Source organism: Pseudomonas plecoglossicida NBRC 103162 = DSM 15088, assembly GCF_000730665.1.
GTDB lineage: Bacteria > Pseudomonadota > Gammaproteobacteria > Pseudomonadales > Pseudomonadaceae > Aquipseudomonas > Aquipseudomonas plecoglossicida.
Genome location: NZ_BBIV01000034.1, coordinates 1 through 55,080 on the forward strand (window position 1 = coordinate 1; position 55,080 = coordinate 55,080).

Below are 55,080 nucleotides of genomic sequence, written 5' to 3' on the forward strand. Positions count from 1 at the left end.
TTGGGCGAAAATCTTTCAGCCTCGAGCCAGTTCAGCCAGGTGTGCAGTCGCTTCTTCGCTTTTAAGCACCAGCACATCCCCTTCCAGCGAATCGAGCACCACTTCGGAAGTATTGCCAATCAAGGCACCGGAAATTCCACTTCGACCGATAGTTCCCATGACCGTGACCACCGCGTCCAGTTTCTTCTCAGTAAAGGGAATCAACACATCCGCCGGTCCCTCTGCGACATGCAGCCGATCTTCGCTGATATCAAATTCGGCCTGAAACGCTTTGCAAGCCTCCCGGTAGCGCTCTTCGATCTTTTCGCTCAATTGATACACAGGATCCGAAGCTGACAACATGGGCGAAGGGTGCGCTGCTATGACATGCAGATGGCCTTTGGCCAATTTGGCAATTGCATCACCATGATCGATGATACTGGCATGCAGGCGGCGATGATCTTCGTCCTGGTTGCCCACATCGACTGCCGCCAGGATCACGCCGCCCGTCCATGGCCGTTCACTCTTGACCATCAGTACTGCGCATGGGCACTGGCGCAGGAGTTTCCAGTCGGTAGGGGTCAGCAATGCCTTCTTCAACGGGTTATCCGGGCGATGCTCCTTGATCACCAGCTCACAGCCTTCAGCCTGCTGCACAGCGATGATCGATTCATGCAAGGAGTCATGCCAGGTCTGCTCATGGGTGACATTGTCATACCCATCATCATGCAGTTGACTGCCGAGCAAGCTGAGCAGTGCACTGTGGTCTTGCTTCTTGTCGCACATCAGCAGGTGCAGGCGGGCCCCGGTCACGCCTGCAATCAACTTGGCGCGAGTCAGTGCACGGCTGTGGGCATGGTGAGGGTCGAGGACGACGAGGATGCTGCGAACGGCTTGCATGTGCATGGACTCCCTTTAAAGGTGGCGAGCAATGCCTGACTATAGTCGGCACTCCCCGCGTCGCCGCTTGATGTACATCAAGCATAGTCACTGGCGCTAGCGGTCGCCGCCGGTATAATCGCCGATCCTGCCTGTCTTGTGTGGTTGCACGTCTATGTCCCTGATCCCCGAAATCGATGCCTTCCTCGGCTGTCGCACTCCAGACGCCTGGATCGAAGCGGCGCTCGCCGACCAGGAAACCTTGCTGATCGACCACAAGAACTGTGAGTTCAAGGCAGCAAGTACTGCCTTGAGCCTCATTGCCAAGTACAACACGCATCTGGACCTGATCAACATGATGTCGCGCCTGGCGCGCGAAGAGCTGGTGCATCATGAACAGGTATTGCGTCTGATGAAACGCCGCGGGGTGCCATTGCGGCCAGTGTCGGCGGGGCGTTATGCCTCCGGCTTGCGGCGATTGGTGCGGGCCCATGAGCCGGTAAAGCTGGTGGATACTCTGGTGGTGGGCGCTTTCATCGAGGCTCGCAGTTGTGAGCGCTTCGCAGCCTTGGTCCCGCACCTTGATGAGGAGCTCGGGACCTTCTATCACGGTTTGTTGAAGAGTGAGGCACGCCATTATCAGGGTTACCTGAAGTTGGCTCACCACTATGGAGACGAGGCAGATATCGCCCGCCGTGTCGAACTGGTCCGGGCAGCTGAAGCTGAACTCATCCAGTCACCGGACCAGGAGCTGCGCTTTCACAGCGGTATACCGATGGCGCAAGCAGCCTGATCCAGCCCGCGGCTACTTTCAGTAGCGGCGGCCCAGCAGTAACCCTATCACCAGGCCGAAGCCTGCCGAAACAGCCACGGTTTGCCATGGATGGCCGCCAATGTAGTCCTGGGTGGCGTCAACTGCCGGTTGCGCCTTGGCGCGCACCTGGCCAGCCGCTTCCCTGGCTTGGCGTAGCTTCAGGCTGACTTGTGCACGCAAGGTATCGGCTTCGTCGCCCACCAGCGAAGCGCTTTCGTTGAGCAGCTTTTCCGACTCTTCGATCAGCGCCTGCAGTTCGCTGAAAACCTGATCCTTGATCTGTTCGCTATTGGCTATTGCGGCAATTTTACGGGCCATGAACTCTTCCTCGTCGATGGGGTGAATAACCAATGGATGCCGGCGCGGCAGGAAAGTTGCGATGGGCTTTTCGATGATCCGTCGCTACGGTGTAAGATAGCGGCCATTTCAACGGGCAGGTATTTCCATGAGTTTCAATCTGGCCAACAAGAGCTTCGAGGAACGGGCGCAGATCGAGGCCGAGAAAGCCCGGTTGTTCGAGCTGTGGCAAAACAACCTGGGCAAGGCAAAGGGCGAGGCGGCCCGTCTTATTTCGGAAAAGCCACGGCGCAAGGGCAAGTGGGCCGAGTGGGTGCGTGCCGAACTGGATGCCATGTCCCCGCCCGAATACGCGAGCATGGTACGAAGTGAAGTGAACAAGATGATGGCAGCTGCGAGTGGCAACCGCTGACCCGAGCGTGGCCGGAATTTTGCGATGAACCCGTGGGAGCCGGCTTGCCGGCGATGAGGTCGAAAAAGACGGCATGGCCCTATGCGCCAAACGCCGCCAGCAAATCCTCCGCAAACGCCCGCTGCGCCTCCCCAGCCACCTGTCCCCGATGCCTGGCCAGGGTAAACGGCACCACGAAGTCCAACTCGGCATCCAGGGCCCACAACAAACCCTGGTCCTCCCAGCCCTGGGCGCAATGGCACGGCAGGTAACCCATATGCCGGCCTGACAGGATGAACATCAGCACGCTTTCGATCTGCTCGGCCACCGCCATGCTGCGCAGGCTCTGGAACGGCTCGCCGCCCTTGAGAAACCGGTAGGGATGGCGCACCTGATCGGCCTCCAGCAACTGCTCGCGCGTGACGCCTGGCAGGCCGAAAAATACGTGCCCCTTGCCGCAGTACAATCGCTGACGCTCTTCGAACAACGGCTGGTAATCGAATGCCGCCTGGCTGCCGGAAAAGTAGCTGATGGCATAGTCCAGCCGCTGCTCCAGCAGCAACCGTTCAAGCTCTGCAGGTGGCGCGCTGAACAGTTCCAGCTGCACTGCCTCCTCACGTTCGCGAAAACTGGAAATCGCCCGCGCCAGGCGAATGCTTACAGCCGCGTCCTGGTTTTCCGCCATGCCGATCCTCACCGTCCCCAGCAAGCGCCCAGCCACGCCATTGGCCTGCTGGCGGAACCGTTCGATATCCAACAGCAAACCGCGAGCAGCTTCCAGCAGCAGTTCGCCCTTCTCGGTCAGACTAAAACCACGCTTGCCGCGACTGCACAGGCGATAACCCAGGCGCGCCTCGAGCTGCGCCATGCGCTGGCTGATGGTGGGCTGGCTCAAGCCTGATACGCCTTGCGCGGCGCTGAAGCCGCCGGCCTCGACAACGGTCACGAACAGCCGCAACAGGTGCAGGTCAGGGTCCTGCAATTGTCCGAGCATCACATTGCTCCTAATGAATGTCAGCTTTGTAAAGTTGCCATTTTTACAATGTAACCCGGCTGGCATGCTGACGGCATCCATCCCCTGCTCGAGGTGCCCGTCATGCGAAGTTCGCTGTGCCTGCTGTCCTTGTGCCTTGCCTTGCCGCTGCAGGCCGAAGAGAAGGTCCTCAACCTGTACAGTTGGGCCGATTATGTCGCTCCGCAGACCCTCGAGCGCTTCGAGCGCGAGACGGGATACAAGGTGCGCTACGACACCTTTGACACCTCCGAGGTGCTGGAAACCAAGCTCTTGACCGGCGGCAGTGGCTACGATGTGGTCGTGCCGTCGTCCACCGTGCTCGCACGGGCACTCAAGGCCAACGCCCTGCTGCCGCTGGATGCGCAGCGCATGCCGGGCTATGCCAACCTCGACAAGGATTTGCTGGGCAAGCTGGCCGAAGTCGACCCGGGCAATCGTCATGCGCTGCCCTATACCTGGGGAACGTTGGGCCTGGGAGTGAATGTCGAGGCCGTGCGCCAGCGCCTGGGCGATGTACCGATGAACAGCCTGGACCTGCTGTTCAAGCCCGAGTATGCAAGCCGCCTCAAGGGATGCGGCATCGCCATGCCCGACTCGCCGCAGGAAGTGATTGGCCTGGCCCTCAACTACCTTGGCAAGGACCCGTACAGCCAGGACAAGGCCGATCTCGCCCAGGCACAAGCACTGTTGACGCAGTTGCAGCCATCGATCGCCTATGTCGCCAACGGCCGACAGATCAACGACCTGGCCAATGGCAGCGTTTGCCTGGCACTGACCTACAACGGCGATGCGGCAATGGCTGCCGACCAGGCGCGCCGCGCCGGCAAGCCGTTCGAGCTGATCTATCGCATTCCCCGCGAAGGGACACTGCTCTGGCAGGACAACCTGGTCATACCCAAGGACGCCCCGCACCCCGAGGCGGCCAAGGCCTTCATGGCCTTCATGCTCCAACCGGAATCGGTAGCGGCACTGACCAACGCGCTGTTTTTCGCCAACGCCAACCAGGCAGCCACGCCGCTGGTCGACGAGGCGGTACGCAACGATCCGGATATCTACCCGCCCGCTTCGGTGCGTGAGCGCCTGTATGCCGATCGCGGCATGGCGTTGTCCGACCTGCGCCAGCGCAACCGACTGTGGACGGCTTTCCGCAGCCGCCAGTAACCCTCGATTACAAAAGGAGCCCGAAGATGGAGCAAGCCCAGAACAACGACCAGGCCATGACCCGTGACAGCTTGTATGGCACTGCTGCGGAAAGTACCTACGCCGGTATAACCAGTTTCGCGCGTCGTCGCTACAGTCGCGATCTGCGTGGCGTGGATGTGGTGGTGAGCGGGGTGCCTTTCGACACCGCCACCAGCAACCGCCCCGGGGCGCGTTTCGGACCGCGTGCCATTCGCTCCGCTTCGGTCCAGCAGGCCTGGGCTCGCCACTGGCCTTGGGCGTTCGACCCGTTCGACCACCTCGCCGTCGTCGATCATGGTGATTGCCCGTTCGACAGCGGCACCCCGCAGTCGGTGCCAGACAGTATCGAGGCGCACGCCACGCATATCCTGGAGGCAGGGTGCGCGATGCTCACTTTGGGTGGCGATCATTTCATCAGCTACCCGCTGCTCAAGGCCCATGCCCGACGCCATGGCCCGTTGGCATTGATCCACTTCGATGCGCACAGCGACACCTGGCCGGACGAGGAGGGCAAACGCATCGACCATGGCACCATGTTCTGGCACGCCGCGCGCGAAGGGCTGGTGGATCCGTCCTGCTCCGTGCAGGTCGGTTTGCGCACCACCAATGACGACGATCAGGGCTTCGCCATCCTCGACGCCCGGCAAGTGCATCGCCAGGGCACCGAGGCGATCATCGCGGCGATCCGCCAGCGGGTCGGTGAGCGCCCGGTGTACCTGACCTTCGATATCGACTGCCTGGATCCCGCCTATGCGCCAGGCACGGGTACGCCAGTCTGTGGCGGGCTGAGCACGGTACAGGCACTGGAAATACTGGGTGGGCTTCGGGGCATCAACCTGGTGGGCATGGACCTGGTGGAAGTGGCACCCGCTTATGATCATGCCGATATCACGGCGCTGGCCGGCGCGACCCTGGCCATGGAGATGCTGTGCCTGTACGCGGCGCGGCACAAGGTCGACGTCGGCGCGTAACGGGGCTGTACGGTTGCCGTGGCAGGTTCATACTGAAACATCAGGAATCGCATTCACACTTTTGCCGCGAACCCATCGCGCCTTAGGCTATCCAACGCACGAGGCGCGCTTTTTCGTACGGGAGGTGAAGCATGAACCTTACATTGCCAACCCTGGCCATCGGCCTGTTGCTGTGCGTGCCGGTGCAGGCCGCAACGCCGCAGCCGCTGCAACTTGCCGCCAGTAACAACAATCCCTACAACAGCCCGATCCAGCGCGCCAACCCCAACAGCCGCCAGGGCAGCATGTCGGCCACCCCGCCGGTGCGAGGCCCTTCCACACAGCCGATCCAGCGCACGCCCAGCCTGGACAACCGCGGCATCGGCAACGGCGACAACCTGCGTCGCCAGCAGCAGACCCCGAACCTGGAACCTACCCGGCCGCCACGCGACACCCAGCGCGTGCCCTGAGCCCCTCGAAAGGAATTGCGCATGACCAAAGCTACCTGGTTGGCCACCCTGACCGCCGCTGCATTGCTGCCGCTGTTGGCGCAGGCCGCTTCCGAGCAGCAGTTCCCCAGCGAGGAGGGGCAGATCACGGTCAGTACCCTGGCAGACGGTTTGCGCAACCCGTGGGCGCTGGCCTTCCTCCCAGGCGGCAAGGACATGCTGGTCACCGAACGCCCCGGCAACCTGCGCCTGGTCAATGCCGAGGGCAAGGTCGGGGCGCCCATCAGCGGCGTTCCCAAGGTCTGGGCCGAAGGGCAGGGCGGTTTGCTCGACGTGGTGCTTTCCCCGGAATTCGAGACGGATCGAACGGTTTATCTTTCATTCGCCGAAGAGGGCAGTGATGGCAAGGCAGGCACCGCAGTGGGCCGCGGTCAGTTGAGCGAAGATCGCGCACGGCTGGAGCACTTTGCCGTGATTTTCCGACAACAGCCCAAACTCTCGGTCGGCAACCACTTCGGCTCGCGCCTGGTATTCGATCGCGATGGCTTCCTGTTCATCGCCCTGGGCGAAAACAACCAGCGTCCGACGGCCCAGGATCTGGACAAGCTGCAGGGCAAGGTCGTGCGGATCCTGCCCGACGGTGAGGTGCCGAAGGACAACCCCTTCGTCGGCAGGGACAACGTGCGCCCGGAAATCTGGTCGTTCGGCCATCGCAACCAGCAGGGCGCTGCGCTCAATCCGTGGACCGGCAAGCTCTGGACCCACGAGCATGGCCCGCGCGGAGGCGACGAGATCAATATCGTGCAGCCGGGCAAGAACTACGGCTGGCCAATCGCGACGCACGGCATCAACTACTCGCTGCTGCCGATTCCCGAGGCCAAGGGCAAGCATGTCGATGGCATGGTCGATCCGCACCATGTCTGGGAAAAGTCGCCCGGGATCAGCGGCATGGCCTTCTATGACAGCCCCACGTTCAAGGCCTGGGATCACAACCTGTTCATCGGCGCGCTGGTTACCCAGGAGCTGATCCGCCTGCAACTCGCTGGCGACAAGATCGTCCATGAAGAGCGTCTGCTGGGCGACCTGAAGGCGCGAATCCGCGATGTGCGGGTAGGGCCCGATGGCTACCTCTATGTGCTGACCGATGACAAGGACGGAAAGTTGTTGAAGGTTGGCCTTAGCGACGGCTAAGGCGGTGCACCTATCGCCGGCTTGCCGGCGATAGGGCCCATAAACATAATGCCGCATGACCCTCGATCCCCGACTGCTCTACCACCAGGCCCTTGCTGACCAAGGCTACGCTCCCGATCCGGCCCAGGCCCTGGCCGTCAACGCACTGCAGGCCTGTTTCGAGGCCATCGAGCAGGGACGAGCCACCCAGGGCCTCTACCTGTGGGGCCCGGTCGGCCGCGGCAAGACCTGGCTGATGGACCTGTTCCATCGCTGTCTGACCGTCCCGTCCCGGCGCCAGCACTTTCACCATTTCATGGCCTGGGTGCACCAGCGCCTGTTCCAGCTCAATGGCACCGCCGACCCCTTGCAGGCCTTGGCCCGCGAGCTGTCCGGGCAGATCCGCGTGCTGTGCTTCGACGAACTGTTCGTCAGCGACATCGGTGATGCCATCATTCTCGGCCGGCTGTTTCAGGTGCTGTTCGACCAAGGTGTGCGGGTGGTTGCCACGTCCAACCAGCCGCCACAGCAGCTGTATCTCGATGGCTTCAACCGCGAGCGATTCCTCCCGGCAATCCGCGCCATCGAACAGCACATGGTGGTGTTGCCCATTCAGGGCGATCAAGATCATCGCCTGCATCCAGGGGCTGCTCGGCAACGCTATTGGGTCGCCGAAGCCGGCAAGCCAGGCAACCTCGCAGCGGTGTTCGGGCAACTGAGCCCAGAAGATCCTGGCAGTACCCGGCCGCTGTCGGTAGGCACTCGGCAGATCCAGGTGATCCGGCACAGCGCCGGTGCGCTCTGGTGCCGATTCGCCGACCTGTGCGAGCAGCCGCTGGCAGCCATGGAGTTCATGGCCTTGTGCGACCGTTTCCCGGCGATCCTGGTCGAGGGCGTTCCGGCCCTGAGTGGCGAACAGCGGGCTGGTCGCATCGCCCGTGGCACCGAGGATGGCGCGGCGCAGGTGGTGGCAGGCGATCGCCAGTTGCCTGCCCTGTCGCCCAAGGACGACGCCGTGCGCCGCTTCATCGCCCTGGTCGATGAGTGCTATGACCGCAGGGTGGCCTTGTACCTGGAAGCCCAGGTACCGCTGGATGCGCTCTACACTCAAGGGTATCTGGCGTTCCCGTACCAAAGGACCCTGAGCCGGCTACGGGAGATGCAACTGCAACGCTTCGCCTGAAGGAGCCGAACCATGGAGCCGTTGTCGCATCATCTGCTGACCCAGGCCTACAACAATGGCTGGGCCAACCACCGCGTGTACAAGGCTTGCCTGCAACTGACGCACGACGAGTTCGTCGCTCCGCGCTGCAGCTTCTTTCCGTCGATCAAGGCGACGCTCAACCACTTGCTGACAGTGGACTGGTTCTACCTGCACATGCTCGAGTGCGAGCAGCGCGGCGAGGCGCCGGACGCCGACAGCGAGCGCTTCTTCGAGCCGGAGCAGCCGTTCGCCACCTGTGCCGACCTGCATGCCGAACAGGCCCAGGCGGATCACCGACTGATCGCCTATTGCAGCGTGCTGCGCGACGACCAGCTGTCTCGCTACGTGAGCATCGTGCGGCCTGACCGGGTGCAGCGCGAGCAACGCCTGCGCTTGCTGTCGCATGTGTTCGAGCACCAGATCCACCACCGTGGCCAGGTGCATGCCATGCTCAGCGACACGGCGGTGCGGCCACCGCAGCTGGATGAATTCTTCTGCGAGGAGGAGGCTGGGTTGCGGGTCGGGGATTTTGCCGAGCTGGGGTGGAGCGAAGCCCAGGTCTGGAAGCACTGAGGTCAGGGAAAGGGGCGCAAGGCGCCCCTCACCCGGGTTACTGCGCCAACCAGTCGACGAGTGTCTTGTTGAAGCGCCTGGGCTCCTCGATCTGCGGCGCGTGCCCCATGCCCTCGAAGGTCACCAGCTCGGCCTGGGGAATCAGCTTAGCGACCTGCGGTCCGAGCTCCTTGTACTTGCCCAGCCGTGCCTTGACCTCGGGCGGGGCGATATCGCTGCCAATGGCAGTGCTGTCCTGGTCACCGATCAACAGCAGGGTCGGCATCTTCAAGTCCTTGAACTCGTAGTACACCGGCTGGGTGAAGATCATGTCGTAGATCAGCGCCGAGTTCCACGCCACTGCTTCATGCCCCGCGCCCTTGTTCAGCCCCACCAGCATCTGCACCCAGCGCTCGTACTCAGGTTTCCAGCGTCCGGCGTAATAGGTCTTGCGTTCATATTCGCGCACGCCCTCGGCATCGAGCTTCAGTTCGCGGGCATACCACTGGTCCACGCTGCGATAAGGCACGCCCAGGGCTTTCCAGTCTTCCAGGCCGATCGGATTGACCATTGCCAGGCGCTCGACCTGCTGCGGGTACATCAACGCATAGCGGGTGGCGAGCATGCCGCCGGTGGAATGGCCGAGCACAACGGCCCGTTGGATGCCCAGATGTTCGAGCAATGCATAGGTGTTGCTGGCCAGTTGCTGGAAGCTGTACTGGTAATGCGAAGGCTTGCTCGATGTGCAGAACCCGACCTGGTCCGGGGCGATGACGCGGTAACCGGCCTGGCTCAGGGCGTCGATGGTGGTTTCCCAGGTGGCGGCGCAGAAGTTCTTGCCGTGCATCAACAGCACGCTGCGGCCATTGGCCTGGCCTTTGGCAGGCACGTCCATGTAGCCCATCTGCAAGGCCTGGCCCTGGGACTGGAAGTCGAAATGCTTGAGTGGGTGAGGGTAGCTGAAACCTTCGAGTTGCTTGCCGTAGGTGGGCGTTTCGGCGGCGATGGCCGGGGCGCTGACAAGGCAGGCCAGGGCCAGGGCGGTTGCGCGCAGCATGGGGGCACTCCGTGTAGGACCATGTAGGAATTGGCGACTGTAGCAGTCAGAGGAGTACCCTGAGCGTGAAAAAAGGTGTCACCAGGTGTCAAACCAGCCCAGGGTGATCAGCGCTACGATGATGTAGCGCCCGCCCTTGGCCAGCGTCACCAGCAGCATGAACCGCCAGAACGGCTCACGCATGATCCCCGCTATCAGGGTCAACGGATCACCGATCACGGGCATCCAGCTCAGCAGCAGCGACCATTGCCCCCAGCGCTGGTAGCGCAGCTGGGCGCGCTCCAGTTGCGAGGCACTGAATGGAAACCAGCGCTTGTCGCGCAGGTGTTCGATGGCTCGGCCCAACAGCCAGTTGACCATCGAGCCCAGCACGTTGCCCGCGGTGGCGATCAGCAACAGGGTCAACCACGCCTCGGGCTGGCGCAGCAACAAACCCACCAGCACCGCTTCCGACTGCAGCGGCAGCAGGGTGGCGGCGCCAAAGGCGCTGAGAAACAGCGCCCAGTGGCTCAGCATCAGTAGTTGGCGACCACGGTGTCCTGGCCGTCCTGGGTCACGCCGATGACCTGGTAGGCATCCTTGCGATCACCCATCTCCATGCCCGGCGAGCCCATGGGCATGCCGGGCACGGCCAGGCCCTTGAGGTCGGCGCGCTTGACCAGCTGGTGGACTTGTTCGGCCGGTACATGGCCTTCGACGAACTTGCCCTCGATCACCCCGGTGTGGCACGAGGCCAGCCGTGGCGCCACGCCCAGGCGTTGCTTGACGGCGCTCATGTCCGGCTCGACATGGTCGTTGACGGTGAAGCCGTTGTCGCGCAGGTGGCTGATCCAGGCTTTGCAACAGCCACAGTTGGGGTCGCGGTAGACGTCGATGGTCTCGGCAGCCTGGGCAAGGCCGGTGAAGGCCAGCAGGCCGAAGGTGAACAGGTGTTTACGCAGCATGGTCGAACGACTCCTTCAAAAACGCAGGCGCACGCCTGCTACCAGGCGGGTCTGGGAGAGGTCTTCGCCGTGCTCCCGAGCCTGGTCGGCGCGCTTGCCGTGCAGGCGGTCGAAGCTTACCCCGAGATACGGGGCGAAGCCGCGGGTGATTTCGTAGCGCAGGCGCAGACCAATTTCGCTGTCCGCCAACCCCGCGCCTTGTTCACGGCCGGCATCGTCGCGGCCGAAGAAATTGGCTTCGAGGGTCGGCTCGAGGATCCAGCGGTTGGTCAGCAGCATAGCGTAAGCCGCTTCAAGGCGCAGCGCGGTCTGTTGACGCTCCCCCGCATAGGCTGTGGCTTGGAGTTCCAGGCCATACAGCGGCGTGCCCTGGATGCCGAATGCCGCCCAGGTTTGACCGCTGGCGGGTTTGAAGTCCTGGCGCACACCGCCGACCAGCTCCCACCACGGATCGATGGCATGGCCCCACAACGCCTGCAGCTCGGCCTTGTGGGTTGTGCCCTGTTCCCGCTCGCCCTCGCTGCGCAGCCAGAGACGGTCGACATCGCCACCGATCCAGGCCGTGGCGTTCCAGTTCAGTGCGCCGCTGCTTTCGAACTGCTGGTATTCCAGTTGGTCCACGATGATAACCCAATTGACTGCCTGATCGTGTACCTGGTGTCCGCTCAGGGGGGGCGAAGTGGCCATCGCGCCGTAGACTCCGGCCTGCTCCTGCAGCCCGGAATGGCTGTGGTACCAGTAGGTGCCGCTCTGGCGCAGGGTGAAGCGGTAGAGGTAATCGCCGCCGGGTGCGATGCCGGCGAAGCTCAGGCCGGGTACGCCGTCCATGTCGCTTGGCAGGAGAATGCCGTGCCAGTGGATCGAGGTGTCCTGATCCAGCCGATTACGCACGCGCAGCGTCACGGTATCGCCCTCGCGCCAGCGCAGCAGGGGGCCAGGCAGGCTGCCATTGACGGTCAGCGCCGTGCGCGGGTTGCCAGTGATGTTGACGGGGGTCTGGCCGATGTACAGCTCGAAGTGCCGGCCGGCCAGCGCGTGTCCATCGGCAGCACTGGCCAGTGGCCGCCAAAGTCCCAGGCCTGCTAGCGCGGTAGCGGCGCCCAGGCCTTTGACGAAGGTTCGGCGGGAAGTGGTGGGCAACATGGGGTGGCCTCTTGTGTGAGAGCCACGATCCTCGCCTGTCGCACCTGTCAGCCAGCTGAGGCGGGGATTACAGCCTCGTCAGGCAGCACCGGCTGCTCGGGGCCCAGGTCGCGCATCAGCAGCCCGTGATCCAGCGCCACCTGCTCGGGAATCGGCAGGTACACCACATGGCCGTCTCCTGGGGCCACCTCGGTGGCCCGCTGCTGGCGGTCGTACAGGCGATGCAGGTCGAAGTGGTAGTTGCCGCGAGGGGTCATCAGTTCCAGGTGATCGCCTACGGCGAAACGGTTCTTGACCTTGACCTCGGCCAGGCCGTCCACGCGTGCACCGGTCAGTTCGCCGACGAATTGCTGGCGTTCGGAGATGGAGTTGCCGCGCAGGTAGTTCTGGTATTCGTCGTGCACATGCCGGCGCAGGAAGCCTTCGGTGTAGCCGCGCTGGGCCAAGGACTCGAGGTTGTCCATCAACGCCATGTCGAACGGTCGCCCGTTTGCGGCGTCGTCGATGGCCTTGCGGTACGACTGCACGGCGCGGGCGCAGTAGAAGTGCGACTTGGTACGGCCCTCGATCTTCAGCGAATGCACGCCCATGGCCGCCAGCCGCTCGACGTGCTGGATGGCGCGCAGGTCCTTGGCGTTCATGATGTAGGTGCCGTGTTCGTCCTCGAAGGCGGGCAGCTCGGTGCCGGGACGGTTGCTTTCCTGCAGCAGGAACACCTGTTCGGTCGGCAAGCCCAGGCCCAGGGTGGGCTCCACTTCGCGCACGATGTCGCCGGTGGCATTCTCGGTGGCCGGGGTGGCTTGATACTTCCAGCGGCAAGCATTGGTGCAGCTCCCCTGGTTGGCGTCACGCTTGTTGAGATAGCCCGACAACAGGCAGCGGCCGGAATAGGCCATGCACAGGGCACCATGCACGAACACTTCCAGCTCCATGTCCGGCACCTGCTGGCGGATTTCCTCGATCTCTTCCAGTGACAGCTCCCGCGACAGGATCACTCGGCTCAAGCCCAACTGCTGCCAGAACTGCACGCTGGCCCAATTGACCGTGTTGGCCTGCACCGACAGGTGCACGGGCATCTGCGGGAAATGCTGGCGCACCAGCATGATCAGGCCGGGATCGGACATGATCAGTGCGTCCGGCGCCATCGCGACCACGGGCGCCAGGTCCTTGAGGAACGTCTTGAGCTTGGCATTGTGCGGCGCGATGTTGACCACGACATAGAAGCGCTTGCCCATGGCATGCGCCTCGCTGATGCCTTGGGCCAGGTTGGCGTGGTCGAATTCGTTGTTGCGCACCCTCAGGCTGTAGCGCGGCTGGCCGGCATACACGGCGTCGGCACCGTAGGCGAAGGCGTAGCGCATGGTCTTAAGGGTGCCAGCGGGGGCCAGCAGTTCGGGCTTGGCGATGGGGGACATGGGCGCACCGGGGCGAAAATCGCGGATGCTAGGGGGTAGGCGGGCGCAGCGTATTGATTTGAATCAAGGGGTGGGTGGCACTTTTCCAGTGATGGCCTGCACTAATAGTGAGGACACTCAAGGAACCGCCATGAACTCGACCGCGCTGCAGAACAAGGCCCTGGCCGTACTCCTGACGTTGGTGACGATTGCCTTCGTGTGGATCTTGCTGCCGTACTACGGGGCGATCTTCTGGGCGGTGATTCTCGGCATCCTGTTCGCACCGCTGCAGCGCCACCTGTTGATGCGGTTTGGCCGGCGACGCAACCTCGCTGCGGCCACTACCTTGCTGGTCTGCATGGTGGTGGCCGTGCTGCCGGTGATCATCACCAGCGCGCTGCTGGTGCAGGAGGGGGCCAACCTGTACCAGCGTATCGAAAGCGGGCAACTGGACATCGCTGGCTTTGTCGCGCGCGGCAAGCACATGCTGCCGGCATTCGCCCAGCATGGCCTGGACAGCCTGGGCATGGGCAATCTGGATGGTCTGCAGGACAAGATTTCCAAGTGGGCCACGCAAGGCAGCCAGGTGCTGGCCGGCCAGGCCTACAGCTTCGGGCAGGGTACGTTCGATTTCCTGGTGAGCTTCGGCATCATGGTGTACCTGCTGTTCTTCTTTCTTCGCGAAGGCGCGGAGGTGGCGCGCCAGGTCCGGCTTGCCGTGCCGTTGCCCGAGCAGCAGAAGCGCAGGTTGCAGCTGAAATTCAACCGGGTGGTGCGTGCCACGGTAAAAGGCAATGTGCTGGTGGCCATCACCCAGGGCGCGCTGGGCGGCTTCATCTTCTGGGTGCTGGATATCCCCAGCGCGCTGGTCTGGGCCGTGATGATGGCCTTCCTGTCACTCTTGCCAGCGGTGGGCGCCGGCATCATCTGGGCGCCGGTGGCGGCCTACTTCCTGCTCACCGGAGCGTTCCTGCAGGGCATTATCCTGACGGCGTTTGGGGTGCTGGTGATCGGCCTGGTGGACAACGTGCTGCGGCCGATCCTGGTGGGCAAGGGCACACGGATGCCTGATTACCTGATCCTGGTGTCGACCCTGGGTGGGCTGGCGGTGTTCGGGCTCAATGGCTTCGTGATCGGGCCGCTGATCGCGGCATTGTTCATCTCGAGCTGGGCGATCTTCGCGGCGAGCAGGCCGAAGGTGCAGTTGCCTCAATAGGGGCCGTTGCGCAGCCCCATCGCTGGCAAGCCAGTTCCTGCACAAGACCTGTGGGAGCCGGCTTGCCAGCGATGGGGTCCTGCGCATTCATCTAGTGGAAACTGTACGACACCCCGGCATACACGCTGAACCCTTCCCCCGGCGTCGAGCGCGCGATGTCCTGCCCCGCATCGTTGTACCCCGGCGTCACCGTTGCCGCATAGCGCTCGTTGGTCAGGTTGCGCAGGTCCAGCCAGGTCTGCCAGTCCTGCTTCGGCGAGTTCCAGCCCAGCCGCGCGCCCAGCAGCGCATAGGCATCGGCGTGGTAGCTGTTGGCATAGTCGACCTGCACCTTGGAGGCCATCTGCGTATTGAGCCCGGCATAGAAGCCGCTGGGCCAGTCGTAGCGCAGTTCGGCCTGGTAGTAGTGCATGGGAATGCCGGGCAGCCGGTTATCGCCGAACGTGTCGTCGTCACGGTAATGGAAGTCGCTGAAGGTGTAGGCCTGGCGCAGGCTCAGCCTGCCGACGCCTGAGTCTTCCCAGAGCGTGCTGTCCAGGCCTGCTTCGACGCCCTGGTGCACCGTGGGGCTGGCGTTGAATTCCTTGGGCAGGGCACCGGGCACGATTTCCACGGCCAGGAGTTCATGGCGAACCTGCGAGTAGTACCAGGCCAGGTCCCAGCGGCCAAGCGCCGAATCGCCTCGCGCGCCGAGCTCCAGGGTGGTGGCGGTCTGGTTCTGCATCTCGATCGGCTGGGTGGCAACCGTCGAACTCCAGATCAGCGACCAAGGGTGCGGCGGTTCGACCGAGCGACTGAGGTTACCATAGACCTGCAGTTGCGGACTGATGTCGTAACGCAATCCCAGCCGTGGGGCATAGTCCCAGTCATGCTGGCTGACCTTGCCGCCGCTCTGCGGGTAGGTCACGTCGCTCTCGCGCCGGGTGTAGATCATGGCCAGTCCCGTGGTCAGCCACAGGTCCGGGATCAGCTCCAGGTCGTTGCCGGCGTGCAGCACGGTGTCCGAGCCCTGGTAGCTGAAGTCGCGGCTGCGGGCGCCGAAGTTGTCGCCGCCGCTGCGGGCGAACTGCGAAGCGCCGCTGTTGGGCAGGTGCTTGGTGGTGCGCCAGCCGACGTTGGTCTTGCTCTCATGGCCAAGCAGCGTGTCGCGCCGGAAGTAGTTCAGCGTTCCGCTCACATCGGTGTAGGCGACCTTCAGGCGCATCGGGCCTTCGCGCAGGTCCATCGGGTAGTCGTGATAGACCAGCCCGGCTTCCAGGCGTGCGTCCTCCTCCAGGAAGAACGTGGTCTTGTTGCCGACCCAGGTGCTGCCCGGCTGCGGGCGGCTGTCATCGCGAGCCAGGTAAGCGGCATTGGCTGCGCGTGGGTCATGCTTGATCTGCTCCTTGGTCAGGCGCCCGGGCAGGTCGTTCTCGGTTTCCCGGTAGCGCAGGTAGAAGCGCGTCTGAAGGTCAGGGTTGAAGCGGTAGCCGACGTTGGCGGCTATGCCCTTGGCGCTGCCGCTGCTGTGTTCCTGGTAGCCGTCGTATTCCGAGTCGGTCAGCGCCACGTAATAGTCCAGGTCGCCCAATACCTGGCCGGAGCTCACGTGCCGGTGCTGATAGCCGCGGCTGCCGGCTTCATAACGGACTTGCAGCGGTGCCGCATCGTGACCGGTGTGGGTCACGTAGTTGATCGCGCCGCCCAAGGCCAGTGCGCCGTAATCGAAGCCATTGGCGCCGCGCAAGACTTCGGCGCGGCTCAGCCACAGTGGCTCGAACAGTTCATAGGGTGTGCCGCCCGGTCCGGTCAGGGGCAGGCCATCGAACATCGTGTATACGCCGGAGCCATGTGCGCCCGGTGCGCGGTTGATGCCTGAGCCGCGGATCGACAGCTTGATGCCATCGTTGCCCGCCGACTGGGCGAACACCCCAGGCTGGTAAGCCAGCACATCCTGGTTGTTGGCAACGCGACCTTGGCCCACCTGGTCCATGTCGACCAGGTTGCTGGCGCCGGGAATTGCCTGCAGGCGCTCGCGGGCATCTTCCAGTTCGTTCTGCTCTTCGTCACTGATCAGCACTTCACCCAGCTGGACGGCAGGGGCAGCAGTGGCTTGCTGGCCAACGGTAAAAATGGCCAGCAGGCCGAGGCATGACGAGAGGGGCAAAACGGGACGCATCGTACAACTCCAGGCGAAGGGCGGGCAGGCAACGGCGTTGTGACGAGCGAACAACCGCCCAGAGCACGAGAAATTTCAATTAATTGCGCGCTGCTGGAGCTGGCGTACTGTGTAGGACGGCGCGCTACAGGTTGCAGGAGTAGAGACGACAGGGAGCGTTTCGTAACGTGGGGCCTAGCGCGACAGCACACTTTGCTGACGCCATTGGCCATGACCTGTGGAGTTCGACGATGATTATCAACCTGCGACAGCGCCCCGAAAGCGCAGACCAAGCGCCTATCCACCTGACCCCGCGCGAGCACCAGGTTCTGCTCTGGTGCGCCTATGGCAAGAGCTCCTGGGAAATTGGGCAGATCCTGCAATGCCGGGAGTCGACCGTCAATTTTCACGTGTCCAACATTCTGCGCAAGTTCGACGTGCCGACGCGTGTCGCGGCGGTGATCAAGGCAATCCGCTATGGCATGTTCGCCGAGCAGTGAGGGCAAGCCCATGAGCAAAGAGCCTGTATCAGTCACCTGCGTACTGCGTTATCCGGATAGCCATGATCCGTTCTGGCCACGCATGGCATTGCCGGCGATGCGGGCGCGCCTCACGCTGGGGCCTGAGGTCAGTGACGCACGCCTCGCACTGGCCGTGCGTTGTGCGGCCGTGACCGCTGCCAACGAATTCGCCAGCTGGCGGCTCGCCCTGCGTCGACGTGGTTACAAGCGCCTCGGCGATGTCGCTGGCCATGCGTGCGGGCGGGCGCTGACGGTTTGCTATGTGCGCTTCGTTGAAGGGGCCGTGCTGCAGAGCTTGTACACCCATGGTGTGAGGCCCGACAGGGCCGATGGAGGTAGTCATGAATGAAGTGGAAAGCATGCGTGATGTGCTGGCAGGCATCTTCCAGCATGAGGGCAGGGTATTGCTCGGAGCCCTGTTGGGGGCACTGTTCATCACTGTCGCGCGGGGCCATCTGATCTTTGCCTCGCGCAGGCGCCTGTCATTGGCCAATCAGTGCATTCTGGTGCTCCTGATTCTTGGCGTTGGCTACCTGTTCGAGCCTTTGGTCAAGGCCCTTGTGCCCATGCTGTCGCGTGGCATGGCAGCTTTCGTGGCTGCGACGGTGGTGATCCCCGTCAGTCTGAAGGCCATGGTGTGGCTGGATGCAGTAGACCTGCGTGACTTCCTCCAGCGTTGGCGACGATGAATTCAGCCTGGCAATTTCGCCGGCAAGGCGCTGGAAAACTGGTCCAGTCGCTGTTCCAGTTCCTGGATACGTTGCTTGTCCTGAATGTAGAGGAGGGTGGCATGGCGGTCTGCAGACGAGAGGCTGCGCAAGCGCTCGATCATGTCGTTTTCCCAGCCATCGTCGGATTTGTCCGGTGACTGGTTGCCTAGCAGCAACCAGTCGAGTGAACAGCCATGAATGCCCGCCAAATCTATGCACAATGAATACGGAATGCTCTGTCTTATCTTCCAGCTACTCAGCGTCTGTGGGCTTATGTTCAGGCTTCGGGCCAGTTGAACATCAGAATTGGCGCCGGTCAGTTGCTTGAGACGCGCCAAGACAGCGGGAAATAATTTGCTACTCATATTGAGTATCCATGAGTGGTTTAACGTCTTTCCCTGGCCTTAAACTAATCATTTTTGAATATTTGTCCTGCGATTTGAGGAGTTTCTCGGTATGTGTAGATGTGTGATGAAAAACCCTTCTCGTGCGGTAGTCAATGCTGGCTCAATGAACTGTGAATTCCTACAGCGCAAGTCGCTGAGTGTGTTGGGCAGGTATCTTTCATGAGTACGTACAAGCTGGTCTGTCCTCATTGCGAAAGCCGTATGCGTATCCGCACCAGCGAGGGGCGACATATTTTCTTGAGAGTGGCTTATCTGCAATGTACCAATGAAGCCTGTGGCTGGTCGGTCAGGGCGGAGTTCGAAATGACCCACGAACTGTCCCCCAGTGGCATGCCCAACCCGGATGTGTATCTGCCATCGGCCAACAGTGACCTACGCAGGACTGCACTTCAACGCCGCGAGGTTTCCTAGCCAACCCACGGCTGCTTTTTTTCGATAAAAAAAACACCCCGCAAGTGCGGGGTGTTTTTTATCACCGACCTGATCAACCGATCAGTTGCAGACCTGCCTGCTGGACCATCTCCAGCAGCGGTTGCGGGTAGACGCCCAGCACGAACGCCAGAATGGCGATGGCCAGCAGCATGACGCCACCGGTACGCTGTTCCCACTTCAGCGGAGCGTCGTGGCGACGCAGGTTCGGCTCGACCAGGAACAGGGTGACCATGACGCGCAGGTAGTAGTAAACGCCGATGGCGCTACCGATCACCAGTGCACCGACCAGCCACCACAGCTGCGACTCGACACCGGTGGCGATGATGTAGAACTTGCCGATGAAGCCGGCCGTCAGCGGGATACCGGCCAGCGACAGCATCATCACGGTCAGCACTGCGGTCAGGTACGGGCGGCGCCAGAACAGGCCGCGGTACTCGTACAGTGCGTCGGCATCACGGCCACCGTAAGGCGAGGACATCAGGGTGATGACACCGAAGGCGCCGAGGCTGGTGATCACGTAGGTGACCAGGTACACGCCCATGGCCTCCAGGGCCAGGCCCTTGCTGGCGACCAGGGCGATCAGCAGGTAACCGAAGTGGGCGATGGACGAGTAACCGAGCAGGCGCTTGAGGTTGCTCTGGGTCAGCGCCAACAGGTTGCCGATCAGGATCGAAGCGACCGCGATCACCGCCAGTACGGTGCTCAGCACGCCGCTGCTGGCAGCAGGGGAGATCATGAACAGACGCACGACCACAGCGAATACCGCAACCTTGCTGGCGGTGGCCAGGAAGGCGGCGACCGGCGCCGGGGCGCCTTCGTACACATCCGGGGTCCACAGGTGGAACGGTACCAGCGACAGCTTGAAGGCCAGGCCGACCAGCATCATGCCCAGGCCCAGTTGCGCCAGCAGGCTAGGCATGCTGGTGGTGGCCAGGGCCTTGCCGATCTGGTCGAAGCTCAGGCTGCCAGCATCGGCGTACAGCAGGGCCATGCCGAACAGCAAGAAGGCCGAACCTGCGGCCGACAGCACCATGTACTTGATGCCGGCTTCCAGCGAGCGCTTGTTGAAGAAGGCATACGCCACCAGCCCGTAGACGGGCACCGACAGCAGCTCCAGGCCGATGAACAGGCCGGCCAGGTGATTGGCGCTGACCAGCACCAGGCCACCCAGGGCCGACATCAGCAGCAGCAGGTACAGCTCTTCACGGTTGCCCGGGAAGCCCTTGGAGCCTTCGCCGAGGTAGGCGTGGGCGAGGGTGACGCAAGCCAGCGTGGCCACCAGGATGATTGCCATGTACAGGCAGGCGAACTTGTCGATGGTGATCAGCGGGGTGACCGCCAGCGGCGCGACTTTCAGCGCCGGCAGGATCGACAGCAGGGCCAGGTTCAGCCCCACGGTGGACAGCAGGAAGGTCTGCGAGTGGTTGCGCTTCCAGGCGATCGCCAGCATCACCACCACCGTGGTGATGGTGGTGATCAGCATCGGCGCCAATGCGATGAAGTGTTGAGTGGTGAATTCCATAGCGCTCTTACCGGGCCGAAGCGAGTTGAGTGAAAGCGGAACCGAGCCACTGCTGCACACCACTCATGGTGGCGGCAGAGGTGTCGAGGAACGGCTGCGGATACACGCCCAGCAGGATCAGCAGTACCGCCAGACCCAGGACCATGATCAGTTCGCGACCGTCCATGCCGGCCAGCACGCCCTCGGCCTTGGCCGGGCCGAAGTAGGCGCGGTGGATCATGATCAGCGAGTAGACCGAACCGAATACCAGGCCGGTGGTGGCAATCACAGTGATCCACGGTACATGGGCGAAGCTGCCGATCAGGATCAGGAACTCGCCGACGAAGTTGCCGGTACCCGGAAGGCCCAGGGAGGCGGCGGCGAAGAACAGGCTGATGGCAGGCAGGTAGGCGATACGGTGCCACAGGCCGCCCATCTCGCGCATGTCACGGGTGTGCAGGCGCTCGTACAGCTGGCCGGCCAGGATGAACAGCGCGGCAGCCGAAAGGCCGTGCGCCAGCATCTGGATCACCGCGCCTTGCAGGGCCTGCTGGCTGCCGGAGTAGATGCCGATCAGCACGAAGCCCATGTGCGAGACGCTGGAGAAGGCGACCAGGCGCTTGATGTCGGTTTGCGCGAAGGCCAGGAAGGCACCATAGAAGATACCGATCAGGCCCAGGGTCATGGCGATCGGCGCGAACTCGGCCGAGGCGTTCGGGAACAGCGGCAAGGCGAAGCGCAGCAGGCCGTAGGCCGCAGTCTTCAGCAAGATACCGGCCAGATCCACGGAACCTGCAGTCGGTGCCTGGGCGTGTGCATCAGGCAGCCAGGAGTGGAACGGCACCACCGGCAGCTTCACCGCGAAGGCGATGAAGAAGCCCAGCATCAGCACGTACTCGACGCCGGCCGGCAGCTCGGCCTTGAGCAGGTCGCTGTAGTTGAAGGTGAGCACGCCGGTGGTGTTGTAGTTGACCAGCACCAGGCCCAGGATCGCCACCAGCATGATCAGGCCGCTGGCCTGGGTGAAGATGAAGAACTTGGTAGCGGCGTAGATCCGGGTCTTCTTGCCATCCGAGGAGCTGTGACCCCAGAGCGCGATGAGGAAATACATCGGCACCAGCATCATTTCCCAGAAGAAGAAGAACAGGAACAGGTCCAGGGCCAGGAACACACCGACCACGCCGCCGAGGATCCACATCAGGTTGAGGTGGAAGAAGCCGACGTGGCGCTGGATCTCTTTCCAGGAGCACAGTACCGACAGCACACCGAGCAGGCCGGTGAGCAGGATCATCAGCAGCGACAGGCCGTCCAGGGCCAGGTGGATGCTGATGCCGAAGCGCTTGATCCACTCGATCTTGTATTCGAGTGCCCAGGCAGGTTCGGCGCCCGGAGCGGGGGCCAGGGTGTAGTCGCCGGTGCCCCACAGCCACAGGCCGATGCCGAGCAGCAGGGACATGGTCAGCAGCGCGATCCAGCGCGGCAGGGTGGAGCCGAAGCGCTCACCCAGCCAGCACAGGAAGCCGCCGATGAAGGGGATCAGGATCAGCCAAGGCAAAATCATGACGGGTTGGTTTCCTTTGGCAAAGTCGCAAGATTCATTGTCATACCGCAGCCACTACCACGGCGCCGATGACCAGCACGGCACCGACGGCGATCGAGGCGGTGTACCAGCGCAGCTGGCCAGTCTCGGTCTTGCTCATGGCGACGTGGCCGCCGCGAGCCATGCGAGGGATCAGGCCGATGCTGCGATCTACCGGGTCCTTGCGCAGGAGGTGGCTGATCAGCAGGTAAGGTTTGACGAAGAGCTTGTCGTAGATCCAGTCGAAGCCCCAGGCGGCGAACCACCAGGCCGACAGGACGCGGCCGATGCCGCTGTTGGCGATGGCGGACACCAGGCGACGCTTGCCCAGGAACAGCACCGCGGCCAGCAGGATACCGGCGATGGCGATGGCGCCCGAGGTGATTTCCAGCGCGTGCTTGGCTTCGCCGCCGGCGTGACCTGCGCTTTCAGGCAGCACGCCTGCCAGCGGCGGGTGGATCCAGGCGCCGATGAAGGTCGACAGCACGATCAGCACGCCCAGTGGCAGCCAGTGGCTGATGCCATGGCCAGCGTGGGCTTCGGTCTTGGCTTCGCCGTGGAAGGCGATGAAGATCAGGCGGAAGGTGTACAGCGAGGTCATGAAGGCACCGACCAGGCCGGCATACAGCAGGCCGCTGTTGCCGCTGGCGAAGGCTTCCCAGAGGATCTCGTCCTTGGAGTAGAAGCCCACGGTGACGATCGGCAGGGCGGCCAGGGCAGCACCACCGACCACGAAGCTGGCATAGGCCAGCGGCAGCTTCTTCCACAGACCGCCCATCTTGAAGATGTTCTGCTCGTGGTGGCAGGCAACGATCACCGCACCGGAGGCAAGGAACAGCAGGGCCTTGAAGAAGGCGTGGGTCATCAGGTGGAAGATCGCCGCGTCCCAGGCGCCGACGCCCAGGGCCAGGAACATGTAGCCGATCTGGCTCATGGTCGAGTAGGCGAGGATACGCTTGATGTCGGTTTGCACCAGGGCAGCGAAGCCGGCCAGTACCAGGGTCACGCCGCCGACGACGCCGACCAGGTGCAGGATGTCCGGCGCCAGCAGGAACAGGCCGTTGGTACGGGCGATCAGGTACACGCCTGCGGTCACCATGGTTGCCGCGTGGATCAGTGCCGAGACCGGAGTCGGGCCCGCCATCGCGTCGGCCAGCCAGGTCTGCAGTGGCAGCTGGGCCGACTTGCCGACCGCACCGCCCAGCAGCATCAGGGTCGCCAGCACCATCCAGGTGTCACCGGCCTGGAACTTCTGCGGTGCCAGCACCAGCAGTTCCTGCACGTTCAGGGTACCCAGCTGGGCGAACAGGATGAACAGGCCGATGGCCATGAACACGTCGCCGATGCGGGTGACGATGAAGGCCTTGAGTGCCGCGTTGCCGTTGTTGCGGTTGCTGTAGTAGAAACCGATCAACAGGTACGAGCACAGGCCCACGCCTTCCCAGCCGAAGTAGATGAACAGCAGGTTGTCGCCCAGCACCAGGAACAGCATGCTGGCGATGAACAGGTTGGTGTATGCGAAGAAGCGCGAGTAGCCGGTTTCGCCACGCATGTACCAGGAGGCGAACAGGTGGATCAGGAAGCCGACGCCGGTGACCACACCCAGCATGGTGACCGACAGGCCATCCACGTACAGGGTGAAGTTGGGCGCGAAGCCGTCCACCGACATCCACTGCCACAGCAGCAGGCTGTAGGCGCCGCCTTCAGGCGGGGCGACGTTGAACTGCCAGATCACGTAGGCGGCCACGGCGGCCGAGAGGCCGACCGAGCCGACGCCGATCAGTGCGGACAGGTTCTCCGAGAACCGCCCGCGCGAGAACGACAGCAGCAGGAAGCCGATCAGGGGGAAGACGAAAGTCAGGAAGATAAGGTTCATCCGCGCATCTCACTGGCAGCATCGATGTCGAGAGTGTGGAAGCGGCGATACAACTGCAGCAGGATGGCCAGGCCAATGCTGGCCTCGGCGGCTGCCAGGCTGATCACCAGAATGAACATCACCTGGCCGTCGGGCTGGACCCAACGGGCGCCGGCGACGACGAACGCCAGGGCAGAGGCGTTCATCATGACTTCCAGGCTCATGAGCACGAAGAGGATGTTGCGGCGGACCATCAGGCCAACCAGACCTAAGCAGAACAGGATGCCGGCGACCGCCAGACCATGTTCGAGAGGGATAGCACCCATGATTTACTCCTTCGCCTCGTTGCGGCCCAGGTGGAAGGCGGTGACGGCTGCAGCCAGCAGCAGCATCGAAGCCAGTTCGACCACCAGCAGGTACGGGCCGAACAGGCTGATGCCCACTTCTTTCGGGCCCACGGTGGTGCCGCTGATGCCGGCGCCGCTCGGGGCTACGAACAGCACGTACAGCAGTTCGAGCAGCAGCAGGGCGCCGAGGATCACCGGCCCCGCCCAGATACCGGGCTTGAGCCAGCCCCGTTCCTGGGCGACCGAAGCCGGCCCGAGGTTGAGCATCATCACCACGAACACGAACAGCACCATGATGGCGCCGGCGTAGGCGATCACTTCCAGGGCGCCGGCGAACGGCGCACCCAGGGAGAAGAAGATCATGGCCACGGAAATCAGCGAAATGATCAGGTAAAGCAAGGCGTGCACGGGGTTGGTGCCGGTGACCACCCGAAGGGTGGAGACCACGGCGATCCCGGATGCGAAGTAGAAAGCGAATTCCATCTTTCTGTCCTTATGGGAGCAAGCTCTTCACGTTGATCGGCTCGGCTTCGTTCTGTGCAGAGCCCTTCGGCTTGCCAGCGATCGCCATACCCGCAACACGGTAGAAGTTGTAGTCAGGGTTCTTGCCGGGGCCGGAGATCAGCAGATCTTCTTTCTCGTACACCAGGTCCTGACGCTTGAACTCGGCCATTTCGAAATCCGGCGTCAGCTGGATCGCGGTGGTCGGGCACGCTTCTTCACACAGGCCGCAGAAAATGCAACGCGAGAAGTTGATGCGGAAGAACTCCGGGTACCAGCGGCCGTCCTCGGTCTCGGCCTTCTGCAGCGAGATGCAGCCAACCGGGCAGGCCACCGCGCAGAGGTTGCACGCTACGCAGCGCTCCTCGCCATCGGGGTCGCGGGTGAGGACGATGCGGCCGCGGTAGCGCGGCGGCAGGTACACGGGCTCTTCGGGGTACTGCAGGGTATCGCGCTTGCGGAACCCGTGGGAGAACACCATTGCCAGGCTGCGCAGCTGGGTGCCGGTGCCCTTAACGATGTCGCCGATATACTTGAACATGGGTCAAATCCTCACTGGGCCGCGACGGCTGGCGTGTTGTAGAGCACGATCGCAGCGGTCACCAGCAAATTGATCAGGGTCAGCGGCAGGCAGAACTTCCAGCTGAAGTCCATCACCTGGTCATAGCGTGGGCGCGGGATCGAGGCGCGCAGCAGGATGAACAGCATGATGAAGAACGCGGTCTTCAGCGCGAACCACAGGAACGACAGTTGCGGCAGGATGCCGAACGGGCCGTGCCAGCCGCCGAAGAACAGGGTCACCAGCAGCGCCGAGATGAGGATGATGCCGATGTACTCACCGACGAAGAACATGCCCCATTTCATGCCGGCATACTCGATGTGGTAACCGTCGGCCAGTTCCTGCTCCGCTTCCGGCTGGTCGAACGGGTGACGGTGGGTCACGGCGACGCCAGCGATGAAGAAGGTGCAGAAGCCGAAGAACTGCGGAATGATGAACCACAGGTTCTGGGCCTGGTATTCAACGATGTCGCGCATGTTGAACGAGCCCACCTGAACCACCACGCCCATCAGCGCCAGGCCCAGGAACACTTCGTACGACACGGTCTGTGCCGACGCCCGCAAGCTGCCCAGCAGGGCGTACTTGTTGTTCGACGACCAACCGGCGAAAAGCACCGCATAGACCGACAGACCGGCCATGGCGAAGAAGAACAGCAGGCCGATGTTCAGGTCGGCGACGCCCCAGGTCGGGGTGATCGGGATGACCACGAAGGCGATCAGCAGGGCGCTCATGGCCACTACCGGTGCCAGGGTGAAGATCACGCGGTCGACGAAGGGCGGGTTCCAGTCTTCCTTGAAGAACATCTTCAGCATGTCGGCTGCGATCTGGAACATGCCGAACGGGCCGACGCGGTTCGGACCGTAACGGTCCTGCCACCAGCCCAGCAGGCGGCGCTCGACGAAGCTGAGCAGCGCGCCGCAGACCACCACCGCGAGCAGGACCACGATGGCCCGGATCACGGTGAGGATCACATCGATCACTTCGGGGGTGAACCAGCTCATTGTGCTGCCTCCTGCAGACCTTCGACGGATGCACCGAAGATGGCAGGCGGAATGCCGGCCAGGCCTTTCGGCAGCGCAACCAGACCAGCGCCCAGTTGTTCATTGATACGCAGCGGCAGGCGCAGCGAAACGCCGGCAACGTTCAGGCTCAGCAGGGCACCTTCGTTGACACCCAGGCGGTCGGCTTCGGACTTGGCCAAGGCCACGTAGGCCGCCGGGATGCGCGCTTGCACCGGGGCGGCGCGCGAGGAGCTCTCTTCGCTGCCGAACAGGTGGAAGAACGGTACCGCGGTCCAGGTGCCACGGGCCGGGTTGAAGGCGCCCGGGATGGCATTGAACCAGTTCAGGCGATCGCCTTGCGATTCGATCAGGCGCACGCCCGGGTCACCGGCACGCAGGTGGCCACCGACCTCGTCCTGGAACTTGTTCCAGGCTTGCGGCGAGTTCCAGCCCGGCGACCAGGCGAACGGCACTTGCTGGCGCGGCTCGGCCGAGCCCGAGTAGCCTTCCATGGAGAAGGCGAACGCGGTGTCCTTGTCCTGCGGGGTACGTGGCTCGTGCACGCTGATGTTGGCGCGCATGGCGGTACGGCCGGAGTAGCGCAGCGGCTCACGGGCCAGCTTCATGCCCTTGATGCGGAACGCGGCGCTTGGCGCTGCGTTGACGATGCCGGCCAGTTGCGGGGCGGCTTCGGCGCAGGCGCTGGTGACGTGGTCCAGCTGGGTCCAGTCGACCGGCTTGTTGAGCAGGGTGGCACGCAGGGCGTGCATCCAGCGCCAGCCTTCGTGAACCAGGATGCTGCTGTCCAGGTACTGCGGGTCGAACACCTGGAAGAAGCGCTGGGCACGGCCTTCCTGGCTGACCAGGGTACCGTCGCCTTCGGCGAAGGAGGCAGCCGGCAGCACCAGGTGGGCGCGGTCGAGGGTCGCGGTCTTGGAATGGTCGGCGACGATCACCACCTTGGCCGCAGCCAGGGCTGCATCGACCTTGGCGGCCGGAACGCGGGCGTACAGGTCGTTTTCCAGCACCACGATAGCGTCGGCCTTGCCGCTGATGACCGCGTCCAGCGCGGCATCGACGGACTCGCCGCCCAGCATCGCCATGCCGAGGCTGTTGGCCTCAGGCACGACCAGGCTCAGCGAACCGTTCTTCTCGCGCAGCTTCAGGGCCTTGGCGATGTTGGCGGCGGCTTCGATCAATGCCGGATCGGCCAGGGAAGTACCGGCGACCACCAGCGGACGCTTGGCAGCGACCAGGGCATCGGCGATGCGCTGGGCCAGGGCTTGCGCTTCCTGGTCCAGGCCGGCAACCGCGGGTGCGCTCGGGTCGATGGCGTGGGCCACGGCAAAGCCGATGCGGGCGAGGTCGGCCGGAGAGGCGTGCACGCACTCCTCGGCAACGTCGTCGAGCTTGGTTTCAGCCAGCGAGGCGATGAACAGCGGGTACAGCGCGTGCTGGCCGATGTTCTTCACTGCGGCGTCGAGCCACGGTTGTACCTTCATCGCCTCGGCCATGGCTTCGGCCTTGCCTTTGGTGGCCTGGCGCACGGCCAGGGCAACGCGGGCTGCGGTCTGGGTCAGGTCTTCACCGAGCACGAACACGGCGTCGTGGTCTTCGATGTCGCGCAGGGTCGGCACCGGCAGCGGGCTGTTGTTCAGCACGCTCAGAGCCAGGCGCACGCGGGCCAGTTCGCCGGCTTCCATACCCGAATAGAAGTAGTCGGCACCGACCAGTTCACGCAGCCCATAGTTGCTTTCGAGGCTGGCGCGTGGCGAGCCGATACCGACGATGGTACGGCCGCGCAGCAGGTCGGCGGCCTTGTCCAGGGCGGCGTCCAGGCTCAGCTTGGTGCCATCGGCAAGGAACGGCTGGCGTGGGCGATCGGTGCGGTTGACGTAGCCATAGCCGAAGCGGCCGCGGTCGCACAGGAAGTACTGGTTGACCGAACCGTTGAAGCGGTTCTCGATCCGGCGCAGTTCGCCGTAGCGCTCGCCCGGGCTGATGTTGCAGCCGCTGGAGCAACCATGGCAGATGCTCGGGGCGAACTGCATGTCCCACTTGCGGTTGTAGCGCTCGGAGTGAGTCTTGTCGGTGAACACGCCGGTCGGGCAGACCTCGGTCAGGTTGCCGGAGAATTCGCTTTCCAGCACACCGTCTTCGACGCGACCGAAGTACACGTTGTCGTGGGCGCCATAGACACCCAGGTCGGTGCCGCCTGCGTAGTCCTTGTAGTAACGCACGCAGCGGTAGCAGGCGATGCAGCGGTTCATCTCGTGGGCGATGAACGGGCCGAGGTCCTGGTTCTGGTGGGTACGCTTGGTGAAACGGTAGCGGCGCTCGTTGTGGCCGGTCATTACCGTCATGTCCTGCAGGTGGCAGTGACCGCCTTCCTCGCACACCGGGCAGTCGTGCGGGTGGTTGGTCATCAGCCATTCGACGACGCTGGCGCGGAACGCCTTGGACTCGTCATCGTCGATGGAGATCCAGGTGCCGTCGGAGGCAGGGGTCATGCAGGACATGACGATACGACCGCGGGTGTCGTTCTCGTCGGTGTACTGCTTGACCGCACACTGCCGGCAGGCGCCAACGCTACCGAGCGCCGGGTGCCAGCAGAAATAAGGGATGTCGAGGCCGAGCGACAGACACGCCTGTAACAGGTTGTCTGCACCGTTGACTTCGAGCGCTTTGCCGTCTACGTGGATAGTGGCCATTGTTCAAAGTTCTTCGTTGGCCCGCGTGAGCGGGCGTGGCTAATGGAAATCGGTGAGCTTGCGGCACGCCACGATCACTCGGGCCTGTCGGCAAGCTGGCGAGTGGCACGGACCACCCGCCTAATCATCTTGTTATGCGCCGACCACGATCGGCTTGGCCAGATCGGGGCGCAGGGTGTCGCTGGCAGATGCTGGTGCGACACCGGCCTCGAACTCGGACCGGAAGTATTTGATGGCACTGCCAAGCGGCTCGACGGCACCCGGTGCGTGAGCACAGAAGGTACGGCCTGGGCCGAGGAAGTTGACCAGACCCAGCAGGGTCTCGATGTCTTCGGCGCGGCCCTGGCCTTTCTCCAGTGCGCGCAGCATCTTCACGCTCCACGGCAGGCCATCACGGCAAGGCGTGCACCAGCCGCACGACTCGCGGGCGAAGAACTCTTCCATGTTGCGCAGCAGCGAAACCATGTTGACGCTGTCGTCGACCGCCATGGCCAGGCCGGTGCCCATACGGGTGCCGACCTTGGCGATGCCGCCGGCGTACATCTGGGCGTCGAGGTGCTCGGGCAGCAGGAAGCCGGTACCGGCGCCACCTGGCTGCCAGCACTTGAGCCTGAAGCCGTCGCGCATGCCCCCGGCGTAGTCTTCGAACAGCTCGCGGGCGGTGACGCCGAACGGCAGCTCCCACAGGCCCGGGTTCTTCACCTTGCCGGAGAAGCCCATCAGCTTGGTGCCGTGGTCTTCGCTGCCTTCGCGGGCCAGCGACTTGTACCAGTCGTTGCCGTTGGCGACGATGGCTGGCACGTTGCACAGGGTCTCGACGTTGTTCACGCACGTCGGCTTGCCCCACACGCCAACGGCGGCAGGGAAGGGCGGCTTGGAGCGCGGATTGGCGCGGCGGCCTTCCAGCGAGTTGATCAGTGCGGTTTCTTCACCGCAGATGTAGCGGCCGGCACCGGTGTGGACGAACAGCTCGAAGTCGAAACCGCTGCCCATGATGTTCTTGCCCAGCAGGCCTGCTGCCTTGGCTTCGTCGATGGCGCGGTTGAGGTTCTTCGCTGCGGTGGTGTATTCGCCACGCAGGAAGATGTAGCCACGGTAGGCCTTCAGGGCGCGGGCGCTGATCAGCATGCCCTCGACCAGCAGATGGGGCTGTTGCTCCATCAGCATGCGGTCCTTCCAGGTGTTCGGCTCCATTTCGTCCGCGTTGCACAGCAGGTAGCGGATGTTCATGGATTCGTCTTTGGGCATCAGGCCCCACTTCACGCCAGTGGGGAAGCCCGCGCCGCCACGGCCCTTGAGGCCGGAGTCCTTGACGGTCTGGACGATGTCGTCCTGCGACATCTGCGCCAGCGCCTTGCGGGCAGCGGCGTAGCCGTTCTTGGATTCGTATTCGGCAAGCCAGACCGGCTCGCCGTCGTCACGCAGGCGCCAGGTCAGCGGGTGGGTTTCGGCCGAGCGCGCGATGCGGTTGGCCGGGCCGAAGGAAGTGATGGTCATACGTAACCCTCCAGCAGCTTGGAGACGCCAGCCGGCTGTACGTCGCCGAAGGTGTCGTCGTCGATCATCAGCGCAGGGGCCTTGTCGCAGTTGCCCAGGCAGCACACTGGCAGCAGGGTGAAGCGGCCGTCCGCGGTAGTCTGGCCGAGGCCGATGCCCAGTTCGCTCTGGATCTGGCTGACGACCGACTCGTGCCCGCCGATGTAGCAGACCATGCTGTCGCACACGCGAATGATGTGGCGGCCGACTGGCTGGCGGAAGATCTGGCTGTAGAAGGTGGCCACACCCTCGACGTCGCTTGCCGGGATGCCCAGCACTTCGCCGATGGCGTGGATGGCGCCATCCGGCACCCAGCCACGTTCCTTTTGGACGATCTTCAGGGCTTCGATGGACGCCGCGCGCGGGTCCTCGTAGTGATGCATCTCGTGCTCGATGGCCGAGCGCTCGGTTTCGCTCAGGGCGAAACGGTCGGTTTGGATAAGCGTGCTGTTCATGCTTAGCGGTCCACGTCAGCCATAACGAAGTCGATACTGCCCAGGTACGCAATGAGGTCGGCGACCATGCTGCCTTTGATCACCGAAGGGATCTGCTGCAGGTGCGGGTAGCTCGGGGTACGGATCCGGGTGCGGTAGCTCATGGTGCCGCCATCGCTCGTCAGGTAGTAACTGTTGATGCCCTTGGTCGCCTCGATCATCTGGAACGACTCGTTGGCCGGCATGACCGGGCCCCACGAGACTTGCAGGAAGTGCGTGATCAGGGTCTCGATGTGCTGCAGGGTGCGCTCTTTCGGCGGCGGCGTGGTCAGCGGGTGGTCCGCCTTGTACGGGCCTTCCGGCATGTTGCGCAGGCACTGGTCGATGATGCGGATACTCTGGCGCATCTCCTCGACACGGACCATGCAGCGATCGTAGGCATCGCCGTTGTGGGCCAGCGGTACTTCGAACTCGAAGTTCTCGTAGCCGGAGTAGGGGCGTGCTTTGCGCAGGTCGAAGTCGCAACCGGTGGAGCGCAGGCCGGCACCGGTGGTGCCCCATTCCAGCGCTTCCTTGGTGTTGTACGCGGCAACGCCGACGGTACGGCCCTTGAGGATGCTGTTCTGCAGGGCGGCCTTGGTGTATTCGTCCAGGCGCTTGGGCAGCCACTCGACGAAGTCCTTGACCAGCTTGTCCCAGCCGCGTGGCAGGTCGTGGGCGACGCCACCGATGCGGTACCAGGCCGGGTGCAGGCGGAATCCGGTGATCGCTTCGATCACGGTGTAGGCGCGCTGGCGGTCGGTGAAGGTGAAGAACACCGGGGTCATCGCGCCAACGTCCTGGATGTAGGTACCCAGGAACAGCAGGTGGCTGGTGATGCGGAAGAACTCGGCGAGCATGATGCGAATCACGTCGACCTTCTGCGGCACCTTGATGCCGGCCAGCTTTTCCACCGCCAGGACGTACGGCAGGTTGTTCATCACCCCGCCGAGGTAGTCGATACGGTCGGTGTAGGGGATGAAGCTGTGCCAGGACTGGCGCTCAGCCATCTTCTCGGCGCCACGGTGGTGGTAGCCGATGTCCGGAACGCAGTCGACGATCTCTTCACCGTCCAGCTGCAGGACGATACGGAACGCACCGTGGGCGGACGGGTGGTTGGGGCCGAGGTTGAGGAACATGTAGTCCTCGTTGGCGCCCTGACGTTTCATGCCCCAGGCTTCCGGGTTGAAGCGTGCCGATTCCTCTTCAAGCTGCTGCTTGGCCAGGGTCAGGCTGTAGGGGTCGAACTCGGTGGCGCGGGCAGGGTAGTCCTTGCGCAGCGGGTGACCTTCCCAGGTGGGCGGCATCATGATGCGGCTCAGGTGCGGGTGGCCGGCAAAGTCGATGCCGAACATGTCCCAGACTTCGCGCTCGTACCAGTTGGCGTTGGGCCAGATGCCGGTCACGGTCGGCAGGTTCAGGTCGCCTTCGCTGAGCGACACCTTGATCATCACGTCGCTGTTACGTTCTACCGACAGCAGGTGGTAGAACACGCTGAAATCGGCGGCGGGCAGGCCGCGGCGCTGGGTGCGCAGGCGCTCGTCGACGCCGTGCAAGTCGTACAGCATGCTGTAGGGCTTGGCCACACCGCGCAGGAAGCTGAGCACCTCTTTGAGCTGGGCGCGCTTGACCCACAGCACGGGCATACCGGTGCGGGTTTCCTGGGCGACGAATGCTTCGGCGCCAAAACGGTTGTGCAGTTCGACGACCACATCTTGGTCGTCAGCCTTGTAGGGCGGAATGAAAATAGCGTTGTCCGCTGTCATGGTCTCGGTCGCTTTGGGTCAACGTTAAGAATGAAGCCAGGCCGCCGGCTCCATAGGGCGCGGGCGGCAGGTCGCTGGATCAGACTTCGTCGGGGCTGCGCAGGTTGGTTACTGCAATGCGCTGCTCACGACGCAGGTCTTTCTGGGCGGGCATCTCGGCACGGTAAATACCTTGATCACCAACAACCCAGGAAAGCGGGCGTCGTTCTTGGCCGATCGACTCCTGCAGCAGCATCAAGCCTTGCAGGAAAGCCTCAGGGCGTGGCGGGCAGCCAGGCACATAGACGTCCACGGGGAGGAACTTGTCGACCCCCTGAACGACCGAGTAGATGTCGTACATGCCGCCGGAGTTGGCGCACGAACCCATGGAGATGACCCACTTCGGTTCGAGCATCTGCTCGTACAGGCGCTGGATGATCGGCGCCATCTTGACGAAGCAGGTACCGGCGATGACCATGAAGTCGGCCTGGCGCGGCGAGGCCCGGATGACTTCGGCGCCGAAGCGGGCGATGTCGTGGGGCGCCGTGAAGGCCGTGGTCATTTCCACGTAGCAGCAGGACAGGCCGAAGTTGTACGGCCAGAGGGAGTTCTTGCGACCCCAGTTGACCGCGCCACGCAGCACATCTTCGAGTTTCCCCATGTAGATGTTCTTGTGGACCTGGTCCTCTAGCAGCTGATCGGTGACGGTTTCCCGTTCACCGACCGGGTACTGCTCGTTGGGCGCATCCGGATCGATTCTGGTGAGATTGTATTGCATGCCAAAGCCTCATTGTTTCAGCTTCGCTTGCCGCTTGCGACGACCTTCGGGAGCCCAATCAAGTGCCCCGACGCGCCATAGGTAGACAAGACCTGCCAACAGAATTGCTATGAAAACGAGTGCTTCGACGAATCCGGTCCAGCCGCTTTCGCGGACGGACACAGACCATGCAAAGAGAAAGAGGGCTTCGATATCGAAGATCACGAACAGCATCGCGACCAGATAGAATTTAGCGGACAGGCGCAGGCGTGCGCTGCCGACGGGCAGCATGCCGGATTCGAAAGGTTCGTTCTTGGCGCGGCCCCAGGCCTTGCTGCCGAGCAGGCTGGACAGGCCGAGCATGAAGGCACACAGGCCGACGACACCCAGGAGGAAGATGGCAAAGCCCCAGTTGTGGGCGATGAGTCCTGCCGAATCGGACATGCTAGAGATCCTTATACAGAGACCCAGCTCTGCAGTCTGAAATAAGTAGAGCGGCGACGCGGTGTCGCAGGTGCAGTGACCAAATGTCGCAGCTGAATCAATCGGGCTGATTTTATGGGTAAACCCGGTGCAAGTAAAATTTCCGTTGCAAATTTATTCGTAGCATTAAGAATAAAAAACCCTCCTAACTGGCTGAAAGCCTTGAGATTCGGGCATTGCACACGGTTTTGTTAATTATGTTTCTTGCGTGGCGTAACGAAACGCCAACTTGTAATGATAATTAATAGCGTTTGATCTGATGCTTGAAACTTTGTCGCTGCTGATCCTTGAAAAGTTCAAACGACGACACACCCCACTTGCAAATGCGAAAGACTTTTGTTCTAGCAGCTTCTGCAGTCGCGGGCACTGCTCTGGGTCAATACTTTGCAGGATTCATCCTGGCGGGCCGATGAAGCAATTGCCCATTGGCCCAGCCAGTAGGCGATGATGATCAGGTAGGGGGCTGCAGCGAAGGCGCTGACGAAACGGTCGATGCCGATCAGGCTGTCGGAGAACACGAACAGGCAGGCGCCCGCCGCTGCCATGCCGCCGCAGGCCAGCGCGCGCCAGAGCATGGCACTGATGGCCAGTGCGTATAGCGCTACCGGAACCAATAGAGGGCCGAGCCCGTGGCTGGCCAGAATGCCCAGCAGGGTGATGCCGGTGATGGCGCTCAAGAACAGTGCCGGCAGCGCCGGGCGCCGGTCTTTGCTGCTATAGGCACGCAGGTAGGCAAGATGCGCGCAAAGGAAAGCGGCCAGGCCGAAGACGAACAAGTCGGCAGGGATGGCCAGCAGGATGTCGCCGAGCACCGAGAAACCCAGGCCGAGGGTGATCCAGCGGCGGTATGCGGTCGCAGGCGCGCTGAGCATCCAGGCAATCAGGGTCAATACCGGAACAGGTTTGGTCAGAAGGCCGAGCAGGGCGTTGTCGGTGGCCAGTGCATATATATAGAGGGCAGCGGCTGCGCCGGCGAGGATGAGCAGGTGGCTTGGACGAGGCATGGACGGTCCTTGCTACTGGGCTGCCCCAAGCATAGTCAAGATACTGGGGTTTGCTGTTGTCTGTTAGGCCCTATCGCCGGCAAGCCGGCTCCCACAGGGGGGGCGAGGGCCAGAGCAAGCGATAAAAGGCCCGGGGATCTCGCGACCCCCGGGCCTTTCTTCAGCAGCAACCCACTATCAGTGGAACTGCTCTTCCTCGGTCGAACCGGTCAGTGCAGTCACCGACGAAGCGCCACCCTGGATCACGGTGGTCATGTCGTCGAAGTAGCCAGTGCCGACTTCCTGCTGGTGTGCCACGAAGGTGTAGCCCTTGCTGGCGTCGGCGAACTCTTGCTCTTGCAGCTTCACGTAGGCGGTCATGTCGTTGCGGGCGTAGTCGTGCGCCAGGTTGAACATGCCGTGCCACATGTTGTGGATACCAGCCAGGGTGATGAACTGGTGCTTGTAGCCCATGGCCGACAGCTCGCGCTGGAACTTGGCGATGGTGGCGTCGTCCAGGTTCTTCTTCCAGTTGAAGGAAGGCGAGCAGTTGTACGACAGGATCTGGTCCGGGTACTCCTTCTTGATCGCTTCGGCGAAGCGGCGGGCTTCGTCCAGGTCCGGCTTGGCGGTTTCGCACCAGATCAGGTCGGCGTACGGCGCGTAGGCCAGGCCGCGGGCGATGGCCTGGTCGAGGCCGGCACGCACCTTGTAGAAGCCTTCACGGGTACGCTCGCCGATCACGAACGGCTGGTCGTAAGGGTCGCAGTCGCTGGTCAGCAGGTCGGCGGCGTTGGCGTCGGTACGGGCCAGGATGATGGTCGGCACGCCCGAGACGTCAGCGGCCAGACGTGCTGCAACCAGCTTCTGCACGGCTTCTTGGGTGGGTACCAGTACCTTGCCACCCATGTGGCCACACTTCTTCACCGACGCCAGCTGGTCTTCGAAGTGCACGCCGGCGGCGCCCGCTTCGATCATGTTCTTCATCAGCTCGTAGGCGTTCAGTACGCCACCGAAGCCGGCTTCGGCGTCGGCCACGATCGGCGCGAAGTAGTCGATGTAGCCATCGTCGCCTGGGTTCTTGCCCGCTTTCCACTGGATCTGGTCGGCGCGGCGGAAGGCGTTGTTGATGCGCTTGACCACGGTCGGTACGGAGTCGACCGGGTACAGCGACTGGTCAGGGTACATGGACTCGGCCGAGTTGTTGTCGGCAGCCACTTGCCAGCCGGACAGGTAGATGGCCTGGATGCCGGCTTTGACCTGTTGTACTGCCTGGCCGCCGGTCAGGGCGCCCATGCAGTTGACGAAATCTTTTTCTGGGCGGAAGGACGGGTGGGCACCTTCGGTGACCAGCTTCCACAGTTTTTCTGCGCCTTGGCGAGCAAAGGTGTGCTCAGGCTGCAGGGAGCCACGCAGGCGAACGACATCGGCGGCGGTGTAGGTACGGGTCACGCCTTTCCAGCGCGGGTTTTCGGCCCAGTCTTTCTCGAGGGCTGCAATTTGCTGTTCGCGTGTCAGTGCCATGGAAATAAACCTCGTCGCATCGATCTTGGGGTAATTGTGTTGATGCTTGCGAATCAGGGTGCTGGCGGCTGTCCTGTTCGGGGGAGTGCGGCGGCGAACGCGAAGGCTCGAAGGGGAAGGGGTGTGCAGGCCGGGCGAAGGTATGCGCCTGCAGGTCGGCTCGTGGTTGCCTTGCTGCGGAGCTACGCGATTGCCAGTACTGCGGTGATGCGCTTCCGTCCCTCGGGACAACTTCTTCGTTGCAGTCGCAATCCCGTCGAACCGCCTTGTGGGCCGTATAGACACGAGGAGCCTCCAGGGGTGGGAGGAGTACGCCTCGAAGGCCCTTGCCAGGGCCCCTGATTAGCGGGAGCGAGGCCATCATGCCCTTGGGAAAAAGTGCCTGTCAAATGTTTTGTAGTGATTTTTTTCACTTACTACATCTTTGGTCTAATGAGACTTGTCGGTCAGTTTCAAGGCCTTCGGTCGAGGCCTTGAATTGCCTGGGATCAGTCGAGAAGGTCGACTTTGACGCGTAAAGTCATGTTTTCACCCCGTTGGGTGCTGTAGGTCCGGCTCGAACCCTCGCGGCCGGCTTGGGACTGCTGGTTGTAGCCTGCCAGGGTGATCCATTCGCCGAGCCTGCCGGTGACCGTCGTGTCGGTGCTTTGCACTTTCACTACATCTGCACGTTCCTGACTGATTCGGTCATTATTGCTGCTGATTTGCAGACGAACCGTCTCGCCGCTCAGGCTGGGCGTGACATAGAAGCCCTGGGTCACGTTGCGGTATTCGGTGTTGCTTTGAATACGTCCGTAACCGTCGGTACTGGTGCTGGTCACAGGAATGCTCTGGCCGACCTGGATCAGCGCCGGCTGGCCTTCACTGGCCTGGATCTGCTGCAAGCCACCCTCGCGGTTGCTGGTGCCGTAGTGGATCACCCGGGCGTTGCCGCGATCATCCTGGAAGTTGCTGTCGTTGTTGTCGACGCTGATCAGCAGGCGTTTGGGGGCGGTATCGAGCTGCTGCAAGAGGACGCGCAGGTCGTCGATGCGCTCGGGGCTGGCGTTGACGATCAACTTGTTCTCGAAGGCGCTGACGCTGCCGTCCTTGCCGATGAAGGACTGGGCGGCGGGGAGCAGTTCGGCACTGCTTCGGTGCTGCAGCGGCACCACTTCGGTGGCGGCCTGGGCAGTGATGCTGGCGGCCAGCATCAGGGAGGCGAAAAAGGGGCGTAGCGGCATGTCCGTGATCTCCGCGGGTGGAATCAACATGATGGCAAATTTGTCTGCTATTTGCCGAACCTGGATCACGATCCTGGGTGTGCGGTGGCCGCTGGCAGTCAAATTCCGTAACATCGCGGCCCTTGCTTTGTACCCTTCGCCCGCATCGCGCCACAGGAAATTCATGAAACCCGCCCGACTTCGCGCCGACCTGCTTGCCGGCCTGACCACTTCGTTCGCCCTGGTGCCAGAGTGCATCGCCTTCGCCCTGGTCGCTCACCTCAACCCGCTGATGGGCCTGTATGGCGCCTTCATCATCTGCACCCTGACCGCCCTGTTTGGCGGGCGGCCAGGCATGATCTCTGGTGCAGCAGGTTCCATGGCGGTAGTGATCGTTGCGCTGGTCGTGCAGCACGGCGCGCAGTACTTGCTGGCCACGGTGTTGCTGGGCGGCGTGGTGATGATCCTGTTCGGCCTGCTGCGCCTGGGCAAGTTGGTGCGTCTGGTGCCCTATCCGGTGATGCTCGGCTTCGTCAATGGCCTGGCGATCGTCATCGCCCTGGCCCAGCTGGAGCACTTCAAGCAGGGTGAGCAGTGGCTCGGCGGCGCGCCGCTCTACCTGATGATCGGCCTGGTGGCGCTGACCATGCTGGTGGTCTATGTGCTGCCCAGGATTACCCGCGCCGTGCCGCCAGCGCTGGTGGCGATCCTGGGGGTCGGGCTGCTGGTGTACCTGCTCGGCCTGCCGACGCGCACACTCGGCGACATGGCGCACATCGCCGGCGGCCTTCCGTCGCTGGCCTTGCCCGAGGTGCCCTGGAATGTGCAAACCCTCAAGATCATCGCCCCCTATGCCGTGCTCATGGCCATGGTCGGTCTGCTCGAGACTCTGCTGACCCTCAACCTGACCGACGAAATCAGCGAAAGCCGCGGCTACCCGGACCGCGAGTGCGTGGCCCTCGGGGCGGCCAACATGGTCTCCGGGCTGTGCGGAGGCATGGGGGGCTGCGCGATGATCGGGCAGACGGTGATCAACCTCAGTTCCAATGGCCGTGGCCGGCTATCCGGCGTGGTGGCCGGGGTGATGATCCTGCTGTTCGTGCTGTTCCTTTCGCCGCTGATCGAGCGCATTCCACTGGCGGCATTGGTCGGGGTGATGTTCGTGGTCGCCCAGCAGACCTTCGCCTGGGCATCCTTGCGGGTCTTGCACAAGGTGCCGGTGAGCGATGTGCTGGAAATCATCGCAGTAACCGTGGTCACGGTATTTACCGACCTGGCCACGGCGGTGCTGTTCGGCATCGTCATCGCCGCGATCAATTTTGCCTGGCAGCATGCGCGGGAGTTGTATGCCGAGAGCCATGAAGACGCCGACGGGAGCAAGCACTATCAGGTACACGGAACGCTGTTCTTTGCCTCGACCACGGTGTTTCTCAACCAGTTCGATCCGGCCAAGGACCCGGCCAAGGTGACCCTGGACTGCAAGCACCTGAGCTTCGTCGACTATTCGGCAGTTGCGGCTTTGAAGACGTTGCGCGAGCGTTATGCCAAGGCGGGCAAGCCGCTGCGCGTGGTGCACCTGTCGGAGCGGTGCAAGAAGCTGCTGAAGCGGGCCGGCGAACAGCATTGAGTCAGTGCTGATGCCATCGCCGGCAAAGCCCTCGCTCCATCACTCCCCGCGGTTTTTCTTGACGATGGCGTCAGCAATGCTTGCCGGTGCCTCGGCATAGCGGGTGAACTCCATCGAAAAGCTGGCCCGGCCCTGGGTCATCGAGCGCATCGAGGTGGCATAGCCGAACATCTCGCCCAGTGGCACCTCGGCACGGATCACCTTGCCCGCCGGGGTCTCGTCGCCATCCTGGATCATGCCGCGGCGTCGGCTCAGGTCGCCGAGGATATCGCCCTGGTACTCCTCGGGCGTGACCACCTCCACCTTCATCACCGGCTCCAGCAACACCGCGCCACCTTTCTGCGACAGCTGCTTGGTGGCCATGGAGGCGGCGATCTTGTAGGCCATCTCGTTGGAGTCGACGTCATGGTAGGACCCGTCGAAAACCGCTGCTTTCAGGCTGATCAGCGGATAGCCGGCCAGCACGCCGTTCTTCATCTGTTCCTCGATGCCTTTCTGGATGGCCGGGATGTATTCGCGCGGCACCACGCCGCCGACAATCTCGTTGATGAACTCCAGGCCTTCTTTGCCTTCGTCGCCTGGCGCGAAGCGGATCCAGCAGTGGCCATACTGGCCGCGCCCGCCGGACTGGCGGACGAAGCGGCCCTCGATCTCGCAGGTGTTGCGGATCTTCTCGCGATAGGCCACCTGCGGCTTGCCGATATTGGCGTCGACGTTGAACTCGCGGCGCATGCGGTCGACGATGATGTCCAGGTGCAACTCGCCCATGCCGGAGATGATGGTCTGGCCGGTTTCCTCGTCGGTGCGCACACGGAATGACGGGTCTTCCTGGGCCAGCTTGCCCAGGGCGATGCCCATTTTTTCCTGATCGCCCTTGGTCTTGGGCTCCACCGCCACGGAGATCACCGGGTCGGGGAAGTCCATGCGCTCGAGGATGATCGGCTTGTCCATGTCGCACAGGGTGTCGCCGGTGGTGACGTCCTTCATGCCGATCAACGCCGCGATGTCGCCGGCACACACGTCCTTGATCTCGGCGCGCTGGTTGGCGTGCATCTGCACCATGCGGCCGATGCGCTCCTTCTTGCCTTTCACCGAGTTGAGCACGGCATTGCCCGAGCTGAGCACGCCGGAGTACACACGGGCGAAGGTCAGGGTGCCGACGAAAGGGTCGGTGGCGATCTTGAAGGCAAGGGCCGAAAACGGCTCATGGTCGTCTGCGTGGCGTTCCAGGTGCTTCTCTTCGTCGTCCGGGTCGGTGCCCTTGATCGCCGGGATTTCCGAGGGCGCGGGCAGGTAGTCGATGACGGCATCGAGCATCAGTGGCACGCCCTTGTTCTTGAATGACGAACCCAGGATGGTCGGCACGATCTCGTTGGCGATGGTGCGCTGGCGCAGGGCCGCCTTGATCTCCTCGACGCTCAATTCCTCGCCTTCGAGGAACTTCATGGTCAGCTCGTCACTGGCTTCGGCCGCGGCCTCGACCATGTGCGCTCGCCATTCGTCGGCCAGCGCCTGGAGTTCCGCGGGGATGTCTTCTTCGCGGTAGCTGGTGCCGTGGTCGGCCTCGTTCCAGTAGATGGCCTTCATCTTCACCAGGTCGATCTGGCCGATGAAGTTTTCCTCGCTGCCGATGGCCAGCTGGATCGGTACCGGGTGATGGCCCAGGCGCTGGTCGATCTGCTTGACCACGCGCAGGAAATCGGCGCCCTGGCGGTCCATCTTGTTGATGTAGGCCAGCCGTGGCACGTGATACTTGTTGGCCTGGCGCCAGACCGTTTCCGATTGCGGTTCGACCCCGTCGGCACCGCTGAACACCACCACTGCGCCGTCGAGCACACGCAGCGAGCGCTCCACCTCGATGGTGAAGTCGACGTGGCCGGGGGTGTCGATGATGTTGAAGCGGTACCTGTCGGCGAACTGCTTGGTCGAGCCTTGCCAGAAGGCCGTGGTCGCCGCCGAGGTGATGGTGATGCCGCGCTCCTGTTCCTGGGCCATCCAGTCCATGGTTGCGGCACCGTCGTGCACCTCGCCCATCTTGTGGTTGACCCCGGTGTAGAACAGGATGCGTTCGGTGGTCGTGGTCTTGCCGGCGTCCACGTGGGCGACGATACCAATGTTGCGGTACAGCTCGATGGGCGTTGTACGGGCCATGACGGACTACCTGCGGCGATGCGGATTCTCCCAAGGTAGCAGAGCGGGAGAATCCTGCTTTACCGCCGGGCTGTCAGTCGGCCTGGGCCTGCAGCAGCCACTGGCCGTCGATTTCACGGGCCAGGCCACTGGCTGGCAGCAGGGCCATCAGGCGCTCGTGCAGGGCGTTTTCGGTGAACGTCTTGAGCGTTGCCAGGTCAAGGGCACCGGCCAACATCAGCTCGGCCTTGGTGTACGACAACCAGGCTTTTTTCAGTACCTGCGCCACATCACTGCCGGCGGTACTGGCGAAACGGCGGTGCCAGGTGCGGCCTTCGAAGGTGAAGCTGTGCAGGTGGCTGTAGGTGCTTTCGTCGCCGCCTTCGGCACAGCGGTGGCAACGACACGGGCCTTCGCCGAAGGCATTGCGCAGGTAGCTGTTGAAGTCCACGACGGGCTTGAGGGTCAGGCGTTTGTCGACCTCGAACAGGTCGGCGATCAGGGGTTCTTCGGCGCTCACTCGGTGTCCTCGTGTGGTGTGGCGTGCATCGGCGGGCACCCTAACAGATCAGGGCGGGGGAGGCCATGTGGTTCTGGCAGGGCAGGCCCGGCGATAAGGCCGGTAGAGACAACCCGTCACGGCTGCCGTACTCTACGCGCCCGCAAGCCTACATCTGACACCGAGGTAACCCCGCTTGAGCACCAAGTACCCGTACACCGCCACCGTGACCATCAGCGCCGAAGACCGTGGCGGCGATACCGAGGCCTCCGAGAACCCCGGCATGCGTGTCGGCCTCGAAGCGGTGACCGAAACCCTGAAGAAAGTGCATTTCGTCGGTACGCTCGCGGCACCTGAGAAACAGGCCACGCACATCTGTGTGACCCTGGAGAACGGCCTGACCTACTACGGCCCGATCGTCAACGGCCATGCCGAACTCGAAGGAGGCTGGATCGCCTTCGAATCCGACATGCTCACTCCGCAAGAACTGGGCCTTTAAGCCTCAACCCAGTTCCGCCAGGCACTGCTCGAGGATGTCCAGGCCTTCCTCTAGCACCTCGCCCTCGATGGTCAGCGGTGCCAGCAGGCGGATGATGTGCCGCGCCTTGCCGCTGGGCATCAGCAGCAACCCCTTGGCGCGCGCCGACTCCAGTACCTTGGTCAACTGCGCCGGTGCCGGGCTGCCGTCGGCATTGACCAATTCGATACCGCGCATGGCGCCGATGCCGGTCAGTCGACCGATGCACGGGTACGTGCCCTGCCAGCGCTCGACGCGACCGACGATGGCCTGCTCCTGGCGTTCGCCCCAGGTGGCGAGGTTTTCGTCGCTCATCTGCGCCAGGCTGGCAAGCGCCGCTGCGCAGGCGATGGGGTTGCCCGAATAGGTGCCACCCAGCCCTCCCTTGGGCAGGGCAGCCATCAACGCCTGGCGCCCGACCACCGCACCCAGCGGCATGCCGCCAGCGATGCTCTTGGCCAACAGCAGCAGGTCAGGCTCGATTCCCAGGCGCGGGAAGGCGAAGCGCTGGCCGGTGCGGCCGAAGCCCGACTGGATCTCGTCGATGATGATCAGGATCCCGTGCTCATCGCAGAAACGGCGCAGGGCCTGCGCGAATGCCGGGTCCATGGCGAGGAAGCCGCCTTCGCCCTGCACCGGCTCGAAGATGAATGCTGCCACGTCTTCGACGGCCAGCTCGACGCTGAACAGCCGCTCCATGGCCTTGAGCGCCTGCTCGCAGGTCACGCCGGTGTCGGCACTGGGGTAGGGCAGGTGGTAGACCGGCCCCGGCAGCTCACCGACCCGTTGCTTGTAGGGCGCCACCTTGCCGTTGAGGTTCAAGGTGGCCAAGGTGCGCCCATGGAACCCGCCGTCGAAGGCGATGATGGCGCGCTTGCCGGTGGCGCCGCGAGCGACTTTCAAGGCATTTTCTGCAGCTTCCGCGCCACTGTTGGTGAGCATGCCGGCCAGCGGATAGCTGACCGGGACGAATTCGCCCAGGCGTTCCATGAGTGCCAGGTAAGGGCTGTGCGGGGCGGCGTTGAAGGCATAGTGGGTCAGGCGCGTGGCCTGGGCCTGAATGGCCTCGACCACGGCTGGGTTGCAGTGACCCAGGTTGAGCACGCCGATCCCGCCGACGAAGTCGATGTAACGCTTGCCGTCGGTATCCCAGACTTCGGCATTACGGCCGTGGGAAAGTGTGATCGGGTGAACGATGGCAATGGATTGACTGATACTTTCCTGGTTCATGGGGCAGGCAGACCTTGTTCGAGTTTTTAATATCGAAGCGCGCCCGAGCATTATTTCGCAAACGAATTATTTGATTGCGATCATTCCATGGATTCGTGATCTTTCTGTGCAGGCCTCATCGCGGATGAATCCGCTCCTACAAGAGCGAGGGCCAGAACGGCCATCCTCAATCTCCCTCAGCCACCCGCTCCCGAATCCACTGCACGAAGGCCCTGACTTTCGGCACTTCCGCCGCATGCTCGGCATGGGCGATGAAGTGCCGCCCATTGCTCGCCACCGGGTGGTCCCAGGCCACCACCAGCTTGCCCTCGCTCAGTTCCTCGGCCACCAGGTAGCGCGGAATCAGGGCAACGCCACATCCGGCGATGGCCGCGCGGATGCACAGGTAGAACGTGTCGAATCGCGGCCCGTGGTAGCTGTTCTGGCTGTGCAGGCCCAGGCCGAGGAACCATTCATGCCAGGCTTCCGGGCGCGAGCCGCATTGCAGCAGGCGGTGCTCGGCAAGCACTGCGGCGCTGTCGAAACGCTGCGCCGCCTTGAGCTGCGGAGCGCACACCGGCACCACTTGCTCGCTGAACAGCTCGATGCAGGTCGCCCCCGGCCAGGTGCCCTGGCCAAAGAAGAAGGCGATATCGGCCTTGGCCTGCACCAGGTCGAACGGCTCCAGCTCGTTGCGGATGTCCAGGTGGATGCGTGGGTGGCGATCACCGAAGCCCTTGAGCCTGGGCACCAGCCAGCGCGCACCGAAGGTCGGCTGGGTGGCGATGCGCAGCACTTCGGTCTCGTCGCCGTAGCTGAGGATGTAGCGGCTGGACATGTCGATCTGGGTAAGGATCTTGTTCACTTCGGTCAGGTACAGGGCGCCCGCGGGGGTCAGGTGCAGGCGCCGCCGAATGCGCTGGAACAGGGAGTGGGCGAGCATCTCTTCCAGTTGCGCGACCTGCTTGCTCACCGCGCTCTGGGTCAGGTGCAGCTCTTGTGCCGCACGGGTGAGGCTGAGGTGGCGGGCGGCGGCCTCGAAGCACTGCAAGGCGGTCGTGGAGGGCATCAGGCGTTTGGACATGGCAAGGGTTTACCGAGCAAAAAAGGAAGAAGTTCATTCCCGAATGGAATCATGTGCTTCGAAAAGGTCGTTTGTTGACCCGCGCCTATAGATTAATACTGACCTCGATCAACGATTACAACCGGTGAAGCAAAGAGGAGGCAAGTGCGCAACCGGGGATATCAGAACAAGAAAAAAGAGCAATACACCTACAAGAATTCTGCTCCAACTTTTTCAGCCGTCCTGGTGGCGGCCGACCCATTCGAGGGTTCTCCATGGCTTCGCTAGACAACAACAAACAGCGTTCCTTGCAGCACGGCCTGACGTCGCGTCAGGTGTCCATGATTTCCATTGCCGGCATCATCGGTGCCGGCCTGTTCATCGGCTCCTCCAATGCCATCGCGACCGCCGGCCCGGCCATTCTCATTTCCTACGCCATGACCGGCCTGCTGGTGCTGCTGGTGATGCGCATGCTTGGCGAAATGGCCATCGCCAATCCAAACAGCGGCTCGTTCTCCACCTATGCCAGCGAAGCCATCGGCCCTTGGGCAGGCTTTACCATTGGCTGGCTGTACTGGTGGTTCTGGGTACTGATCATTCCGGTCGAGGCCATCGCTGGCGCCGATATCCTGCATGCCTACTTCCCAGGGGTGCCGTCCTGGCTGTTCGCCTTCCTGATCATGTTCGTGCTGTCGGGCACCAACCTGGTCAGCGTGAAGAACTTCGGTGCATTCGAGTACTGGTTCGCTCTGGTCAAGGTGGTCGCCATCATCGCCTTCATCGTGGTCTGCAGCCTGGCCGTGTTCGGCGTCTGGCCATTGGCCGAGGTGTCCGGCGTGAGCCGGCTGTGGGACAACGGCGGGTTCATGCCCAACGGCTTCGGCACCGTGCTCGGCGGTGTGCTGATAACCATTTTCTCGTTCTTCGGCGCCGAGATCGTCACCATCGCGGCCGATGAAACCGCCAACCCGAAAGACAAGATTCGCCGCGCCACCAACCTGGTGGTGTACCGCATCGCGATCTTCTACCTGGCGTCGATCTTCCTGGTGGTGTCGCTGGTGGCCTGGAATGACCCGGGCCTGAAAGCGGTAGGCTCGTTCCAGCGGGTGCTGGAAGTGCTCAACGTGCCGGGCGCCAAGCTGTTGGTCGACCTGGTGGTGCTGGTGGCCGTGACCAGCTGCATGAACTCTGGCCTCTACACGGCCTCGAGGATGCTGTATTCCCTCGGTGCGCGCGGCCAGGCGCTGAGCATGACCAAGCGTATTTCCGGCTCGGGAGTTCCGACCGTGGCGGTCATTTTCTCCACCCTGGCAGGCTTCGCCGGCTGCGTCGTCAATTATGTGTTCCCCGGCAAGGTGTTCGGCTTCCTGTTGTCCACCACTGGCGCCATCGCCTTGCTGGTGTACCTGGTGATCGCGGTGTCGCAGCTGCGCATGCGTGCCCGAGCCGAGCGCGAAGGGCGGCCGCTGGAGCTGAAGATGTGGCTGTTCCCGTGGTTGACCTGGCTGGTGATCGGCACCATCGTGATGGTGTTGGGGTACATGCTGTTCAGCGACGCCTACCGTTACGAAACCCTGATGACGGCTGGGGTAACGCTGTGCATTCTGCTGGTTTCGCTGACTCAGCGGCGCGACAAGGTGCTGGTGCAGGCCGCGTGATAGCTGGGGGTGCTTTGCACCCCCAGCATCCTGATTGGCGCCTACCCGACACGGCGCTACCATCGCAGTTGGCACCTCTTCCCATTCCAAAGCACAGGACGCGCATGAACGAGCACACTCTCTCCCTCCAGGCCCTGGCCGCCCCCGAAGGCACCTGCTATGGCTGCGGCTGTTCCCATCCCAGCGGCCTGCACCTGCAAAGCCACTGGGACAGCGACGGTATCCACCTGTTGTGCAGGCACAACCCCGACAGCACCTTCATCGGCTGGCCCGGTCTGGTCTATGGTGGCCTGCTGGCGATGCTGGTCGATTGCCACTCCAACTGGACCGCCATGGCCTATCACTACCGTGCCGAGGGCCGTGAGCCCGGCAGCTTGCCGCGCATCGACTGCGTGACCGGCAGCCTGGGCCTGAACTACCTCAAGCCCACGCCGATGGGCGTCGAGCTGTTGCTCAAGGCCCGTGTGGAGGGCGAAGTGGGGCGCAAGACCCGGGTGCTGTGCGAGGTCTGGGCCGGCGATGTGCTCACCGTCAGTGCCGACTCGGTATTCGTCCGGGTGGATACCGAAAAGCTCATGCTCAAGGCCCATGGCCAGGGTTGAGCGCTGTCCCTGGCTCTTCAATTTTGTCGAAAAATCCTGCGTATCCCAGGGCAAAGTCCTATAGGGGCGACTCCGTTCTCGTACTAGTCTGGCGGCGTTTTCACTACCAGAAACCCAGGATGTTCACTGCTACCCGCAAATCTGTCCCTCTCCCGGCTCGCTGACGCGGCCGGGCTCTCGCGAACGTCCTGGGTCAACCCACCCCTCTGCAATGACACTCCGGCCACGGCGGTAGCTGTGTGCCCGGCCTGTCGCAGGCGCATACAAGGAGATCCTTCATGCGTGCCAGATTCACTACCAAAGCCCTGACCACCGCAGGTGTGCTGTTGCTGCTCGGCGGTTGTGCCCGCGCCGTCATGCCCAGCGAGCAGATCGAGCTGACCCGCAGCGCGGTCAACCGCGCCGTGTCTGCCGATGCCACCCATTACGCCCCGCTCGAGATGCGCGCTGCCCAGGACAAGCTCAGCGCCATGGACCGTGCGCTTGGCCTCCAGGACCTGAAGCAGGCTCGCAGACTGGCCGAGCTGGCCGAGGCCGATGCCCGCCTGGCCGAGCGCAAGGCGCTGGCACTGAAGAACCAGGAACAGCTGGAAATCGCCCGCAAGGGCATCGAAGTGCTCAGGCAGGAAATGCTCGAGGCACCTGACAGCAACCCTGCCAACCCTGCTCAATAAAGGCACCGAACATGTCGAAATTCTATTTGCTGCCCACCGTTACAGTGCTCGGCCTGCTCTTGGCCGGCTGCAGCACCACGCCGGAAAACGCCAAGCTGCTGGAAGCACGTGAATCGTACTCGCTGCTGCAAAGCAAGCCGGAATCCGCCCGCATCGCCGCCCTGGAAACCCAGGAGGCCTACGTTGCCCTGGGCAAGGCCGAAGCTGCCTCGCTGAAGAATCGCAAGTCGGCAGAGGTCGAGCAGTTGGCCTACCTGGCCCAGCGCAAGATCGAAACCGCCGAACAGACCATCGTGCTGCGCCAGGCGGAAAAGGGCCTGCAGGGCATCGAAGCACAGCGTACCCAGGCCCGTCTGGACGTGCGTACGGCCCAACTCAAGGCACTGCAGTCGCTCAAGGCAAAGCAGACCGAGCGTGGCATGGTGGTGACCTTCGGTGACGTCCTGTTCGACACCGGGCGTGCCGAGTTGCGCAGTGCGAACCATCGGAATATCCAGCAACTGGCTGGCTACCTGCAGGCCAACCCGGAGCGCAGGGTGCTGGTGGAAGGTTTCACCGACTCGACCGGCAGCGATGCCTTCAACCAGCAGCTGTCCGAGCGCCGCGCCGCCTCGGTGGCCAACGCCCTGCGTCGCCAGGGTGTCGCCGCCGAGCGCATCGCCAGCGCGGGTTATGGCAAGGAGTACCCGGTGACGAGCAATGACGATGCGCAATCGCGCCAGCTCAACCGCCGGGTCGAGGTGATCATTTCGCAAGGTGCCGAGGCGGTGACGCCACGCTTCTGATCCTGTCCAGGGCGCGGCGCCCAGCCGCGCCTTCGGTCGCCTTCTTCGAGATGGTCAAACCGCAACGTTGTCCCTAGAGTGGTGACTTCCACTCTTTCAGGGACCGAGCATGACCGATCTGAGCGCATTCCCCATCACCCGCAAGTGGCCAGCACAGCACCCCGAGCGCCTGCAGCTGTATTCGTTGCCCACGCCCAATGGCGTGAAGGTGTCGATCATGCTGGAAGAGATCGGCCTGGCCTATGAGCCGCACAAGGTCAGCTTCGAAAGCGACGACCAGATGAGCCCGGAATTCATCTCCCTCAGCGCCAACAACAAGATCCCGGCGATTCTCGACCCCAACGGGCCGGGCGGCCAACCGCTGCCGCTGTTCGAGTCGGGGGCGATCCTGCAGTACCTGGCGGAAAAGAGCGGGCAACTGCTGAGCCAGGATCCGGCCACCCGCTACCAGACCCTCCAGTGGCTGATGTTCCAGATGGGCGGCATCGGACCGATGTTCGGCCAGGTTGGCTTCTTCCATTTCTTTGCCGGCAAGGAGTATGAAGACAAGCGCCCGCGTGATCGCTACGTCAACGAGTCGAAGCGCCTGCTGGGTGTGCTGGATCGGCACTTGAAGGGCAGGGAGTGGATGGTCGAGCAATACAGTATTGCTGATATCGCCATCTTCCCCTGGGTGCGTAACCTGGTGGAACGCTACAACGCGCGGGAGCTGGTGGGGTTCGATGAATACAAGGAAGTGCAGCGGGTGCTGGCCAGGTTCCTTGAGCGGCCTGCGGTGCAGCGTGGGTTGAAAATCCCGGGTTGAGGGTGGCTTCATCGCCGGCAAGCCCGCCCCCACAGTCATTGCAGCGCCGCAAAATCCTGTGGGAGCCGGCTTGCCGGCGATAGCGCCAGACCTGTTCTGCTCAGAAAATCTGGTTGAGGAGCCAATACAGGCTGCCCGCCAGCAGCATCGCCGCCGGCAAGGTCAGCACCCAGGCCATCAGCAGGTTGATCAGCGTCCGCTTCTGGATCCCCGAGCCATTGGCAACCATGGTCCCGGCGACCCCGGAGCTGAGCACATGGGTGGTCGACACTGGCAAGCCGAACATGTCTGCAGCCCCGATGGTGCACATCGCCACCACTTCAGCCGAGGCGCCCTGGGCATAGCTCAGGTGGGTCTTGCCGATCTTCTCGCCAACCGTGACCACGATGCGCCGCCAGCCGACCATGGTCCCCAGGCCCAGCGCGATGGCCACGGCCACCTTGACCCACAGCGGGATGTAACGGGTGGCGTCGTCCAGTTGGGCCTTGAACACCATCACATGGTTGCGGGTGTCGGCATCCAGGGCTACCAACTGGTGCTTTTCCATCAAACGGATCGCTTCGCTGGTCAGGTACATGTCGTTGCGCACGTTGGCCATCGCTTCGGCCGGCACACGCTTGAGCGAGCCGTAGCCTTTCACTTCTTCGCCGATCGAGCCCGTCAGGGCGGCGAGGGCCGGCACCAGTTGAGGGTCGGCCTTGGGTTGGGAGATGAACGCGGTCAGCACCAGGCGCGGGTCACCTGGCAACGGGCGTGGGTCGGTGCGCACCAGCGCCTGGCGGGTCACCTCGGCCACGGCCGAAAACTGCAGCGCTTGCTCGTTGGGCATGGTCTTGTTCAACGCATAGGCCATCGGCAAGGTGCCGACCAGGATCAACATGATCAGGCCCATGCCTTTTTGCCCGTCGTTGGAGCCATGGGCAAAGGAAACGCCGGTACAGGTGAGGATCAGTATGCCGCGTATCCACCAAGGGGGTGGCGTGCGGCCTTCCGGCGCCTGGTACAACTCCTTGCGCTTGACCAGCATGCGCAGGGCGAGCAGCAGCAACGCCGCGCAGGCGAAGCCGACCAGCGGCGAGAACAGCAATGCGTAGCCGACCTTGCTGGCCTGGCTCCAGTCGACCCCGCTGGTGCCGTCGCGCCCGTGCATCAGGGCGTTGGCCACGCCGACGCCGATGATCGAACCGATCAGGGTGTGCGAGGAAGACGCCGGCAAGCCCAGCCACCAGGTGCCGAGGTTCCAGATGATCGCGGCCAGCAGCAAGGCGAAGACCATCGAGAACCCAGCCGTGGAGCCGACCTGCAATATCAGCTCCACCGGCAGCAGGGCAATGATCCCGAACGCCACCGCACCGCTGGAAAGCAGCACGCCAAGGAAGTTGCACAGGCCTGACCAGACCACCGCCACTGGTGCCGGTAGCGAGTGGGTGTAAATCACCGTGGCCACGGCGTTGGCGGTGTCGTGGAAGCCATTGACGAACTCGAAGCCCAGAGCGATCAGCAGCGCCAGACCCAGCAGCAGGAACGGGGTGACCGTGGTGATCACGGTACCGCTTGCCGTGACGTCCTGCTTGAGGCTCCAGGCGGTATAGGCGATGCCGGCCATGAGCAGGCCGAAGAACAGGAACAGCGTCGCGCGCCCAGGTTTGTGCGAAAGCTGCGGGCGGGAATCGCAGTGGGCCAGTTGCGGCTTGCTGGCCAGTGACGGGGTTGCCATGGGGGCTCCGAATGGCGTTAGGCAGAACGTGCCGAAGGCTGTCAGCATAGAAACAAATCGTTACCCCGCCGTGACCTCGGTCAATGAATTACCTAGGCTCAAGACGAGTGGTAGAGGCAGGAGAACCCCATGATTCGCTGCAAGCGCGTCTATGATGCGGTCGAGGAAGGCGATGGCCAGCGTGTGCTGGTCGACCGACTGTGGCCACGCAATGTGCGCAAGGACCAGTTGCATGGCGAGTGGTTGCGCGAGGTGGCGCCGTCGACCGAATTGCGCAAGTCGTTTCACCAGGGGGCGATGGATTTCGCCGCATTTGCCCGACGTTATCGGCAGGAACTGGCGGCCTATCCGGAGCACTGGTACCCAATGCTGGACCTGGTGGCCAAGGGCGACCTGACACTGCTGTATGCAGGCAAGGATACCGAGCACAACAATGCCCGGGTACTGGCCGAGTGGCTCGAAGAGGAAATCGAGCGGCGCGGCCCGAACAGTTCGCCGGTGTGCTATGCCCCTTGAACTCAAGCCCGCCAGCGACCAGCACTGCACCTTCGCCCGCGACCTCACGCGGCGGGCGATGTTGCCCTATTACCGTGAGTTCGACCTGCTGTGGATCGAAGAGGCCTTCGATCAGGCGTGGGGCTGGCGTGAGCAATGGTTGATCGTTGACGGGGAAAACGTGCTCGGCTTCTGCAGCCTCAGCCAGGATCGGCAAGCGCTGTTCATCCGTGAGTTGCACCTGTTGCCGGAGCAGCGTGGGCGCGGTATTGGCAGTTGGGTGCTGGAACGACTGGCCGGCTGGGCAGCACAACGGCGCTTGCCGTTGCTGAGGCTGATGGTGTTCAAGAGCAACCCTGCGCGGGAGCTGTACCTGCGCCACAGGTTTGTCGAGATGGGCGAGGATGACTGTTTCGTGCGGATGCAGCGGGTAATCGGCTGACCTGTTCTGGCCTCATCGCCGGCAAGCCGGCTCCTACAGGAATTCGAACGCCCGTGTGGGAGCCGGCTTGCCGGCGCCGAGGCCCCAACATCCACCGCAAGCTGCCTGATTCCGCCTTGCGACGGATGCCGACGAACGGCATAGTGACCGCGCAGTCCTGCGCACAGGAAGGTGGGCAGGCCCGTAAAGGGAAAAAGGAGAAGCGTCATATGAACGGACTCGGTCCGCGCCTGAGGCAAGAGCGTGAGCGGCTGGGCATGACCCAGCGTGTGTTTGGTGAAATCGGCGGTGTCGAGCCCAATGCCCAGGGCAAGTACGAGAGCGGCGAGCGCACGCCGAGGATCGATTATCTGGCGGCCCTGGCAGCCAGGGGCGTGGATGCGCTCTATGTGCTCAGCGGTGTGCGAACCCCCGCGCCACTGGATAGCCTGACGACCGATGAAAGCCATTTGCTGGGTACCTTCCGACGACTGCCGGCCGCTGACCAGGCGGCCATCTGGCATTTGCTCGGACGCCTGGTGGGCGAGGGCAGGAATGAACAGCCAGGGTGGCCTCGGCATCATGAGCGCCAGGCAGGTATGACAGAAGTTTTACGCTAGGTCCGCCATGAAAAATTTTGTTAAGGTGGCGGGATCCAATCGCCCTGTTGACGAGGTGTCTGCTTGATAAGGGTCCTAGTGGTCGACGATCACGATCTGGTACGAACCGGTATTACACGCATGCTCGCCGATATCGACGGCCTGCAGGTGGTGGGTGAGGCGGATTCGGGTGAGTCGGCGCTCAAGCAGGCCCGAGAGCTTAAGCCGGACGTCGTGCTGATGGACGTGAAGATGCCTGGGATCGGCGGTTTGGAAGCGACCCGCAAGCTGTTGCGCAGCCACCCGGACATCAAGGTGGTTGCCGTCACCGTGTGCGAAGAAGACCCGTTCCCCACGCGCTTGATGCAGGCGGGTGCGGCAGGCTACCTGACCAAAGGCGCGGGGCTCGACGAGATGGTACAGGCCATACGCCTGGCGTTCGCCGGCCAGCGCTACATCAGCCCGCAGATTGCCCAGCAGATGGCACTCAAGTCGTTCCAGCCGCAAGGCTCGCCGTTCGATGCACTGTCGGAGCGGGAGATCCAGATCGCCCTGATGATCGTCGGCTGCCAGAAAGTGCAGATCATCTCCGACAAGTTGTGCCTGTCGCCCAAGACCGTCAATACTTACCGTTATCGGATCTTCGAAAAACTCTCGGTCACCAGCGACGTCGAACTGACCTTGCTGGCCGTTCGCCACGGTATGGTTGACGCAAGCCTGTAATCCTCATGTCCCAAGTCTTTGATGCCAGCGCATTCCTGGCGACCTGCAGTGGTCGCCCGGGCGTTTACCGGATGTTCGACGCCGAGGCCCGGCTGCTCTACGTGGGCAAGGCCAAGAACCTCAAGAAGCGCCTGGCCAGCTATTTCCGCAAGACCGGGCTGGCGCCGAAAACCGCTGCGTTGGTGGGGCGTATCGCGCAGGTCGAGACCACCATCACCGGCAACGAGACCGAGGCACTGCTGCTCGAGCAGACCCTGATCAAGGAATGGCGGCCGCCGTACAACATCTTGTTGCGCGACGACAAATCCTACCCCTATGTCTTCCTTTCTGACGGCCAATTCCCACGCTTGGGTATTCACCGTGGCGCCAAGAAAGCCAAGGGGCGCTACTTCGGGCCGTACCCTAGCGCCGGTGCCATCCGCGAAAGCCTGAGCCTGCTGCAGAAAGCCTTCTCGGTACGCCAGTGCGAAGACAGCTACTACGCCAACCGTACCCGGCCGTGCTTGCAGTACCAGATCAAGCGCTGCAAGGGGCCTTGTGTCGGCCTGGTCGAGCCAGAGGCATACGCCGAGGACGTGCGTCACTCGGTGATGTTCCTCGAAGGGCGCAGCCAGCAGCTTGGCAACGAACTGAATGCCGAAATGGAAAAGGCCGCGATGGCCCTGAATTTCGAGAAAGCCGCCGAGCTGCGTGACCAGATCGCGCTGCTGCGCCGGGTCCAGGACCAGCAGTACATGGAAGGTGGCTCCGGCGATGTCGATGTCGTCGCCGCCTTCGTCAACCCCGGCGGTGCCTGCGTGCACCTCATCAGCGTGCGCGGCGGGCGAGTGCTGGGCAGCAAGAACTTCTTTCCGCAGGTGGGTATCGAGGAGGAAGTGGCCGAGGTCATGGCCGCGTTCCTGTCCCAGTACTACCTGGGCAACGCCGAGCGCGAACTGCCCGGCGAGCTGATCGTCAACGTGGTGCACGAGGACTTCGCCGCCATCACCGAAGCCCTGCAGACCTTGCGCGGGCGCGAGCTGACCATCAGCCACCGGGTGCGCGGCACCCGCGCCCGCTGGCAGCAGCTGGCGGTGACCAACGCCGAACAAGCGCTCAATGCCCGCCTGGCCAACCGTCAGCACATGGCCGCGCGCTTCGAAGCCCTGGCCCAGGTGCTTGGCCTGGATGAAGTACCGCAGCGCCTGGAGTGCTATGACATCAGCCACTCCAGCGGTGAAGCCACGGTGGCCAGCTGCGTGGTGTTCGGCCCGGAAGGCCCGATCAAGTCCGACTATCGCCGCTTCAATATCGAAGGCGTCACCGCAGGCGACGACTATGCCGCCATGCACCAGGCCCTGACCCGCCGCTACGGGCGCATCAGGGACGGCGAGGGCAAGTTGCCCGATGTGCTGCTGGTGGACGGCGGCAAAGGCCAGCTGAACATGGCCCGCGAAGTGATGCAGGAGCTGGCCTTCACCGACCTGACCTTGCTCGGCGTTGCCAAGGGCGTGACCCGCAAGGCTGGTTTCGAAACGCTTTATCTCAATGACGTGGCCCACCAGTTCACCCTCAAGGGCGACAACCCGGCGCTGCACCTGATCCAGCAGATCCGCGACGAAGCCCACCGCTTCGCCATCACCGGCCACCGTGCCCGGCGCGGCAAGGCCCGGCGCGTATCGAGCCTGGAGGACGTCGCTGGGGTAGGGCCCAAGCGCCGCCGTGACCTGCTCAAACATTTCGGCGGCCTGCAGGAGCTCAACCGCGCCAGTATCGACGAGATCGCCAAAGCTCCCGGCATCAGTAAAAAGCTTGCCGAGTCGATTTATGCCAGCCTGCATAGCGAGTAGAATGCCGGGCTCAACCCGCAGCCAGTCGTACCGATGAATATTCCAAACCTGCTCACCGTTCTACGCGTTCTGCTCATCCCGATCTTCATCCTGCTGTTCTATGTGCCCTATCACTGGAGCTACATGG

The 55,080-nt window shown here is 63.0% G+C and carries 57 protein-coding genes (1 of these 57 only partly in view); 26 read left to right on the forward strand and 31 right to left on the reverse strand.

Annotated features, from left to right (window positions below):
• Positions 1–15 precede the first annotated feature (15 nt).
• Positions 16–879: a universal stress protein gene (locus PPL01S_RS18205; RefSeq protein ID WP_016391416.1), complete on the reverse strand. Its 864-nt coding sequence runs from the start codon at positions 877–879 to the stop codon at positions 16–18.
• A 154-nt stretch (positions 880–1,033) separates the two neighbouring features.
• Between PPL01S_RS18205 and PPL01S_RS18210 the strand changes: the two genes are divergently transcribed.
• Positions 1,034–1,651, forward strand: coding sequence for a MiaE family protein (locus tag PPL01S_RS18210; protein WP_016391415.1), 618 nt, complete (start codon positions 1,034–1,036; stop codon positions 1,649–1,651).
• Positions 1,652–1,669: 18 nt separating this feature from the next.
• Here the strand turns inward: PPL01S_RS18210 and PPL01S_RS18215 are convergent, their stop codons facing one another.
• Entirely contained in the window at positions 1,670–1,990 is a 321-nt protein-coding gene (locus PPL01S_RS18215; protein WP_016391414.1) for an ElaB/YgaM/YqjD family protein, read from the reverse strand.
• 127 nt (positions 1,991–2,117) lie between these two features.
• Here PPL01S_RS18215 and PPL01S_RS18220 point away from each other — a divergent pair, with 127 nt between their 5' ends.
• On the forward strand, positions 2,118–2,381 hold the full coding sequence (locus tag PPL01S_RS18220) for a hypothetical protein (RefSeq protein ID WP_016391413.1): 264 nt from the start codon (positions 2,118–2,120) through the stop codon (positions 2,379–2,381).
• Positions 2,382–2,460: 79 nt separating this feature from the next.
• On the opposite strand, the gene PPL01S_RS18225 is transcribed toward PPL01S_RS18220, so the two are convergent.
• On the reverse strand, positions 2,461–3,354 hold the full coding sequence (locus PPL01S_RS18225; RefSeq protein WP_016391412.1) for a LysR family transcriptional regulator: 894 nt from the start codon (positions 3,352–3,354) through the stop codon (positions 2,461–2,463).
• 102 nt (positions 3,355–3,456) lie between these two features.
• Here PPL01S_RS18225 and PPL01S_RS18230 point away from each other — a divergent pair, with 102 nt between their 5' ends.
• The 6 genes from PPL01S_RS18230 to PPL01S_RS18255 all read left to right on the forward strand — a co-directional run bounded on the left by PPL01S_RS18230 (position 3,457) and on the right by PPL01S_RS18255 (position 8,903).
• Complete coding sequence (locus PPL01S_RS18230) at positions 3,457–4,536, forward strand: extracellular solute-binding protein (protein WP_016391411.1); 1,080 nt, start codon at positions 3,457–3,459, stop codon at positions 4,534–4,536.
• A 26-nt stretch (positions 4,537–4,562) separates the two neighbouring features.
• Positions 4,563–5,528 carry an agmatinase gene (gene speB / locus PPL01S_RS18235; RefSeq protein WP_016391410.1) on the forward strand — a complete coding sequence of 322 codons (966 nt, stop codon included), beginning with the start codon at positions 4,563–4,565 and terminating at the stop codon, positions 5,526–5,528.
• A gap of 131 nt (positions 5,529–5,659) precedes the next feature.
• A complete protein-coding gene (locus PPL01S_RS18240) occupies positions 5,660–5,977 on the forward strand; it encodes a hypothetical protein (protein WP_016391409.1) in 318 nt (105 codons plus the stop codon).
• A gap of 21 nt (positions 5,978–5,998) precedes the next feature.
• A complete protein-coding gene (locus PPL01S_RS18245; RefSeq protein ID WP_016391408.1) occupies positions 5,999–7,147 on the forward strand; it encodes a PQQ-dependent sugar dehydrogenase in 1,149 nt (382 codons plus the stop codon).
• A 55-nt stretch (positions 7,148–7,202) separates the two neighbouring features.
• Entirely contained in the window at positions 7,203–8,309 is a 1,107-nt protein-coding gene (zapE, locus tag PPL01S_RS18250) for a cell division protein ZapE (RefSeq protein WP_028626074.1), read from the forward strand.
• A 12-nt stretch (positions 8,310–8,321) separates the two neighbouring features.
• A complete protein-coding gene (locus tag PPL01S_RS18255; protein WP_028626073.1) occupies positions 8,322–8,903 on the forward strand; it encodes a DinB family protein in 582 nt (193 codons plus the stop codon).
• Between the two features lie 37 nt (positions 8,904–8,940).
• Here PPL01S_RS18255 and PPL01S_RS18260 read toward each other — a convergent pair whose 3' ends face one another.
• From PPL01S_RS18260 to trhP, 5 genes are all read right to left on the reverse strand, one after another.
• Positions 8,941–9,939, reverse strand: a complete 999-nt coding sequence (locus tag PPL01S_RS18260) for an alpha/beta fold hydrolase (RefSeq protein ID WP_016391405.1) — start codon at positions 9,937–9,939, stop codon at positions 8,941–8,943.
• Positions 9,940–10,017: 78 nt separating this feature from the next.
• Positions 10,018–10,455: a YqaA family protein gene (locus PPL01S_RS18265; RefSeq protein WP_016391404.1), complete on the reverse strand. Its 438-nt coding sequence runs from the start codon at positions 10,453–10,455 to the stop codon at positions 10,018–10,020.
• Positions 10,455–10,883: a DUF411 domain-containing protein gene (locus PPL01S_RS18270; protein WP_016391403.1), complete on the reverse strand. Its 429-nt coding sequence runs from the start codon at positions 10,881–10,883 to the stop codon at positions 10,455–10,457. Before PPL01S_RS18270 ends, PPL01S_RS18265 begins: the two co-directional genes overlap by 1 nt.
• Before the next feature lie 15 nt (positions 10,884–10,898).
• A complete protein-coding gene (locus PPL01S_RS25555) occupies positions 10,899–12,026 on the reverse strand; it encodes a copper resistance protein B (protein WP_016391402.1) in 1,128 nt (375 codons plus the stop codon).
• Positions 12,027–12,073: 47 nt separating this feature from the next.
• Positions 12,074–13,441, reverse strand: a complete 1,368-nt coding sequence (gene trhP / locus PPL01S_RS18280; RefSeq protein ID WP_016391401.1) for a prephenate-dependent tRNA uridine(34) hydroxylase TrhP — start codon at positions 13,439–13,441, stop codon at positions 12,074–12,076.
• A gap of 130 nt (positions 13,442–13,571) precedes the next feature.
• Here trhP and PPL01S_RS18285 point away from each other — a divergent pair, with 130 nt between their 5' ends.
• Positions 13,572–14,636 (forward strand): AI-2E family transporter, encoded by a 1,065-nt coding sequence (locus PPL01S_RS18285; RefSeq protein WP_028626072.1) that lies wholly within the window; start codon positions 13,572–13,574, stop codon positions 14,634–14,636.
• 91 nt (positions 14,637–14,727) lie between these two features.
• Here PPL01S_RS18285 and PPL01S_RS18290 read toward each other — a convergent pair whose 3' ends face one another.
• Complete coding sequence (locus PPL01S_RS18290; protein ID WP_028626071.1) at positions 14,728–16,794, reverse strand: TonB-dependent receptor family protein; 2,067 nt, start codon at positions 16,792–16,794, stop codon at positions 14,728–14,730.
• A gap of 230 nt (positions 16,795–17,024) precedes the next feature.
• On the opposite strand from PPL01S_RS18290, the gene PPL01S_RS18295 reads away from it, so the two are divergent.
• Genes PPL01S_RS18295 through PPL01S_RS18305 form a run of 3 tightly spaced genes read left to right on the forward strand, consistent with a single transcriptional unit; the run spans position 17,025 to position 17,983 of the window.
• A complete protein-coding gene (locus PPL01S_RS18295; protein WP_016391398.1) occupies positions 17,025–17,273 on the forward strand; it encodes a helix-turn-helix domain-containing protein in 249 nt (82 codons plus the stop codon).
• Positions 17,274–17,283: 10 nt separating this feature from the next.
• Positions 17,284–17,643 carry a head completion/stabilization protein gene (locus PPL01S_RS18300; RefSeq protein WP_042156401.1) on the forward strand — a complete coding sequence of 120 codons (360 nt, stop codon included), beginning with the start codon at positions 17,284–17,286 and terminating at the stop codon, positions 17,641–17,643.
• Positions 17,636–17,983, forward strand: a complete 348-nt coding sequence (locus PPL01S_RS18305; RefSeq protein ID WP_016391396.1) for a hypothetical protein — start codon at positions 17,636–17,638, stop codon at positions 17,981–17,983. Before PPL01S_RS18300 ends, PPL01S_RS18305 begins: the two co-directional genes overlap by 8 nt.
• 2 nt (positions 17,984–17,985) lie before the next feature.
• Here PPL01S_RS18305 and PPL01S_RS18310 read toward each other — a convergent pair whose 3' ends face one another.
• Positions 17,986–18,369, reverse strand: coding sequence for a helix-turn-helix domain-containing protein (locus tag PPL01S_RS18310; RefSeq protein ID WP_028626070.1), 384 nt, complete (start codon positions 18,367–18,369; stop codon positions 17,986–17,988).
• A gap of 201 nt (positions 18,370–18,570) precedes the next feature.
• Here PPL01S_RS18310 and PPL01S_RS24755 point away from each other — a divergent pair, with 201 nt between their 5' ends.
• Complete coding sequence (locus PPL01S_RS24755) at positions 18,571–18,822, forward strand: Ogr/Delta-like zinc finger protein (protein ID WP_016391394.1); 252 nt, start codon at positions 18,571–18,573, stop codon at positions 18,820–18,822.
• Between the two features lie 73 nt (positions 18,823–18,895).
• Here PPL01S_RS24755 and nuoN read toward each other — a convergent pair whose 3' ends face one another.
• The 16 genes from nuoN to PPL01S_RS18395 form a co-directional block, all read right to left on the reverse strand.
• Positions 18,896–20,365, reverse strand: a complete 1,470-nt coding sequence (nuoN, locus tag PPL01S_RS18320) for an NADH-quinone oxidoreductase subunit NuoN (RefSeq protein ID WP_016391393.1) — start codon at positions 20,363–20,365, stop codon at positions 18,896–18,898.
• Positions 20,366–20,372: 7 nt separating this feature from the next.
• Positions 20,373–21,905: an NADH-quinone oxidoreductase subunit M gene (nuoM, locus tag PPL01S_RS18325; protein ID WP_016391392.1), complete on the reverse strand. Its 1,533-nt coding sequence runs from the start codon at positions 21,903–21,905 to the stop codon at positions 20,373–20,375.
• A 40-nt stretch (positions 21,906–21,945) separates the two neighbouring features.
• On the reverse strand, positions 21,946–23,799 hold the full coding sequence (nuoL, locus tag PPL01S_RS18330; protein ID WP_016391391.1) for an NADH-quinone oxidoreductase subunit L: 1,854 nt from the start codon (positions 23,797–23,799) through the stop codon (positions 21,946–21,948).
• The gene (nuoK, locus tag PPL01S_RS18335) at positions 23,796–24,104 is read right to left on the reverse strand and encodes an NADH-quinone oxidoreductase subunit NuoK (RefSeq protein ID WP_003251446.1); all 309 of its coding nucleotides are present in this window, start codon (positions 24,102–24,104) and stop codon (positions 23,796–23,798) included. Before nuoK ends, nuoL begins: the two co-directional genes overlap by 4 nt.
• A gap of 3 nt (positions 24,105–24,107) precedes the next feature.
• On the reverse strand, positions 24,108–24,608 hold the full coding sequence (nuoJ, locus tag PPL01S_RS18340; RefSeq protein ID WP_016391390.1) for an NADH-quinone oxidoreductase subunit J: 501 nt from the start codon (positions 24,606–24,608) through the stop codon (positions 24,108–24,110).
• Positions 24,609–24,618: 10 nt separating this feature from the next.
• Positions 24,619–25,167 (reverse strand): NADH-quinone oxidoreductase subunit NuoI, encoded by a 549-nt coding sequence (nuoI, locus tag PPL01S_RS18345; protein WP_003251442.1) that lies wholly within the window; start codon positions 25,165–25,167, stop codon positions 24,619–24,621.
• An 11-nt stretch (positions 25,168–25,178) separates the two neighbouring features.
• Positions 25,179–26,186 (reverse strand): NADH-quinone oxidoreductase subunit NuoH, encoded by a 1,008-nt coding sequence (gene nuoH, locus PPL01S_RS18350; RefSeq protein ID WP_016391389.1) that lies wholly within the window; start codon positions 26,184–26,186, stop codon positions 25,179–25,181.
• The gene (gene nuoG / locus PPL01S_RS18355; protein ID WP_016391388.1) at positions 26,183–28,897 is read right to left on the reverse strand and encodes an NADH-quinone oxidoreductase subunit NuoG; all 2,715 of its coding nucleotides are present in this window, start codon (positions 28,895–28,897) and stop codon (positions 26,183–26,185) included. The genes nuoH and nuoG overlap by 4 nt, the downstream gene beginning before the upstream one ends.
• Positions 28,898–29,029: 132 nt before the next feature.
• Positions 29,030–30,394: an NADH-quinone oxidoreductase subunit NuoF gene (gene nuoF, locus PPL01S_RS18360; protein ID WP_016391387.1), complete on the reverse strand. Its 1,365-nt coding sequence runs from the start codon at positions 30,392–30,394 to the stop codon at positions 29,030–29,032.
• On the reverse strand, positions 30,391–30,888 hold the full coding sequence (gene nuoE / locus PPL01S_RS18365; RefSeq protein WP_003251433.1) for an NADH-quinone oxidoreductase subunit NuoE: 498 nt from the start codon (positions 30,886–30,888) through the stop codon (positions 30,391–30,393). Before nuoE ends, nuoF begins: the two co-directional genes overlap by 4 nt.
• A 2-nt stretch (positions 30,889–30,890) precedes the next feature.
• Positions 30,891–32,672 (reverse strand): NADH-quinone oxidoreductase subunit C/D, encoded by a 1,782-nt coding sequence (gene nuoC / locus PPL01S_RS18370; protein ID WP_028626069.1) that lies wholly within the window; start codon positions 32,670–32,672, stop codon positions 30,891–30,893.
• 79 nt (positions 32,673–32,751) lie between these two features.
• On the reverse strand, positions 32,752–33,429 hold the full coding sequence (locus PPL01S_RS18375) for a NuoB/complex I 20 kDa subunit family protein (protein ID WP_008096180.1): 678 nt from the start codon (positions 33,427–33,429) through the stop codon (positions 32,752–32,754).
• A 9-nt stretch (positions 33,430–33,438) separates the two neighbouring features.
• Positions 33,439–33,852: an NADH-quinone oxidoreductase subunit A gene (locus PPL01S_RS18380; protein WP_003251427.1), complete on the reverse strand. Its 414-nt coding sequence runs from the start codon at positions 33,850–33,852 to the stop codon at positions 33,439–33,441.
• 380 nt (positions 33,853–34,232) lie between these two features.
• Positions 34,233–34,895, reverse strand: a complete 663-nt coding sequence (locus tag PPL01S_RS18385; RefSeq protein ID WP_016391385.1) for a lysoplasmalogenase — start codon at positions 34,893–34,895, stop codon at positions 34,233–34,235.
• Positions 34,896–35,072: 177 nt separating this feature from the next.
• On the reverse strand, positions 35,073–36,398 hold the full coding sequence (aceA, locus tag PPL01S_RS18390) for an isocitrate lyase (RefSeq protein ID WP_008096174.1): 1,326 nt from the start codon (positions 36,396–36,398) through the stop codon (positions 35,073–35,075).
• A gap of 488 nt (positions 36,399–36,886) precedes the next feature.
• Positions 36,887–37,651 (reverse strand): secretin N-terminal domain-containing protein, encoded by a 765-nt coding sequence (locus PPL01S_RS18395; protein ID WP_171817225.1) that lies wholly within the window; start codon positions 37,649–37,651, stop codon positions 36,887–36,889.
• Between the two features lie 133 nt (positions 37,652–37,784).
• Between PPL01S_RS18395 and PPL01S_RS18400 the strand changes: the two genes are divergently transcribed.
• Positions 37,785–39,227 (forward strand): SulP family inorganic anion transporter, encoded by a 1,443-nt coding sequence (locus PPL01S_RS18400; RefSeq protein WP_016391383.1) that lies wholly within the window; start codon positions 37,785–37,787, stop codon positions 39,225–39,227.
• A gap of 39 nt (positions 39,228–39,266) precedes the next feature.
• Here PPL01S_RS18400 and fusA read toward each other — a convergent pair whose 3' ends face one another.
• Both fusA and PPL01S_RS18410 read right to left on the reverse strand, forming a co-directional pair.
• A complete protein-coding gene (gene fusA / locus PPL01S_RS18405; protein ID WP_016391382.1) occupies positions 39,267–41,378 on the reverse strand; it encodes an elongation factor G in 2,112 nt (703 codons plus the stop codon).
• 73 nt (positions 41,379–41,451) lie between these two features.
• Positions 41,452–41,877 (reverse strand): hypothetical protein, encoded by a 426-nt coding sequence (locus tag PPL01S_RS18410; protein ID WP_028626068.1) that lies wholly within the window; start codon positions 41,875–41,877, stop codon positions 41,452–41,454.
• A 175-nt stretch (positions 41,878–42,052) separates the two neighbouring features.
• Here PPL01S_RS18410 and PPL01S_RS18415 point away from each other — a divergent pair, with 175 nt between their 5' ends.
• Positions 42,053–42,355: a hypothetical protein gene (locus PPL01S_RS18415; protein WP_016391380.1), complete on the forward strand. Its 303-nt coding sequence runs from the start codon at positions 42,053–42,055 to the stop codon at positions 42,353–42,355.
• Between the two features lie 3 nt (positions 42,356–42,358).
• Here PPL01S_RS18415 and PPL01S_RS18420 read toward each other — a convergent pair whose 3' ends face one another.
• Positions 42,359–43,603, reverse strand: a complete 1,245-nt coding sequence (locus PPL01S_RS18420) for a 2-aminoadipate transaminase (RefSeq protein WP_016391379.1) — start codon at positions 43,601–43,603, stop codon at positions 42,359–42,361.
• 166 nt (positions 43,604–43,769) lie between these two features.
• A complete protein-coding gene (locus PPL01S_RS18425) occupies positions 43,770–44,666 on the reverse strand; it encodes a LysR substrate-binding domain-containing protein (RefSeq protein ID WP_016391378.1) in 897 nt (298 codons plus the stop codon).
• A gap of 254 nt (positions 44,667–44,920) precedes the next feature.
• Here PPL01S_RS18425 and PPL01S_RS18430 point away from each other — a divergent pair, with 254 nt between their 5' ends.
• The 5 genes from PPL01S_RS18430 (at position 44,921) to PPL01S_RS18450 (ending at position 49,169) form a co-directional block, all read left to right on the forward strand.
• Positions 44,921–46,303 carry an amino acid permease gene (locus PPL01S_RS18430; protein ID WP_016391377.1) on the forward strand — a complete coding sequence of 461 codons (1,383 nt, stop codon included), beginning with the start codon at positions 44,921–44,923 and terminating at the stop codon, positions 46,301–46,303.
• Positions 46,304–46,407: 104 nt separating this feature from the next.
• Positions 46,408–46,905 carry a PaaI family thioesterase gene (locus PPL01S_RS18435; protein ID WP_028626067.1) on the forward strand — a complete coding sequence of 166 codons (498 nt, stop codon included), beginning with the start codon at positions 46,408–46,410 and terminating at the stop codon, positions 46,903–46,905.
• A gap of 278 nt (positions 46,906–47,183) precedes the next feature.
• Positions 47,184–47,579 (forward strand): DUF4398 domain-containing protein, encoded by a 396-nt coding sequence (locus PPL01S_RS18440; protein WP_016391375.1) that lies wholly within the window; start codon positions 47,184–47,186, stop codon positions 47,577–47,579.
• Positions 47,580–47,590: 11 nt separating this feature from the next.
• The gene (locus tag PPL01S_RS18445; RefSeq protein WP_016391374.1) at positions 47,591–48,364 is read left to right on the forward strand and encodes an OmpA family protein; all 774 of its coding nucleotides are present in this window, start codon (positions 47,591–47,593) and stop codon (positions 48,362–48,364) included.
• 109 nt (positions 48,365–48,473) lie between these two features.
• Positions 48,474–49,169, forward strand: coding sequence for a glutathione S-transferase N-terminal domain-containing protein (locus PPL01S_RS18450; RefSeq protein ID WP_028626066.1), 696 nt, complete (start codon positions 48,474–48,476; stop codon positions 49,167–49,169).
• Between the two features lie 100 nt (positions 49,170–49,269).
• Here the strand turns inward: PPL01S_RS18450 and PPL01S_RS18455 are convergent, their stop codons facing one another.
• Positions 49,270–50,886, reverse strand: a complete 1,617-nt coding sequence (locus PPL01S_RS18455; protein WP_016391372.1) for an inorganic phosphate transporter — start codon at positions 50,884–50,886, stop codon at positions 49,270–49,272.
• Positions 50,887–51,015: 129 nt separating this feature from the next.
• On the opposite strand from PPL01S_RS18455, the gene PPL01S_RS18460 reads away from it, so the two are divergent.
• The 6 genes from PPL01S_RS18460 to pgsA form a co-directional block, all read left to right on the forward strand.
• Positions 51,016–51,402, forward strand: a complete 387-nt coding sequence (locus PPL01S_RS18460) for a DUF488 domain-containing protein (RefSeq protein ID WP_016391371.1) — start codon at positions 51,016–51,018, stop codon at positions 51,400–51,402.
• Positions 51,392–51,823, forward strand: coding sequence for a GNAT family N-acetyltransferase (locus PPL01S_RS18465; RefSeq protein WP_016391370.1), 432 nt, complete (start codon positions 51,392–51,394; stop codon positions 51,821–51,823). Before PPL01S_RS18460 ends, PPL01S_RS18465 begins: the two co-directional genes overlap by 11 nt.
• Before the next feature lie 209 nt (positions 51,824–52,032).
• A complete protein-coding gene (locus tag PPL01S_RS18470; protein ID WP_016391369.1) occupies positions 52,033–52,422 on the forward strand; it encodes a helix-turn-helix domain-containing protein in 390 nt (129 codons plus the stop codon).
• Positions 52,423–52,485: 63 nt separating this feature from the next.
• On the forward strand, positions 52,486–53,124 hold the full coding sequence (gene gacA / locus PPL01S_RS18475; protein WP_016391368.1) for a response regulator transcription factor GacA: 639 nt from the start codon (positions 52,486–52,488) through the stop codon (positions 53,122–53,124).
• A gap of 5 nt (positions 53,125–53,129) precedes the next feature.
• Positions 53,130–54,953, forward strand: coding sequence for an excinuclease ABC subunit UvrC (gene uvrC / locus PPL01S_RS18480; RefSeq protein ID WP_016391367.1), 1,824 nt, complete (start codon positions 53,130–53,132; stop codon positions 54,951–54,953).
• 33 nt (positions 54,954–54,986) lie between these two features.
• Positions 54,987–55,080, forward strand: the start of a protein-coding gene (pgsA, locus tag PPL01S_RS18485) for a CDP-diacylglycerol--glycerol-3-phosphate 3-phosphatidyltransferase (RefSeq protein ID WP_028626065.1). The gene runs 467 nt beyond the window's last position; 94 of the gene's 561 nt are visible here — the first part of the coding sequence; it begins with the start codon at positions 54,987–54,989; the stop codon falls past the right edge of the window.

Coding starts and splice junctions, on each gene's coding strand:
- PPL01S_RS18205 (WP_016391416.1), bottom strand. CDS start 879: ATGCAAGCCGTTCGCAGCATCCTCGTCGTCCTCGACCCTCACCATGCC.
- PPL01S_RS18210 (WP_016391415.1), top strand. CDS start 1,034: ATGTCCCTGATCCCCGAAATCGATGCCTTCCTCGGCTGTCGCACTCCA.
- PPL01S_RS18215 (WP_016391414.1), bottom strand. CDS start 1,990: ATGGCCCGTAAAATTGCCGCAATAGCCAATAGCGAACAGATCAAGGAT.
- PPL01S_RS18220 (WP_016391413.1), top strand. CDS start 2,118: ATGAGTTTCAATCTGGCCAACAAGAGCTTCGAGGAACGGGCGCAGATC.
- PPL01S_RS18225 (WP_016391412.1), bottom strand. CDS start 3,354: ATGCTCGGACAATTGCAGGACCCTGACCTGCACCTGTTGCGGCTGTTC.
- PPL01S_RS18230 (WP_016391411.1), top strand. CDS start 3,457: ATGCGAAGTTCGCTGTGCCTGCTGTCCTTGTGCCTTGCCTTGCCGCTG.
- speB (WP_016391410.1), top strand. CDS start 4,563: ATGGAGCAAGCCCAGAACAACGACCAGGCCATGACCCGTGACAGCTTG.
- PPL01S_RS18240 (WP_016391409.1), top strand. CDS start 5,660: ATGAACCTTACATTGCCAACCCTGGCCATCGGCCTGTTGCTGTGCGTG.
- PPL01S_RS18245 (WP_016391408.1), top strand. CDS start 5,999: ATGACCAAAGCTACCTGGTTGGCCACCCTGACCGCCGCTGCATTGCTG.
- zapE (WP_028626074.1), top strand. CDS start 7,203: ATGACCCTCGATCCCCGACTGCTCTACCACCAGGCCCTTGCTGACCAA.
- PPL01S_RS18255 (WP_028626073.1), top strand. CDS start 8,322: ATGGAGCCGTTGTCGCATCATCTGCTGACCCAGGCCTACAACAATGGC.
- PPL01S_RS18260 (WP_016391405.1), bottom strand. CDS start 9,939: ATGCTGCGCGCAACCGCCCTGGCCCTGGCCTGCCTTGTCAGCGCCCCG.
- PPL01S_RS18265 (WP_016391404.1), bottom strand. CDS start 10,455: ATGCTGAGCCACTGGGCGCTGTTTCTCAGCGCCTTTGGCGCCGCCACC.
- PPL01S_RS18270 (WP_016391403.1), bottom strand. CDS start 10,883: ATGCTGCGTAAACACCTGTTCACCTTCGGCCTGCTGGCCTTCACCGGC.
- PPL01S_RS25555 (WP_016391402.1), bottom strand. CDS start 12,026: ATGTTGCCCACCACTTCCCGCCGAACCTTCGTCAAAGGCCTGGGCGCC.
- trhP (WP_016391401.1), bottom strand. CDS start 13,441: ATGTCCCCCATCGCCAAGCCCGAACTGCTGGCCCCCGCTGGCACCCTT.
- PPL01S_RS18285 (WP_028626072.1), top strand. CDS start 13,572: ATGAACTCGACCGCGCTGCAGAACAAGGCCCTGGCCGTACTCCTGACG.
- PPL01S_RS18290 (WP_028626071.1), bottom strand. CDS start 16,794: ATGCGTCCCGTTTTGCCCCTCTCGTCATGCCTCGGCCTGCTGGCCATT.
- PPL01S_RS18295 (WP_016391398.1), top strand. CDS start 17,025: ATGATTATCAACCTGCGACAGCGCCCCGAAAGCGCAGACCAAGCGCCT.
- PPL01S_RS18300 (WP_042156401.1), top strand. CDS start 17,284: ATGAGCAAAGAGCCTGTATCAGTCACCTGCGTACTGCGTTATCCGGAT.
- PPL01S_RS18305 (WP_016391396.1), top strand. CDS start 17,636: ATGAATGAAGTGGAAAGCATGCGTGATGTGCTGGCAGGCATCTTCCAG.
- PPL01S_RS18310 (WP_028626070.1), bottom strand. CDS start 18,369: ATGAGTAGCAAATTATTTCCCGCTGTCTTGGCGCGTCTCAAGCAACTG.
- PPL01S_RS24755 (WP_016391394.1), top strand. CDS start 18,571: ATGAGTACGTACAAGCTGGTCTGTCCTCATTGCGAAAGCCGTATGCGT.
- nuoN (WP_016391393.1), bottom strand. CDS start 20,365: ATGGAATTCACCACTCAACACTTCATCGCATTGGCGCCGATGCTGATC.
- nuoM (WP_016391392.1), bottom strand. CDS start 21,905: ATGATTTTGCCTTGGCTGATCCTGATCCCCTTCATCGGCGGCTTCCTG.
- nuoL (WP_016391391.1), bottom strand. CDS start 23,799: ATGAACCTTATCTTCCTGACTTTCGTCTTCCCCCTGATCGGCTTCCTG.
- nuoK (WP_003251446.1), bottom strand. CDS start 24,104: ATGGGTGCTATCCCTCTCGAACATGGTCTGGCGGTCGCCGGCATCCTG.
- nuoJ (WP_016391390.1), bottom strand. CDS start 24,608: ATGGAATTCGCTTTCTACTTCGCATCCGGGATCGCCGTGGTCTCCACC.
- nuoI (WP_003251442.1), bottom strand. CDS start 25,167: ATGTTCAAGTATATCGGCGACATCGTTAAGGGCACCGGCACCCAGCTG.
- nuoH (WP_016391389.1), bottom strand. CDS start 26,186: ATGAGCTGGTTCACCCCCGAAGTGATCGATGTGATCCTCACCGTGATC.
- nuoG (WP_016391388.1), bottom strand. CDS start 28,897: ATGGCCACTATCCACGTAGACGGCAAAGCGCTCGAAGTCAACGGTGCA.
- nuoF (WP_016391387.1), bottom strand. CDS start 30,394: ATGACCATCACTTCCTTCGGCCCGGCCAACCGCATCGCGCGCTCGGCC.
- nuoE (WP_003251433.1), bottom strand. CDS start 30,888: ATGAACAGCACGCTTATCCAAACCGACCGTTTCGCCCTGAGCGAAACC.
- nuoC (WP_028626069.1), bottom strand. CDS start 32,672: ATGACAGCGGACAACGCTATTTTCATTCCGCCCTACAAGGCTGACGAC.
- PPL01S_RS18375 (WP_008096180.1), bottom strand. CDS start 33,429: ATGCAATACAATCTCACCAGAATCGATCCGGATGCGCCCAACGAGCAG.
- PPL01S_RS18380 (WP_003251427.1), bottom strand. CDS start 33,852: ATGTCCGATTCGGCAGGACTCATCGCCCACAACTGGGGCTTTGCCATC.
- PPL01S_RS18385 (WP_016391385.1), bottom strand. CDS start 34,895: ATGCCTCGTCCAAGCCACCTGCTCATCCTCGCCGGCGCAGCCGCTGCC.
- aceA (WP_008096174.1), bottom strand. CDS start 36,398: ATGGCACTGACACGCGAACAGCAAATTGCAGCCCTCGAGAAAGACTGG.
- PPL01S_RS18395 (WP_171817225.1), bottom strand. CDS start 37,651: ATGTTGATTCCACCCGCGGAGATCACGGACATGCCGCTACGCCCCTTT.
- PPL01S_RS18400 (WP_016391383.1), top strand. CDS start 37,785: ATGAAACCCGCCCGACTTCGCGCCGACCTGCTTGCCGGCCTGACCACT.
- fusA (WP_016391382.1), bottom strand. CDS start 41,378: ATGGCCCGTACAACGCCCATCGAGCTGTACCGCAACATTGGTATCGTC.
- PPL01S_RS18420 (WP_016391379.1), bottom strand. CDS start 43,603: ATGAACCAGGAAAGTATCAGTCAATCCATTGCCATCGTTCACCCGATC.
- PPL01S_RS18425 (WP_016391378.1), bottom strand. CDS start 44,666: ATGTCCAAACGCCTGATGCCCTCCACGACCGCCTTGCAGTGCTTCGAG.
- PPL01S_RS18430 (WP_016391377.1), top strand. CDS start 44,921: ATGGCTTCGCTAGACAACAACAAACAGCGTTCCTTGCAGCACGGCCTG.
- PPL01S_RS18435 (WP_028626067.1), top strand. CDS start 46,408: ATGAACGAGCACACTCTCTCCCTCCAGGCCCTGGCCGCCCCCGAAGGC.
- PPL01S_RS18440 (WP_016391375.1), top strand. CDS start 47,184: ATGCGTGCCAGATTCACTACCAAAGCCCTGACCACCGCAGGTGTGCTG.
- PPL01S_RS18445 (WP_016391374.1), top strand. CDS start 47,591: ATGTCGAAATTCTATTTGCTGCCCACCGTTACAGTGCTCGGCCTGCTC.
- PPL01S_RS18450 (WP_028626066.1), top strand. CDS start 48,474: ATGACCGATCTGAGCGCATTCCCCATCACCCGCAAGTGGCCAGCACAG.
- PPL01S_RS18455 (WP_016391372.1), bottom strand. CDS start 50,886: ATGGCAACCCCGTCACTGGCCAGCAAGCCGCAACTGGCCCACTGCGAT.
- PPL01S_RS18460 (WP_016391371.1), top strand. CDS start 51,016: ATGATTCGCTGCAAGCGCGTCTATGATGCGGTCGAGGAAGGCGATGGC.
- PPL01S_RS18465 (WP_016391370.1), top strand. CDS start 51,392: ATGCCCCTTGAACTCAAGCCCGCCAGCGACCAGCACTGCACCTTCGCC.
- PPL01S_RS18470 (WP_016391369.1), top strand. CDS start 52,033: ATGAACGGACTCGGTCCGCGCCTGAGGCAAGAGCGTGAGCGGCTGGGC.
- uvrC (WP_016391367.1), top strand. CDS start 53,130: ATGTCCCAAGTCTTTGATGCCAGCGCATTCCTGGCGACCTGCAGTGGT.